Below are 56471 nucleotides of genomic sequence, written 5' to 3'. Positions count from 1 at the left end.
CTGTAACGGAAAGTTTTTTACTTCATCATGCAGCGAAAGATATCGCCCCTGACGCACTACGTGGCGGTCGAGATAGATATCAATATCGGTTTGTTGACCGAGATCCTGAGCAATGTATGGCTGCCAGTGTGCGGGATAGACCAGGTCGATAATACCGAGTGAAATATTGTTGATCTGTTCCTGATCGTTTTCGCCAAACAATCCCCAACGACGGGGTGTACCGCGCAGACAATGAATTTCTCGCAGGGAGGATTTTGCCGGGGGCGCGAATAGCCCCCACAGACCTGCGCCCAGCAGCAGTAATGCGCCGCCTGCCAGCCACGGAACAAATACATCCGGGGTAATCAGGCAGAAAAAGAACATCAGGAAGGAGGCGACGATCAGCAACGCTTCACGCAGCCCGCGCGGACGACTCAGCGCATATTCTTCATGCGTTTCTTTGCGAATATTGAGTAGCTCGATTTGCTCACTCTCTTCCCCGCGAATCGACGCCTGCGTGGACGGAACAGGTTGCAAGGCATAGCCGCGCGTTTCCTGCATGTACTCCTGCAGCGTATGACCGTTGAGTGAAATAACCAGCGGCAGCGAATCGGTATAAATCAGTTCAACGGTATTCTCATCGTTGATGTATTGTTCCCAGAAAGGGGGCAGGTGGACTTCTACCGAATCGAGGTAGTAACGCCATTTATTCGGATCGTCGGTAGAGATGCCGTAACGCGTGATAGCGTGTGTCAGCATCATGACGTTGTTGCTTTCGGCATTCAGCGCCAGAGAGATCGGTGCCGCGCTAGCTCCCGTTGGGCCAGGCACCTGTAATACCTGCGTCAGGCTCTCAAGATAATTTTCAACGGCGCTACGTTCTTCAGGTGTGAGTTTACGCGTTTGCGCATCCGCGAAGGCGTTGGTCCAGGGCAGCTGACGCCGTCTGGATCGCACTTTTATCAGCCATCCCGCAAGTAGTGAGCAGGCCAGCAAAGCAGCTAAAAAAATCACAATGGTGCTCATGCTTTCCCCATCTTACTTAGTCTGTCAGGCGTGGTCAGTCGCACCAGACACAATACATGATTCTGCGGTTGGCTATCGGCAAGCGTGGAGTTTAACTTGAGCATCATTAAGCACATCACAGTAACCGCTGATCATAGCAAACCCTCTGAAGGCGGAATATCAGCAAATTCCTGGAGTTATTTCAACCTATTGACTTTTAATTTGATTTGAGGACGATTATTTATTAAGTTACATAAATGTAAATAACATGCAATTCACATTGCCGAAAGCGTGTCCGATATCGCACAATAACCGCTGATTTCACAGCATAGATCCCACGATGAGCAAATCATTACAAAAACCCACCATTCTGAATGTTGAAACTGTAGCCCGTTCCCGACTGTTTACCGTCGAGAGCGTGGATCTGGAGTTCAGCAATGGCGTGCGGCGTGTTTATGAACGAATGCGTCCAACCAACCGGGAAGCAGTGATGATTGTGCCGATTGTGGACGATCACCTGATCCTGATCCGCGAATACGCAGTGGGAACTGAATCCTACGAATTAGGTTTTTCGAAAGGTTTAATTGATCCGGGTGAAAGCGTCTACGAAGCCGCTAACCGCGAGCTAAAAGAAGAGGTTGGATTTGGTGCGAACGATCTGACTTTTTTGAAGAAGCTCAGCATGGCACCGTCTTATTTTTCCAGCAAAATGAATATCGTGGTAGCGCAAGATCTCTACCCGGAATCGCTGGAAGGCGATGAGCCAGAGCCGCTACCACAGGTGCGCTGGCCGCTGGCGCATATGATGGATTTGCTGGAAGACCCTGACTTCAACGAAGCGCGTAATGTCAGCGCGCTGTTCCTCGTGCGTGAATGGTTGAAAGGGCAGGGGCGAGTGTAAATGCGTAAAGTTCGCCTGATGCATAATGCTTATCAGGCTTACGAAGTTTCTGCAATATATTGATTTTTCTAGATGTTGCTAGACGGGTAAAGTGTTCACGCCGTATCCGGTATAAACAAAGTGCACTTTGTCAGCAAACTGAAAAAGGCGCCGAAGCGCCTTTTTAATCAGAACAATTCCTGTGCTTCGCCATTATCGATAATGGTCGTACCCACCTCGTGCACCGCTTGTTGTGTCGGCTGCGTACCTTCGATGAAATACTCTTCGCGGCTGTTGCCACCATTAGCTAACTGCCCGGTGCTGCGATCGATTTTCACCGTCACAATACCTGGCGGCGGCGTCAGCGGCTGCTCCGGCACACCTTCAAGAACGGCTTTCATATAAGCGTCCCATGCAGGCTGGGCGCTCTTGGCACCGCCTTCGTAACCTGATATCTGATCTTTAATCGCTCCGGAAGCCGTTGTATGACCGAGATTACGACGGTGATCATCAAAGCCAATCCAGACCGAGGTCACAACGCCCGGACCGTAACCCGAGAACCACGCATCTTTCGAACTGTTAGTGGTACCGGTTTTCCCGCCGATATCGCGACGCTGCAAATCACGACCTGCACGCCAGCCGGTACCCTGCCAGCCTGGCTCACCAAAGATATTGGTGTTCAAAGCACTCTTAATCAGGAATGCCAGCGGAGTGTTGATGACGTGCGGTGCGTACTCCTGCGCGCCAGTCTTCGCCACTAACGCCTGATTTGCCTGCTCCAGCTGCGGCATTGGTACAGAAACATTCTGCTGCTCGCGGGAGATAGCGACATCTTCAACATCGTTATTTTCCAGCACGTTCGATTTCTGCGTATCACCGTAAATCACTGGAATATCGCATTCCGGGCAGGCTACTTTCGGTTTCGCTTCGAAAATCACGCCGCCCTGATCGTTTTCAATTTTGCTGATAAACCACGGGTCCACCAGGAAGCCACCGTTCGCCATGACCGCGTAGCCGCGCGCCACCTGCATTGGGGTGAAGGACGCTGAACCCAGCGCCAGCGATTCGGTGTGGACAATGTTTTGCGCCGGGAAGCCGAAGCGTTGCAGATATTCTGCAGCGTAGTCGACGCCCATCGCCCGCATTGCGCGTACCATCACCACGTTTTTCGACTGACCCAGCCCCTGACGTAAGCGAATTGGACCAGCATACTGCGGTGGTGAGTTCTTCGGCTGCCAGTCAGAACCGGCACCTGCATCCCAGCGAGAAATTGGCACATCGTTCAACATACTTGCCAGCGTCAGACCTTTATCCATCGCCGCGGTGTAGAGGAACGGTTTGATGTTGGAACCCACCTGACGCAGTGCCTGGGTGGCGCGGTTAAACTTGCTCTGATTGAAATCAAAGCCACCGACCAGCGCCATAACGGCACCGTTTTGCGGATTGATCGACACCAGCGCCGAGTTCACTTCCGGCACTTGTGCCAGCCACCATGCATCGCCAACCTGACGAACCCAGATTTGCTGACCCGTTTGCAGAACATCGGTCACTTTACGCGGCGTCGGTCCTTGCTGAGTATCCGAACGGTAAGGACGCGCCCAGCGAACGCCTTCCATACTCAATGCGACGGTCGACCCGTCCGCCAGCATCGCCGTCGCTTGCTGAGGATTGGCGCTGGTGACTGCGGCAGGCAGCAGCGGACCATAGGTTGGCAGCGCCTTCAGCGTATCGGTAATCTTGTTGTTATCCCACGCCGACTCGCCCACTTTCCACAGCACATTTGCCGGGCCGCGATAGCCGTGGCGCATGTCGTAGTCCAGCACGTTATTACGTACCGCCTGCTGTGCGGCCTGCTGCACTTTGCGGGTGATGGTGGTGTAAATGCGATAACCGTCTTCATAGGCACTTTCGCCATAACGGTTATACATCTCCTGGCGCACCATTTCGCTCAGGTACGGCGCAGAGAAAGCAATCTCCGGCGCGTGATAGTTAGCGTTAATCGCCTCAGTGCGTGTCTGATCGAACTGTTGTTGGGTGATATACCCTTCATCCAGCATCCGCGACAGTACGACGTTACGCCGCGCGACGGCACGATCCATTGAGTAGAGCGGATTAAAGGTGGAAGGCGCTTTCGGCAGCCCGGCGATCACAGCCATTTCGTTCAGCGTCAGTTGGTCGACCGTTTTACCGAAATAGACTTGTGCCGCAGCACCGACACCATAGGCGCGGTAACCGAGGTAAATCTTGTTCAGATAAAGCTCGAGGATCTCGTCTTTCGTCAGCAACTGTTCAATGCGAATCGCGAGGAAGACTTCCTTAATCTTACGCATCAGCGTGCGTTCTGGACTGAGGAAGAAATTTCTCGCCAGCTGCTGGGTAATGGTACTCGCCCCTTGTGACGCGTGGCCGGAGAACAGCGCCACACTTGCCGCACGGAAGATCCCCACCGGGTCAACGCCGTGATGCTCGTAGAAGCGGCTGTCTTCCGTCGCGATAAAGGCTTTCACCATCTCCGGTGGGATTTGATCCAACGTAACCGGAATACGACGTTTCTCACCGTATTGAGCAATCAGCTCGCCATCGGCGCTGTAAATCTGCATCGGAATTTGCAGGCGAACATCTTTTAATGTCGCCACATCCGGCAGTTGTGGCTCGATGTAGCGGTATAGGCCATAAATCGAGCCTGCTCCCAGCAGAATGCAACAGACTGCAAGGATCAAAAAATACTTTACGAACTTCACTGGAAATTTCCCATTTAGTTTCATTTGGGCAGTTTATAAACAAACGCGCGGTAGTATAAAGGCAAGCCAGACGCATTGATATACCCGTCAGAGTGACGGGTGATAAGGAGATCATCACAATGGCATTTAAGATCTGGCAAATTGGTTTGCATTTACAACAGCAAGAAGCGGTAGCGGTTGCGATCGTGCGGGGAGCAAAAGAATGCTTTTTGCAACGCTGGTGGCGGTTGCCGCTGGAGAACGACATTATCAAAGATGGGCGGATTGTTGATGCGCAGCAGCTGGCTAAAACGTTGTTACCGTGGAGTCGCGAACTGCCGCAGCGTCATCACATTATGTTGGCGTTTCCCGCCAGTCGCACATTACAGCGGTCATTTCCGCGCCCGTCGATGTCCCTTGGTGAGCGGGAGCAAACGGCCTGGCTGTCAGGGACGATGGCCCGCGAGCTGGATATGGATCCGGACTCCCTGCGCTTCGATTACAGCGAAGACTCACTCAGCCCCGCCTATAACGTGACTGCCGCGCAAAGCAAAGAGCTGGCAACGCTACTTACTCTGGCAGAAAGGTTGCGTGTTCATGTGAGCGCGATCACCCCGGATGCCAGTGCATTACAGCAATTCCTGCCTTTTTTACCTTCTCATCAGCAATGTCTGGCCTGGCGTGATAACGAACAGTGGCTGTGGGCGACACGCTGTCGCTGGGGGCGCAAACTGGCGGTGGGGATGACTAGCGCGAAGGAGCTGGCGGCAGCGTTATCCGTTGATCCCGAAAGCGTCGCGATATGTGGCGAAGGGGGATTTGATCCCTGGGAGGCCGTTTCTGTTCGTCAGCCGCCGCTACCGCCGCCAGGTGGAGACTTTGCCATCGCGCTGGGGCTGGCGCTTGGGAAGGCGTACTGATGAACCCGCCAATTAATTTTTTGCCCTGGCGACAGCAACGCCGGACCGCTTTTCTGCGTTTCTGGTTGCTGATGTTCGTTGCGCCTCTGCTGCTGGCCGTCGGGATAACGCTAATACTGCGTCTGACAGGCAGCGCCGAAGCGCGCATAGACGCAGTTTTGCTTCAGGCGGAACAACAACTCGCCCGCAGCTTACAGATAACGAAGCCACGTTTGCTGGAGCAACAGCAGTTACGCGAACAGCGTTCGCAACGGCAGCGCCAGCGATAATTTACCCGCGACTGGCAATCTGCGCTGGAAGCACTGGCGGCGCTTTTACCCGAGCACGCCTGGCTGACAACGATAAGCTGGCAGCAGGGAACGCTGGAGATCAAGGGGCTGACAACAAGCATTACCGCGTTAAACGCACTAGAAACGTCACTCCGCCAGGATGCGTCTTTTCATCTCAATCAGCGGGGAGCCACGCAGCAGGATGCGCAGGGACGCTGGCAATTTGAGTATCAGTTAACAAGGAAGGTTAGCGATGAACATGTTCTTTGACTGGTGGTTCGCCACATCACCCCGCCTCCGCCAGCTTTGCTGGGCATTCTGGTTGCTGATGTTAGTTACGCTCATTTTTCTATCATCGACACACCATGAAGAGCGCGACGCATTAATTCGACTACGGGCAAGTCATCACCAGCAGTGGGCCGCACTGTATCGCCTGGTAGACACCACTCCCTTCAGCGAGGAAAAAACGCTGCCCTTTTCGCCACTGGATTTTCAGTTATCCGGCGCGCAACTGGTTTCCTGGCATCCATCCGCGCAGGGAGGCGAGTTGGCGTTGAAAACGCTGTGGGAAGCAGTGCCGTCGGCATTTACACGGCTGGCAGAGCGCAACGTCAGCGTGAGCCGTTTTTCGTTAAGCGTGGAAGGTGATGATCTTTTGTTCACGCTACAACTGGAGACGCCGCATGAGGGTTAAACGCTGGTTGTTGGCAGGTATTGCATTGTGCCTTTTAACCGGTATGCGTGACCCTTTTAAACCGCCGGAAGATCTATGCCGGATTAGCGAACTTAGCCAGTGGCGCTATCAGGGGATGGTAGGGCGAGGCGAGCGCATCATCGGTGTAATAAAAGACGGGCAAAAGAAATGGCGACGGGTGCAGCAAAACGATGTGCTGGAAAACGGCTGGACAATTTTACAGCTGACGCCAGACGTACTAACGCTGGGTACCGGGACAAACTGCGAACCGCCACAATGGTTGTGGCAACGGCAAGGAGATACAAATGAAGCAATGGATAGCCGCACTACTGTTGATGCTGATACCCGGCGTACAGGCGGCAAAGCCGCAAAAAGTGACGCTGATGGTGGATGACGTTCCGGTGGCTCAGGTGTTGCAGGCGCTGGCTGAACAGGAGAAGTTGAACCTGGTCGTGTCGCCAGACGTCAGCGGTACGGTGTCGTTACATCTAACAGATGTTCCCTGGAAGCAGGCACTACAAACTGTAGTGAAAAGCGCCGGGCTGATAACGCGCCAGGAGGGCAACATTCTCTCAGTGCATTCTATTGCCTGGCAGAATGACAATATCGCCCGCCAGGAGGCGGAGCAGGCGCGGGCGCAGGCAAATCTGCCGCTGGAAAATCGCAGTATAACCCTGCAATACGCCGACGCGGGAGAACTGGCGAAAGCGGGGGAGAAGCTACTGAGTGCCAAAGGGAGTATGACCGTCGATAAACGCACCAATCGCCTTTTGCTACGAGATAACAAAACGGCGTTAAGCGCGCTTGAACAGTGGGTAGCGCAAATGGATCTTCCGGTCGGGCAGGTTGAGCTGTCGGCGCATATTGTCACCATTAATGAAAAAAGTTTGCGTGAGTTAGGCGTGAAATGGACGCTGGCCGATGCGCAACACGCTGGTGGTGTTGGGCAAGTCACCACGCTTGGTAGCGACCTCTCCGTAGCGACGGCGACAACGCATGTCGGTTTTAACATTGGGCGCATCAACGGACGCTTGCTGGATCTTGAGCTTTCCGCGCTCGAACAAAAACAGCAGCTGGATATTATCGCCAGTCCGCGTCTGCTGGCCTCACATCTTCAGCCTGCCAGCATTAAACAGGGGAGCGAAATTCCATATCAGGTTTCCAGCGGGGAAAGTGGCGCGACGTCGGTGGAATTTAAAGAGGCCGTCCTGGGGATGGAGGTCACGCCCACGGTGTTACAAAAAGGTCGCATCCGGCTGAAATTACACATCAGCCAGAACGTTCCGGGGCAGGTGCTACAGCAGGCCGATGGCGAAGTGCTGGCGATTGATAAGCAGGAGATCGAAACGCAGGTCGAGGTCAAAAGCGGAGAAACGTTGGCGCTGGGCGGCATTTTTACCCGTAAAAATAAATCGGGTCAGGATAGCGTACCGTTGCTTGGCGACATTCCCTGGTTCGGGCAATTATTTCGTCATGACGGAAAAGAAGATGAACGACGCGAGTTAGTGGTGTTTATCACGCCACGACTGGTTTCCAGTGAGTAAACAGCCGTAAAAGCGGTAATGTTTTTATGCTGAACGTGTTTCATCTATTTGACGCGCGCAGGTATTTAGCATACAAGGAGTACCGATTTGAGAGTTGGTGCTCTTCGCTGCCTGCGTTCCATGATGATGATTTATCATTCAGGCGGCATTTTGCTGTCTTTTTTACGCTAATCTTACCCGGTGATTTATCGCCAGAGCGGTGGTAGCAAGGCAGCGCGCTTGCAGCGACCAGATATGCAGAGGGATGGGTGATTTATTCAGTTGCCAAACCCGCTGGAGTATTGAGATAATTTTCAGTCTGACTCTCGCAATATCTTATGAGGTTTCAGTTCATGTCCTGCGGCGCTCTCTGAGCGAAGCGGGTTTATCATTAACGAATAGTCTTAGTAGTACCGAAAAAATGGCAGAGAAACGCAATATCTTTCTGGTTGGGCCTATGGGTGCCGGAAAAAGCACTATTGGGCGCCAGTTAGCTCAACAACTCAATATGGAATTTTACGATTCCGATCAAGAGATTGAGAAACGAACCGGAGCTGATGTGGGCTGGGTTTTCGATTTAGAAGGCGAAGAAGGCTTCCGCGATCGCGAAGAAAAGGTCATCAATGAGTTGACCGAGAAACAGGGTATTGTGCTGGCTACTGGCGGCGGCTCTGTGAAATCCCGTGAAACGCGTAACCGTCTTTCCGCTCGTGGCGTTGTCGTTTATCTTGAAACGACCATCGAAAAGCAACTTGCACGCACGCAGCGTGATAAAAAACGCCCGTTGCTGCACGTTGAAACACCGCCGCGTGAAGTTCTGGAAGCGTTGGCCAATGAACGCAATCCGCTGTATGAAGAGATTGCCGACGTGACCATTCGTACTGATGATCAAAGCGCTAAAGTGGTTGCAAACCAGATTATTCACATGCTGGAAAGCAACTAATTCTGGCTTTATATACACTCGTCTGCGGGTACAGTAATTAAGGTGGATGTCGCGTTATGGAGAGGATTGTCGTTACTCTCGGGGAACGTAGTTACCCAATTACCATCGCATCTGGTTTGTTTAATGAACCAGCTTCATTCTTACCGCTGAAATCGGGCGAGCAGGTCATGTTGGTCACCAACGAAACCCTGGCTCCTCTGTATCTCGATAAGGTCCGCGGCGTACTTGAACAGGCGGGTGTTAACGTCGATAGCGTTATCCTCCCTGACGGCGAGCAGTATAAAAGCCTGGCTGTACTCGATACCGTCTTTACGGCGTTGTTACAAAAGCCGCATGGTCGCGATACTACGCTGGTGGCGCTTGGCGGCGGCGTAGTGGGCGATCTGACCGGCTTCGCGGCGGCGAGTTATCAGCGCGGTGTTCGTTTCATTCAAGTCCCGACGACGTTACTGTCGCAGGTCGATTCCTCCGTTGGCGGCAAAACTGCGGTCAACCATCCCCTCGGTAAAAACATGATTGGCGCGTTCTACCAGCCTGCTTCAGTGGTGGTGGATCTCGACTGTCTGAAAACGCTTCCCCCGCGTGAGTTAGCGTCGGGGCTGGCAGAAGTCATCAAATACGGCATTATTCTTGACGGTGCGTTTTTTAACTGGCTGGAAGAGAATCTGGATGCGTTGTTGCGTCTGGACGGTCCGGCAATGGCGTACTGTATTCGCCGTTGTTGTGAACTGAAGGCAGAAGTTGTCGCCGCCGACGAGCGCGAAACCGGGTTACGTGCTTTACTGAATCTGGGACACACCTTTGGTCATGCCATTGAAGCTGAAATGGGGTATGGCAATTGGTTACATGGTGAAGCGGTCGCTGCGGGTATGGTGATGGCGGCGCGGACGTCGGAACGTCTCGGGCAGTTTAGTTCTGCCGAAACGCAGCGTATTATAACCCTGCTCAAGCGGGCTGGGTTACCGGTCAATGGGCCGCGCGAAATGTCCGCGCAGGCGTATTTACCGCATATGCTGCGTGACAAGAAAGTCCTTGCGGGAGAGATACGCTTAATTCTTCCGTTGGCAATTGGTAAGAGTGAAGTTCGCAGCGGCGTTTCGCACGAGCTTGTTCTTAACGCCATTGCCGATTGTCAATCAGCGTAACAACAAGAAAGGTCAGGCCGCTTATCAAGCGGTCTATTAGCTTCAGGTTAATTGCAACGTGGTAAGCATTAACCTTTTAGTGGGGTGTTAAATGGATGAATTCAAACCAGAAGACGAGCTGAAACCCGATCCCAGCGATCGTCGTACTGGTCGTTCTCGTCAATCTTCTGAACGTTCTGAGCGTACTGAACGTGGCGAACCGCAGATCAATTTTGATGATATTGAACTTGATGACACTGACGATCGCCGTCCGACTCGTGCGCAAAAAGAGCGCAATGAGGAACCGGAAATCGAAGAAGAAATTGACGAATCCGAAGATGAAACCGTGGATGAAGAGCGCGTAGAGCGTCGTCCGCGTAAGCGCAAAAAAGCAGCCAGTAAACCCGCTTCTCGTCAGTATATGATGATGGGCGTCGGCATTCTGGTTCTACTGCTGTTGATCATCGGTATCGGTTCTGCGCTAAAAGCCCCCTCGACCTCTTCCAGCGATCAAACCGCGTCTGGCGAGAAGAGTATTGATCTTGCAGGCAATGCGACCGATCAGGCGAATGGGGTGCAGCCAGCGCCGGGAACCACGTCTGCGGAAAATACTCAGCAGGATGTTTCTCTGCCACCGATCTCTTCTACGCCGACTCAAGGGCAAACCCCGGCGGCAACGGATGGTCAACAACGTGTTGAAGTGCAGGGTGACCTGAACAATGCGCTGACCCAGCCACAAAATCAGCAACAGTTGAACAATGTGGCGGTCAATTCTACATTGCCGACTGAACCAGCAACTGTCGCGCCAGTACGCAATGGCAATGCATCGCGTGACACGGCGAAAACGCAAACTGCTGAACGTCCGGCCACTACGCGTCCAGCTCGTCAGCAGGCGGTGATTGAACCGAAAAAACCGCAAGCAACCGTGAAAACGGAACCGAAGCCGGTAGCACAGACGCCGAAGCGTACTGAACCAGCTGCTCCTGTGGCGAGCACGAAGGCACCGGCTGCGACTTCTGCGCCAGCACCAAAAGAGACGGCGACTACGGCTCCAGTACAGACGGCATCCCCGGCGCAAACCACGGCAACACCAGCCGCTGGAGGGAAGACCGCAGGTAATGTTGGTTCGTTGAAATCGGCACCGTCCAGCCATTACACTCTGCAGCTGAGCAGTTCCTCTAACTACGACAACCTGAACGGTTGGGCGAAGAAAGAGAATCTGAAAAACTACGTTGTCTATGAAACGACGCGTAATGGTCAGCCGTGGTATGTCCTGGTTTCTGGCGTGTACGCTTCGAAAGAAGAGGCGAAAAAAGCGGTATCTACATTGCCAGCAGATGTTCAGGCCAAAAACCCGTGGGCGAAACCGCTGCGTCAGGTACAGGCCGATCTGAAGTAATCAAGGTTATCTCCCGCAATGGGTTATCGTTGCGGGAGTTGCCTGAAGCGCTGGATGCTGTCGGAGCTTTCTCCACAGCCGGAGAAGGTGTAATTAGTTAGTCAGCATGAAGAAAAATCGCGCTTTTTTGAAGTGGGCAGGGGGCAAGTATCCCCTGCTTGATGATATTAAACGGCATTTGCCCAAGGGCGAATGTCTGGTTGAGCCTTTTGTAGGTGCCGGGTCGGTGTTTCTCAACACCGACTTTTCTCGTTATATCCTTGCCGATATCAATAGCGACCTGATCAGTCTCTATAACATTGTGAAGATGCGTACTGATGAGTACGTACAGGCCGCACGCGAGCTGTTTGTTCCCGAAACAAATTGCGCCGAGGTCTACTATCAGTTCCGCGAAGAGTTCAACAAAAGCCAGGATCCGTTCCGTCGGGCGGTACTGTTTTTATATTTGAACCGCTACGGTTACAACGGCCTGTGTCGTTACAATCTGCGCGGTGAGTTTAACGTGCCGTTTGGCCGCTACAAAAAACCCTATTTCCCGGAAGCAGAGTTGTATCACTTCGCTGAAAAAGCGCAGAATGCCTTTTTCTATTGTGAGTCTTACGCCGATAGCATGGCGCGCGCAGATGATGCATCCGTCGTCTATTGCGATCCGCCTTATGCACCGCTGTCTGCGACCGCCAACTTTACGGCGTATCACACAAACAGTTTTACGCTTGAACAACAAGCGCATCTGGCGGAGATCGCCGAAGGTCTGGTTGAGCGCCATATTCCAGTGCTGATCTCCAATCACGATACGATGTTAACGCGTGAGTGGTATCAGCGCGCAAAATTGCATGTCGTCAAAGTTCGACGCAGTATAAGCAGCAACGGCGGCACACGTAAAAAGGTGGACGAACTGCTGGCTTTGTACAAACCAGGAGTCGTTTCACCCGCGAAAAAATAATTCTCAAGGAGAAGCGGATGAAACAGTATTTGATTGCCCCCTCAATTCTGTCGGCTGATTTTGCCCGCCTGGGTGAAGATACCGCAAAAGCCCTGGCAGCTGGCGCTGATGTCGTGCATTTTGACGTCATGGATAACCACTATGTTCCCAATCTGACGATTGGGCCAATGGTGCTGAAATCCTTGCGTAACTACGGCATTACCGCCCCTATCGACGTACACCTGATGGTGAAACCTGTCGATCGCATTGTGCCTGATTTCGCTGCCGCTGGTGCCAGCATCATTACCTTTCATCCAGAAGCCTCCGAGCATGTTGACCGCACGCTGCAACTGATTAAAGAAAATGGCTGTAAAGCGGGACTGGTATTTAACCCGGCGACACCGCTGAGCTATCTGGATTACGTGATGGATAAGCTGGATGTGATCCTGCTGATGTCCGTCAATCCTGGTTTCGGCGGTCAGTCGTTCATTCCTCAAACACTGGATAAACTGCGCGAAGTACGTCGTCGTATCGACGAGTCTGGCTTTGACATTCGTCTGGAAGTAGACGGTGGCGTGAAGGTGAACAACATTGGCGAAATCGCTGCGGCGGGCGCGGATATGTTCGTCGCCGGTTCGGCAATCTTCGACCAGCCAGACTACAAAAAAGTCATTGATGAAATGCGCAGTGAACTGGCAAAGGTAAGTCATGAATAAGTTTGAAGATATTCGCGGCGTCGCTTTTGATCTTGATGGTACGCTGGTCGACAGTGCTCCCGGTCTTGCTGCTGCGGTAGATATGGCGCTGTATGCGCTGGAGTTGCCCGTCGCAGGTGAAGAACGCGTTATTACCTGGATTGGTAACGGCGCAGATGTTCTGATGGAGCGCGCATTGACCTGGGCGCGTCAGGAACGTGCGACTCAGCGTAAAACAATGGGTAAACCGCCCGTTGATGACGACATTCCGGCAGAAGAACAGGTACGTATTCTGCGTAAACTGTTCGATCGCTACTATGGCGAGGTTGCCGAAGAGGGGACGTTTTTGTTCCCGCACGCTGCCGATACGTTGGGCGCGTTGCAGGCTAAAGGCCTGCCGCTAGGCCTGGTCACCAACAAACCGACGCCGTTCGTCGCGCCGCTGCTCGAAGCCTTAGATATTGCCAAATACTTTAGCGTGGTTATCGGCGGCGATGATGTGCAAAACAAAAAACCTCATCCGGACCCGCTGTTACTGGTGGCTGAGCGGATGGGAATTGCCCCACAACAGATGCTGTTTGTCGGCGACTCACGCAATGATATTCAGGCGGCAAAAGCGGCAGGTTGCCCATCCGTTGGCTTAACCTACGGATATAACTACGGCGAGGCTATCGATCTCAGCCAGCCTGATGTAATTTATCAGTCTATAAATGACCTTCTGCCCGCATTAGGGCTTCCGCATAGCGAAAATCAGGAATCGAAAAATGACTAAGCCCATCGTTTTTAGTGGCGCACAGCCCTCAGGTGAATTGACCATTGGTAACTACATGGGTGCGCTGCGTCAGTGGGTAAACATGCAGGATGACTACCATTGCATTTACTGTATCGTTGACCAACACGCGATCACCGTGCGCCAGGATGCACAGAAGCTGCGTAAAGCGACGCTGGATACGCTGGCCTTGTATCTGGCTTGTGGTATCGATCCTGAGAAAAGCACCATTTTTGTTCAGTCCCACGTACCAGAACATGCGCAGTTAGGCTGGGCACTGAACTGCTATACCTACTTCGGCGAACTGAGCCGCATGACCCAGTTTAAAGATAAATCTGCGCGTTATGCCGAGAACATCAACGCTGGTCTGTTTGACTATCCGGTGCTGATGGCTGCGGACATCCTGCTGTATCAAACTAATCTGGTACCGGTGGGTGAAGACCAGAAACAGCACCTGGAACTGAGTCGCGATATCGCCCAGCGTTTCAACGCGCTGTATGGCGAGATCTTTAAGGTGCCGGAGCCGTTTATTCCGAAATCTGGCGCGCGCGTAATGTCGCTGCTGGAGCCGACCAAGAAGATGTCCAAGTCTGACGATAACCGCAATAACGTTATCGGCCTGCTGGAAGATCCGAAATCGGTAGTGAAGAAAATCAAACGCGCGGTCACTGACTCCGACGAGCCGCCGGTAGTTCGCTACGATGTGCAGAACAAAGCGGGCGTTTCCAACCTGCTGGATATCCTTTCTGCGGTAACGGGCCAGAGCATCCCAGAACTGGAAAAACAGTTCGAAGGCAAGATGTATGGTCATCTGAAAGGTGAAGTGGCTGATGCCGTTTCCGGTATGCTGACTGAATTGCAGGAACGCTATCATCGTTTCCGCAACGATGAAGCCTTCCTGCAACAGGTGATGAAAGACGGCGCAGAAAAAGCCAGTGTACACGCTTCCCGTACGCTGAAAGCGGTGTACGAAGCGATTGGTTTTGTGGCGAAGCCGTAATATCAAAACGCTCGGACGGTCCCCTCGCCCCTTTGGGGAGAGGGTTAGGGTGAGGGGAGCAGGCAAGCGCCAGTGGGAATTACCCTTTGCTCGCATTGTCGAATAAATCACTTCGTCATCACTCTGAAACCGGGGAAACCCGGTTTTTTTATCCTCATTTGCAATAATCCGAAAAAATGTGAAGCGCCTCGCCGTTTCCACATCTCACAGTTGCCACTTATCTTCATTTTAATGAAGATATAAACATTCATTTTATTGAAAATATATTATGCGTCGAACGTTTATCAAAAAAGAAGGCGTCGTTATCACGACGCTGGCCCGTTATTTGTTGGGTGAAAAATGCGGTAATAGGTTGAAAACCATAGATGAGCTGGCAACTGAATGCCGTTCATCGGTTGGCCTGACGCAGGCCGCGTTGAAAACGCTGGAATCAAGCGGAGCGATACGGATTGAACGCCGTGGGCGCAATGGCAGTTATCTGGTCGAGATGGATAACAAAGCATTGCTGAGTCATGTGGATATCAACAACGTGGTATGTGCGATGCCTTTGCCCTATACCCGCTTGTACGAAGGTTTAGCGAGCGGGCTGAAAGCTCAGTTTGATGGCATTCCTTTTTACTATGCGCATATGCGCGGCGCGGATATTCGCGTGGAGTGTTTACTTAACGGCGTGTATGACATGGCGGTGGTTTCCCGACTGGCGGCGGAAAGTTATCTCACGCAAAAAGGGTTATGCCTCGCGCTGGAGTTGGGGCCGCACACCTACGTTGGCGAGCACCAGTTGATTTGCCGTAAAGGCGAGTCCGCAAACGTGAAGCGCGTGGGGCTGGATAACCGTTCGGCGGATCAGAAAATCATGACCGATGTTTTTTTTGGCGGTAGTGATGTGGAACGAGTCGATCTCTCTTATCACGAGAGTTTACAACGCATTGTTAAAGGCGATGTCGATGCGGTGATCTGGAACGTGGTGGCGGAAAACGAACTGACCATGCTGGGATTAGAGGCGACGCCGCTCACAGACGATCCGCGATTTTTACAGGCCACCGAAGCCGTGGTCCTGACGCGAGTCGATGATTACCCAATGCAACAACTGCTGCGTGCCGTTGTAGATAAACACGCCCTGCTCGCCCATCAACAACGGGTAGTGAGTGGGGAACAGGAACCGAGTTATTAAACGAAAGGCATCTGATATGGAAACCAGACTCAACCTGCTTTGCGAGGCAGGCGTTATTGATAAGGACATCTGCAAAGGCATGATGCAGGTCGTCAACGTACTGGAAACAGAGTGCCATCTGCCGGTGCGCAGTGAGCAAGGAACGATGGCGATGACACATATGGCGAGTGCACTGATGCGCAGTCGCCGTGGTGAAGAAATAGAGCCGCTGGATAACGAATTGCTGGCAGAGCTGGCGCAATCCAGCCACTGGCAAGCCGTTGTGCAATTGCATCAGGTGTTGTTGAAGGAATTCGCACTGGAAGTTAACCCGTGTGAAGAAGGCTATTTGCTGGCCAACCTTTATGGATTATGGATGGCTGCTAACGAAGAGGTTTGAAGCTCCTGACAAATCCACGTCGCACAACCTAAATATTCAAAAAAATGAATATTTAATTCAAGGAACAGAAACGAGGCAACAAGATGTTTGTAGAAGCATTGAAACGCCAGAACCCGGCGCTGATTTCCGCCGCACTAAGTTTGTGGCAGCAGGGCAAAATCGCCCCGGACAGCTGGGTGATCGACGTGGATCAGATACTGGAAAACGGTAAGCGGCTGATTGAGACGGCGCGGCTTTACGGCATTGAACTGTATCTGATGACCAAACAATTCGGTCGTAACCCATGGCTGGCGGAAAAACTGCTGGCGTTGGGCTACAGCGGCATTGTGGCGGTGGATTACAAAGAGGCGCGAGTCATGCGCCGCGCTGGTTTGCCGGTGGCGCATCAGGGGCATCTGGTACAAATCCCTTGTCATCAGGTTGCTGACGCCGTTGAACAGGGCACCGACGTCATCACCGTGTTTACTCTCGACAAAGCGCGGGAAGTTTCTGCGGCGGCGGTGAAGGCCGGGCGAATCCAGTCTGTGCTGCTCAAAGTTTATAGCGACGATGATTTTCTTTATCCGGGGCAGGAGAGCGGTTTTGTACAGCATTCGCTGCACGAGGTGGTTGCTGAAATTAAGAAACTGCCGGGGCTGCATTTGGCGGGACTAACCCATTTCCCTTGCCTGCTTTGGGATGAGGCTGCCGGGAAAGTTTTGCCGACACCGAATCTTCACACGCTGGTACAAGCACGGGATCAACTGGCGAAATCTGGTATTGCGATTGAGCAACTGAACGCGCCTTCAGCGACCAGCTGCACTTCGCTGCCATTGCTGGCGCAATACGGTGTGACTCATGCCGAACCCGGTCATGCGCTGACGGGCACTATTCCGGCAAACCAGCAGGGCGATCAGCCTGAACGTATCGCGATGCTCTGGTTAAGTGAAATCTCCCATCATTTCCGTGGCGACAGCTACTGCTACGGCGGCGGTTACTACCGTCGTGGTCATGCGCAACATGCGCTGGTGTTTACGCCAGAAAATCAAAAGATTACTGAAACCAATCTCAAAACTGTGGATGACAGCAGTATCGACTACACCCTGCCGCTGGCAGGCGAGTATCCGGTGAGCAGTGCAGTGGTGCTCTGTTTCCGCACGCAGATTTTTGTCACCCGTAGCGATGTGGTGCTGGTGTCCGGTATTCACCGTGGCGAACCGAAAATCGTTGGTCGTTATGACAGTCTTGGAAACTCTCTGGGGGCGTAATGGCGCGATTTGTGGTGTTAGTGATTGATAGCTTTGGCGTAGGGGCAATGAAAGATGTCACGCTGGTGCGTCCGCAAGATGCGGGAGCGAATACCTGTGGTCACATCCTGAGCCAGTTGCCGCATTTGCAGCTACCAACGCTGGAGAAGCTGGGGCTAATCAACGCATTGGGTTATGCGCCAGGCGATATGCAGCCGTCAGATTCCGCAACCTGGGGCGTGGCAGAGCTGCAACATGAAGGTGGCGATACCTTTATGGGGCATCAGGAAATTTTAGGCACGCGCCCGTTACCGCCGCTGCGGATGCCTTTTTGCGATGTGATTGACCGTGTTGAGCAGGCATTAGTATCCGCCGGTTGGCAGGTGGAGCGCCGTGGCGATGAACTGCAATTTCTGTGGGTCAATCAGGCGGTTGCGATTGGCGATAATCTCGAGGCGGATTTAGGCCAGGTCTATAACATTACCGCCAATCTCTCTGTGATCTCTTTTGACGACGCAATCAAAATTGGTCGTATCGTGCGTGAGCAGGTACAGGTCGGTCGGGTCATTACATTTGGTGGCCTGTTAACCGACAGTCAACGCATTCTCGATGCCGCAGAAAGCAAAGAAGGGCGCTTTATTGGTATCAATGCGCCGCGTTCTGGCGCTTATGACAACGGTTTCCAGGTCGTGCATATGGGCTATGGCGTCGATGAAAAAGTGCAGGTGCCACAAAAACTGTATGAAGCAGGCGTGCCAACCGTGCTGGTGGGTAAGGTGGCAGATATCGTCAACAATCCTTATGGCGTGAGCTGGCAAAATCTGGTGGATAGCCAGCGGATTATGGATATCACCCTCGACGAATTTAACACGCATCCGACGGCGTTTATTTGCATCAATATCCAGGAAACCGACCTCGCTGGTCATGCAGAAGACGTCGCACGTTATGCCGAACGTTTGCAGGTCGTTGACCGTAACCTTGCCCGGCTTGTTGAGGCGATGCAGCCAGATGATTGCCTGGTCGTGATGGCGGATCACGGTAACGATCCGACCATTGGTCACAGCCACCATACCCGTGAAGTGGTGCCAGTGCTGGTTTATCAGCAAGGGCTGGTCCACACGCAACTCGGTGTACGCACCACGCTTTCTGATGTGGGGGCTACCGTGTGTGAATTTTTCCGTGCGCCACCGCCACAAAATGGTCGCTCTTTTCTTTCCTCCCTCCGGTTTGCAGGAGACACCCTATGAGTATTGATCCGACGGGTTACACCCTGGCCCATGAGCATCTGCATATTGATCTCTCCGGCTTTAAAAACAACGTGGACTGCCGCCTTGATCAGTATGCGTTCATTTGCCAGGAGATGAACGACCTGATGACCCGGGGCGTGCGTAATGTGATTGAGATGACCAACCGTTACATGGGGCGCAATGCGCAATTTATGCTCGATGTAATGCGCGAGACGGGGATCAACGTGGTGGCCTGCACCGGTTATTACCAGGACGCTTTTTTCCCGGAGCATGTGGCGACCCGCAGCGTGCAGGAACTGGCGCAGGAGATGGTCGATGAAATTGAACAGGGTATCGATGGCACCGACCTGAAAGCCGGGATTATCGCGGAGATCGGCTCTAGCGAAGGGAAGATTACGCCGCTGGAAGAGAAGGTGTTTATTGCCGCTGCGCTGGCGCATAACCAGACCGGACGCCCGATCTCCACGCATACTTCGTTCAGCACCATGGGGCTGGAACAACTGGCTCTGTTGCAAGCCCACGGAGTTGATCTTTCGCGCGTCACCGTTGGTCACTGCGATCTGAAAGACAATCTCGACAACATTTTGAAGATGATCGATCTCGGCGCGTACGTGCAGTTCGACACCATTGGTAAGAACAGTTACTACCCGGACGAAAAGCGCATTGCGATGCTCCACGCGCTACGTGACCGTGGGTTGCTGAACCGCGTCATGCTGTCGATGGATATTACGCGCCGCTCCCATTTAAAAGCCAATGGTGGTTATGGCTATGACTATTTATTGACCACCTTTATTCCGCAATTGCGCCAGTCAGGATTCAGTCAGGCCGATGTGGATGTGATGTTACGTGAAAATCCCTCTCAATTTTTCCAATAAGGACAGACTCATGAAAAAGATTGGCGTTGCAGGCTTACAGCGTGAGCAGATTAAAAAAACCATTGAAGCGACGGCTCCTGGCAGTTTTGAAGTTTTCATTCACAACGACATGGAAGCGGCAATGAAAGTGAAATCCGGGCAACTGGATTACTACATCGGTGCGTGTAATACCGGTGCGGGCGCGGCATTATCGATTGCCATCGCGGTGATTGGCTATAACAAAAGTTGCACCATTGCCAAACCAGGCATTAAAGCGAAAGACGAGCATATCGCCAAAATGATCGCCGAAGGGAAAGTGGCGTTTGGCCTTTCCGTTGAGCACGTCGAACACGCGATTCCGATGCTGATTAACCATCTGAAATAAAAGGCACGACTATGGATCTGTATATTCAGATTATCGTGGTGGCGTGCCTGACGGGTATGACATCGCTTCTGGCGCATCGCTCGGCGGCTGTTTTTCATGACGGCATCCGCCCGATCCTGCCGCAACTGATTGAAGGCTATATGAACCGTCGCGAGGCGGGGAGTATCGCTTTTGGTCTGAGCATTGGTTTTGTGGCCTCGGTGGGGATCTCTTTTACCCTGAAAACCGGGCTGCTCAACGCATGGTTACTCTTTCTTCCTACCGATATCCTCGGCGTCCTGGCGATAAACAGCCTGATGGCGTTTGGTCTTGGCGCTATCTGGGGCGTGTTGATCCTTACTTGCCTGTTGCCAGTAAACCAGCTGCTGACCGCGCTGCCGGTGGATGTATTAGGTAGCCTGGGGGAATTAAGCTCGCCGGTGGTTTCAGCTTTTGCACTGTTCCCGCTGGTGGCGATTTTCTACCAGTTTGGCTGGAAGCAAAGTCTGATCGCCGCCGTGGTGGTACTGATGACCCGTGTGGTAGTCGTGCGCTATTTCCCACATCTTAACCCTGAATCCATCGAAATCTTTATTGGCATGGTGATGCTGCTGGGGATCGCGATAACTCACGACCTGCGTCATCGTGATGAAAATGACATTGATGCCAGCGGGCTTTCGGTGTTTGAAGAACGCACGTCACGGATTATCAAAAACTTACCCTATATCGCCATCGTGGGAGCATTGATTGCCGCCGTTGCCAGCATGAAGATTTTTGCTGGCAGTGAAGTGTCGATCTTCACACTGGAGAAAGCATATTCCGCAGGCGTAACGCCGGAACAATCGCAAACGCTGATTAATCAGGCGGCTCTGGCAGAATTTATGCGCGGACTGGGGTTTGTGCCGTTGATTGCCACCACCGCGTTAGCAACGGGTGTGTATGCAGTTGCGGGCTTTACCTTTGTTTATGCGGTGGGCTATCTCTCGCCGAATCCGATGGTTGCAGCGGTATTAGGTGCAGTGGTTATTTCGGCAGAAGTTTTATTGCTTCGTTCGATCGGCAAATGGCTGGGGCGCTATCCGTCGGTGCGTAATGCGTCGGATAACATCCGTAACGCCATGAATATGCTGATGGAAGTGGCGCTGCTGGTCGGTTCGATTTTCGCAGCAATTAAGATGGCGGGTTATACCGGATTCTCTATCGCGGTTGCCATTTACTTCCTCAACGAATCCCTGGGCCGTCCGGTACAGAAAATGGCGGCACCGGTCGTGGCAGTAATGATCACCGGTATTCTGCTGAATGTTCTTTACTGGCTTGGCCTGTTCGTTCCGGCTTAAGGAAGGCACCTATGAAGACGTTTCCTCTGCAAAGCCTGACGATTATTGAGGCGCAGCAAAAGCAGTTTGCGCTGGTGGATAGCATTTGTCGCCATTTCCCCGGCAGCGAGTTTCTTACTGGCGGTGATTTAGGCTTAACGCCAGGACTGAATCAACCGCGCGTTACCCAGCGTGTGGAACAGGTGCTGGCTGATGCATTTCACGCACAGGCTGCGGCGCTGGTGCAGGGCGCGGGGACTGGCGCGATTCGCGCCGGGCTGGCGGCTTTGCTCAAACCGGGGCAGCGTCTTCTGGTGCATGACGCGCCTGTTTACCCGACGACACGGGTTATTATTGAGCAGATGGGGCTGACGCTTATTACTGTTGATTTCAATGACCTGTCGGCACTGAAGCAGGTCGTCGACGAGCAACAACCGGATGCGGCGCTGGTGCAGCATACGCGCCAGCAGCCGCAGGACAGCTACGTGCTGGCAGATGTGCTGGCAACGTTGCGCGCGGCAGGTGTTCCAGCGTTAACCGATGACAACTATGCGGTGATGAAGGTGGCGCGAATCGGCTGTGAATGCGGCGCGAATGTCTCGACATTTTCCTGCTTCAAGCTATTTGGGCCAGAGGGTGTTGGTGCAGTGGTCGGCGATGCTGATGTTATCAACCGTATTCGCGCCACGCTTTACTCCGGCGGTAGCCAGATCCAGGGCGCACAGGCGCTGGAAGTATTGCGTGGTCTGGTGTTTGCGCCAGTGATGCACGCGGTGCAGGCAGGGGTATCTGAACGGTTGCTGGCTTTGCTTAACGGTGGTGCGGTGCCGGAAGTGAAAAGCGCGGTGATTGCTAATGCGCAGTCGAAGGTGTTGATTGTCGAGTTTCATCAGCCGATTGCCGCCAGAGTGCTGGAAGAGGCGCAAAAGCGCGGTGCCTTGCCTTACCCGGTGGGTGCAGAGTCGAAATATGAAATCCCGCCGCTCTTTTATCGCCTTTCCGGAACGTTTCGCCAGGCGAATCCACAATCAGAACATTGTGCGATTCGCATTAACCCGAATCGCAGCGGTGAAGAGACGGTGCTGCGGATTTTGCGTGAGAGTATTGCCAGTATTTAATGCTGGATAGCACCGTCAAGCTAAATTCCGTACTGAACGGTCCCCTCGCCCCTTTGGGGAGAGGGTTAGGGTGAGGGGAACGTACGGGATGTAAAATTCAACGCGCCAGCATCGCCGGATGCGATGCTGGCGCATCTTATCCGGCCTACGGTTAATGTCTTTTATTATCAATCGTTAAGGTGATGCGATTGGCGCGGCAGAAGAGTTCGGAGACGTGCACCGGTTTGTCATTCTGATCAAAGGCGATTTTGCTGATGCGAAACAACGGTTCGCCCAGTTCGCATTTCAGCCATTTTGCCTGCGGGCGGGTGGCGGCAAAGATATCGATGGTCTTTTTGTCGCTGACCACTCGCGTGTCGAAACGCTCCTGAAATAACTGATAAGTGGAGCTTCCTTCAACGTAAATCTCATCAAAGTCAGGATAACGCGACAGTGGGATCCAGGAACTATCAATAAACAGCGGCTCTTTATCGAGATACATCACCCGGCAAAGATGGAACACTTCGCTGTTGCCAGGGATGTTCAGCTTTTCGCAAAACGGCGCGGCGCTGACTCGTTCCTGCTCGATCACTTTCTCTTTCGTCGCCTTGCCTTGTGAGACGCCAAAATCGGTAAAACCACTGACGGTCAGCAGGGCGTTTTCGACCTTCTGGCTTTGTACAAAGGTGCCTTTGCCCTGCCAGCGGATCAGTACGCCGTCTGCCACTAAGTCGCTGATAGCTTTGCGAATAGTAATGCGGCTGACGTTATATTGCGTACAAAGCTCGTTTTCGGTAGGGATCTGTTGCCCGGCCTGGTAAACCCCCTGCGCGATATCATCCAGCAACCGCTGGCGGACGGTAGCGTAGAGGAGTTGATGAGAGTAGCGGTCCGTAGCTGACATAATCGACCCTGAAATAAAGAATGAATTACTCGGATTATAGGGTCGTTTTCCGGCAAGTAACAGCACGTTGGCGTGAAGATGCTCACGCCAACGTTATACCTACCAGGCACCGTGGTACTGAATGGTTTTCGCCGCGCACGCCGTTCCCTGCGCCATCGCCTGCGGTAATGTCATCCCCGCAGACCAGCCGCAAAGGAATCCGGCAATGAACGAATCTCCGGCACCCATGGTGTCGATAACCGTCACCGGTTCAGGAGCCTGACGCCAGAACTGCGCGCCATCCCAGGCAATGCTGCCGTTTTCACCCAGCGTGACAATCACCACGCCTGCGCCACGGGCAACAATCGCTTTCATCTTCAGACGCAGCGCTTCGTCTTCTTGCGGTGCGGAGGCAAAGGCAAAATCGAGATGCGGCACCAGTGTCTGCCAGAGCGAGCTGTCCCACTTGTCGGAGAAGTCGAAAGCGGTAAGTTTGCCCGCAGCGTGCAGCTGTGGGAATGCGTCTTCCGCATGTCCCCAGATTGCCGCGTGCACAATGTCATACTGCGCCAGCCAGGCGTAATCCTCTTCACTCAGGGCAAAGTCGGCCATCACGCCTTCGGTGTAGTCGCCAAAAACGCGATCATTGTCGTGCAGTTCCACCTGAGTTTGTGCGGTAACGCCGTGTTTCGTATGGACATGGCTGATATCGACGCCCATGCGGGCGAGATCCTGCTTCAGCTTTGTGCCGTAGTCATCGTCACCCACCCAGGTAATGCATCCCGGCTGTATGCCGTAGCGAGTGCAGTACACCGCCACATTGACCGCATTACCGCCAGAAAACGCTTTATTCAGTTGCGGGTAGATATCGACGCAGTTATCGCCGATTGTCGCCAGGGTTTTCATCTCTCATCCTCCGGCAGCAGCGCGCGAAAGCGTTCCAGCGCCTGGCGGGCATAGAGTCTGGGCTCGTTCATATACATCGTCACCAGCTCCACCGTACAGTAACCCTCATAGCCCCGGTCGATAATATCGCGCATCAGTTCCCTCAGCGGCATTTTGCCTTCTCCAGGAATGTAATGCGTGTCGCTGGCCCCGTCGCTGTCGACAATATGCAGATGACGTAATTTATCGCCCAGTTTGTCGAAATAACTCATCACCGGTTCCGCCTGGACATACGGCGCGCAAATGTCGACCATGCTGAACAGGCGCGGCGAAGGCACCAGCGCCAGCGCATGAAGCACATCATTAGCATTACACACGACGTTCGATTCATACGGCGTTAACGGTTCGAGGATTAGATCCATGCCGATGTTTTCCGCGTACTCACACAGTTCGCTTAGGTTCTCTGCCAGCCGTCCCCAGATAACATTAGGTGGCGTGAGATAGCCCGCGTGGGCCGCGGAAATCAGCGTATAACCCGCGTTCATCTCTTTTGCCATATCCATCGCCAGCTTGATCATGTCGAGGCTTTCGCGACGCATATGTTCATCGCCCAGCATCATGTTATACGGATAGCCGTTGGTTTCTGGCGTATAGCCGATAATCGGCATCTGATACGTCTGCGCCAGCGCCTTGATTTGTTTGATGCCGCCCGCTTTTAAGTCCGGCGCGAACGCGTGCGGGCGACCGCCCCAAATTTCGATGCCGTCGTAACCCAGCTCGCTTGCATCACGAAATGCGTGTTCAATAGGCAGCCGCTGGTGGCCGCAGGTAAACATACCTGTTTTCATCGGGTAACTCCTTGCGTAAATTCGGCCCGTTGCCGGGCCGGGAGAGGGATTAATATTCCACCAGACCACCGTAATAGCGGCGTTCATCCGGGTTGTGATCTTTGTAAATAGACAGGTAGTAGCAGAGCCACTCCATTGGCACGAACATCAGGAACGGTGCCAGCCACGGGTGCAGCCCTTGCGAAATTTCGGCGTAATCGATGACGATCACGTTGTCAGTACGCTGTTTAACAAAGTTAATGGCGCGTTCGGTGGTGTGGCGACTTTCATCATTGCCGAGCAGGAACAGGAACGGAACGCCCGGTTCGACAATCTCCAGCGGGCCATGGCGGAACTCTCCGCTCTCAATCACGCAGCCGTGCGTCCAGGTAAATTCCATCAGCGTTACAATGCCTTCTTTGTAACCCAGCGGACGCAGCGGACCCGCAGCAACGGTATAAATCATCGGCCACTGGCTGGCCAGTTCACCAAGCTGGCGGCCTTTTTCTTCCCAGGTGCGTACCAGATGACCGAGCGCATTCGGCAATTGCTTGAGATCGTTTTTGATCTTGCCGATTTCCGCGTTCGGCGCGAGGCGGGTGATCATCTCCAGCACCACGCTGTAGCAGAGCAGCAGGTGAATTTCCCAGATACAGTCGGCCTGATAATCAATGCTAAATTCCGCCGCCGAGGTAATCGGGCTGTCCGCGCGTTTGGTGAACGCCGCAGTGAGTGCGCCGCAGGCCCGGCCCAGCTCCAGCGCTTTGATTACCTCTTCCGTTTTACCGTAGTCAGAAACGCCAATCACCGCGCAACGATCGTCGAGGCGATACGGGGTGTTATCGCAGAACTCCCAGCCGGAAATGGCGTAGACCTGAAGATCGGAAAAGCGATCCGCCAGATGTTTCGCCGTTTGCGCCGCGTTGAGTGGCGATCCGCAGGCAACGAAATAAATACGATCAATGTCGCGCTTCACCATCTCTTCCACGATGGTGTGCACCAGCGGAACGTCATGGCTGAGAACTTTTTCCACTTCCTGAACCATATTTTCGGTGACCAGAAAGTCCACGGTGCTTTTATCAATATCCAACATTTTATTTTCTCCAGATAACATTACGACAAAGCGTTGAGCTGGCGGCTACGCTTCGCCCAGAAGGCGTAAGCAGGCAGACCAGTAGCAATAACGATGACGGCGCAGATAAGGCCGGGAATCGGTGCCCAGACAAAGGTTGAGGCGACCAGAATGAGGCTTGACGCAATGGCGAGGGTGGTCATCAGCCCGAAAGCCGGAGTACGCCACAGCGGTTTGTAATCGTCGCGTTTACGACACCAGATGATGGAGCCGAAGGTGAGGGTATTTTTGAAACACATCACCAGGGTGAAATAACCCAGCAGGCTGGTGAGATCGGAAACGAAGATGAAGAAGATCCCCAGCGCCCCTTGCAGGATGATGGAGACATCCGGCGTGTTGTATTTCGGATGCACATGGCCGAAGCATTTAAAGAACAGGTTGTCTTTCGCCATCGCGTATTCCAGCCGCGGCTGGTACATCACGCAGCTGGAAAGCGAACCAAGAATGACGATCATCGCCGTGATGGCAACAAAGATCCCAGCGGTGCTGCCGAGTGCGGGGATCCAGGTCAGGGCGTCGGAAATCGGCGTTTCAGAATTGGCGAGTTTGTCGAAGGGCATCAGGCCGGAAATCACCAGCGCCAGCAGGGTGTAGAGCACCAGAACCAGCAGACAGGAACCAATCAGCGCTCGTGGCATGGTTTTTCCGGGGTTTTTAATTTCGCCGGTCATATAACAGATAGAGGCCATGCCGGTATACGACCAACTGGTGGCAGAGATCCCCGCCAGCAGCGCCATAAAGCTGCCCGTTGCGCCAATCGCAGTGGTGGTAGGGGCGGCAAAATTCTCCGCTTTAAACCAGAAGATCCCAAGGCCAATGACGATAGTGAACGGGATAATTTTGGCGATGGTAATTAGCGTCTGAAACGCTGCGCCGCCTTCAACGGAGCGCAGGTGTAGCAACATAAAGGCGATAATTAATCCGGCGGCGATAAATTTACCGAGCAACGGATCGATAGGCGTTAAAAAGCCAAGATTGCTGACAATCGCCAGCGCCATAATCGACAATGACGGCGCATCGTTGGCCCAGAAGCTGGCCCAGCCGGAGAGGAAAGCCAGCGGTCGGCTTCCGGCATTTTTCAGATAAACATAATCTGCGCCATTTTCCGGATAAGCGGTGGATAGTTCCGCATAGACGCACATTTGCGGGATCACAATTAACCCGCCAATGACAAACGCGAGCACCGTAAGCCACGGCGTGCCCGCTGCTTTTGCCACTTCACCCACAGATACAAAAATACCGGAGCCGACGGTTGTCCCGACGGCGATTGCAAGAACGGCCCAAAATCCGAGCTTGCGTTGGAGTTCCTGGCTTCCCATAGCGATACCTTTTTCTTGTCCAATACGTTGTAGGGGAGAGTTTGCAGTCATTTAAAAGGTAACATGACAATGCATGATGAATATAACAACATATGATGTTATGTAATGTGGAGGAAGATCACAAAATTTCGCACAGGATCGCGCTGTGGCTAATGGATGTATTTATCAAATTGAATTTAAAGTGAAAATATTTTTACGGGCGGGGGCAAGAAGGACATAGAAACAAATACGCCCTCGGAAAATCCAGAGGGCGTCGGGCAATTAAACCGGTGTTAGCCGATTTCTGTCAGAGACTTACTGTGCAGTAGGACCGCAACCGCCAATGATTTTAGAAATAGAAATTGCCGGGTGCAGCAGGTAGTCGTAAGAGCAGTTCTTATCACGGTTTTCAATATGACCAGTACATGCAGTTAACGTAGCCAGTACCGCACCTACCAGTGCAACTTTAATAAATTTGTTCATTTACATTCCCTATGTATTATATATTGATTAATATTCATTGATTATATGAATATAAGTAGACTGCTCATTAAGAACGATACAGGAATATTTAATCGGCGTCAGTGAGTGAATGACTTAATTTTGTAAGTCGCTGTAACGGTGAATATAACGGGGCAAAAACAAATGATTTTTGTTAATGAGTTATATTTTTATCTGCTGAATATATAAAGAGAGTTGTAAACGAAAAAGGCCAGAATTCTCTGGCCCTGATTAAATTAATGGTTGGAGAACCAGTTCAGTTTATCGCGCAGGCCAACAACCCGACCAATAATAATTAGCGATGGACTGTTCATTTGCTGCGCCAGTTCGCCCAGTTGTGTGAGCGTACCGTCAATCACGCGCTGCGTGACTGCTGTTCCGTTTTCGACAATTGCTACCGGCATTTCGCCAGGCATACCGTGTTCAATCAGCTTTTGCTGAATAGTCGCAGCCTGATTCAGCCCCATATAGAACACCAGCGTCTGTTTTTCTGCCGCCAGGTTTTCCCAGTCCAGCTCGCCACCGGTTTTTAAGTGTCCGGTAATTAAGCGCACGCTCTGGGCATAATCGCGATGCGTGAGCGGAATACCCGAATAGGCAGAGCAACCAGAAGCTGCGGTAATACCCGGAACCACCGAGAACGGAATACCCGCGTTGCACAGTGTTTCCAGCTCTTCGCCACCACGGCCAAAAATAAACGGATCGCCACCTTTCAGCCGCACCACGCGTTTGCCTTTTTGCGCTTCCCGCAGCAGGATCTGGTTAATCTCTTCCTGCGGTACACAGTGGTATCCCGCGCGTTTGCCGACGAAAACGCGATCAGCATCGCGGCGTACCAGATTCATAATATCGTCAGAAACCAGACGGTCGTAGACCACCACATCTGCCTGCTGAATTTGTTGCAGTCCTTTCAGCGTCAGCAGCCCGGCATCGCCCGGACCTGCACCAACCAGCACCACTTCACCGCGATGGTCGAGCGGTTCGTTGATTAACTGTTCGGTGGTTTCAGTAATGGCTTTCTGATCGTTGTTCGCCAGCGACTGCGCCAGACGGTCGTTAACGAACAGTTTTTCCCAGAAGCGGCGGCGTTCACCCATCGTGGCGAACTGTTGTTTTACCCGACCGCGTAACTGCCCGGCGTATTTCGCTACCTGGCCCAGATGCAGCGGCAGCAGTGATTCGAGTTTTTCGCGCAACAGGCGCGCCAGAACCGGAGAAGTACCGCCAGAGGAAACCGCCACCATCAGCGGTGAGCGGTCAATAATCGACGGCATAATGAAGCTGGCAGCTTTCGGCGCATCGACCACGTTACAGAAGATGCGACGAGCTTCAGCGGCTTCGCTGACGCGCTGGTTAAGCGCGTCATCATCCGTCGCTGCAATCGCCAGCCAGCAGGTGTCGAGAAGGCTTTCATCAAATGGCCCTTCGACGAGGGTTAACATGCCTGCATCTGCCCATGCGGTGAACTGTGGAATAAACGCTAATGCATTCACCGTTAAGCGAGCGCCTGCGTCTAACAGCAACCTTGCTTTGCGTTCCGCGACATCACCACCGCCGACAATCAGACAGTCGCGATCGCGTAATTGGCAAAATATAGGCAAATGATCCACGTAAAAACCCCTTAGTAATTAACCGGCAGCCGTTTCAGTTTGATTAAATTTGTCCGCAACCGGACGATTCGCTTTCGGCGTAGCATACCAATAACCCAATCCCATGAATACGGCACCTGATAAAGTATTACCCAGCGTCACCCACAGCAGGTTATGACCAATACCCGCCAGCGTGTAGGCTTCGCTGTGGTTGCCGAACCAGGAGAGCGCGAACAGCGTCATGTTAGCGATGGAGTGCTCGTAGCCGGACGCGATAAATGCCAGCAGACACCACCAGATAGCGATAAATTTCGCCGCCCCTTCAGTGCGCAGCGCCATCCAGATTGCCAGACAAACCAGCCAGTTACACAATGCACCTTTGAAGAACAGTACCATTGCCGGTGCAGTGGTTTTAGCCAGCGCGACGGAGTGAACGATGCTGGTATCTACCGGCAGCAGGCTACCGCCACCCCAGCTATAGAGCATGGCAACGAAGACGGAACCGACCAGGTTACCCAGCCAGGTTTGCGGCAGGATTGCCCACATTTGCCCGTGGCTGATGCTGCCCGCTTTTACCCCAAAGGTGAGGAACATGGTGTGTCCGGTGAACAGTTCAGAACCGGCGATAATCACCAGCGTTAAGGCGATACCAAAGGTCGCGCCCATCACCAGCGGACGTACGGACGGGTCGAGCAAATTACCGAGCGTGAAAATCAAGATGATCCCAAGACCCACATACGCGCCCGCCATGGCGGAGCTGACCCAAAAGCCGAGCGGGTTATTTGCCGACAGGCGTGCAATGCGCGCAGCGTTAGCCGCACACTTATTAATAGTGTCTGTAAACATTTGATTATCCTTTAAAAAATAAAAACAAAAAAATAAAACAAAAAGTTTAAAAAATGTCCTGCAATATACCGAAGGTCATTACAGGACCATGCAAAAAGGGGAGGCATTGCGCCTCCCGTTAAAACATTAACCGCGCAGCTGCACCACGCCGTCTTTCACTCGTGCTTCGTAATGTTTGACGGAAAACTGTTCGTCTTCCATGCACAAGCCATCACTTAAGCGAAAACGCTGTTTTTTCAGCGGGCTGGCGACCCACAGCTCGCCCTGGTGTTCCGCAATCAGCCCGCGTGACAGCACGCTGGACTCGAAGAACGGATCAATGTTGCTGATCGCAAACACCTGGTCGCTGTGATACGGGCGGAAAATTGCTACCTGCTCGTCACCTAACAGCGCGCAGACGCCGGTTTCAGGCAGGATGTCATCGATTTTGCAGATGTCTTTCCACTGGTTCATGCGTTGTCCTCCACCAGAGTTACCGGGATACGTTCATACGGCGTTGCCGGACGGTGCTGTTCGCGCTCTGGCACCATCTGCACGTTCGGGTCACGCTTGTCGCTGTTGATGAAGTGTTTGAAGCGAGTCTGCGCAGACGGCGTATTGACCGTTTCAGTCCACTCACACACTACCGCTTCACGCAGGCGCGCCATCTCTTCTTCCAGATGTGCGTTCAGCCCCAGTTTGTCGTCAATGATCACCGCTTTCAGGTAATCAATGCCGCCTTCGAGGTTTTCTAACCACGGTGCGGTACGCGTCAGTTTGTCGGCGGTACGGATGTAGAACATCATGAAGCGGTCGAGATATTTGATCAGCGTTTCGCGATCGATATCCGCCGCCAGCAGATCCGCATGACGCGGTTTCATGCCGCCGTTACCGCAAACATACAGGTTCCAGCCTTTTTCAGTGGCGATAATACCCACGTCTTTACCCTGAGCTTCTGAACATTCACGGGTACAGCCGGAGACACCGAACTTCATTTTGTGCGGCGTACGGATGCCTTTGTAGCGGTTTTCCAGTTCCACGCCGAGGCCGACGCTGTCGCCAACGCCGTAGCGGCACCAGGTGCTACCCACGCAGGTTTTCGCCATACGTAGTGCTTTCGCATAGGCATGACCGGTTTCGAAGCCAGCTTCAATCAGCTGACGCCAGATCTCCGGCAGATCGTCTTTCTGTGCGCCAAACATCGCCAGGCGCTGAGAGCCGGTGATTTTGGTGTAGAGATTAAATTCACGCGCGATACGACCTACTGCCATCAGCCCTTCCGGGGTGATTTCACCGCCCGGAGAACGCGGGATCACCGAGTAGGTGCCGTCTTTCTGGATGTTAGCGAGGAAGTTGTCGTTTGAATCCTGCAGCGGAGTATGTTCCGGCTTCAGAATGTATTCGTTCCAGCAGGAGGCCAGCAGCGAACCGACGGTCGGTTTACAAACTTCACAACCGTAACCTTTGCCGTGTTTCGCCAGCAGTTCTTCGAAGGTTTTAATGCCTTCAACGCGGATCAAATGGAACAGTTCCTGACGCGAATAAGCAAAGTGTTCGCACAGGTTGTTGTTAACTTCGATGCCCTGTTTCGCCAGTTCCGCGTTCAGTACCTGAGTGACCAGCGGGATACAGCCACCGCAGCCAGTACCCGCTTTGGTTTCGGCTTTCAGCGCCGCAACGGTGTGGCAGCCTTTGTTGATGGCAGCAATCAGATCACCTTTGGTGACGTCGAAGCAGGAGCAGATTTGCGCGCTGTCCGGCAGTTTATCAACACCGATAGACGGCTTACCGCTACCCGAGTGCGCCGGCAGAATCAGAGAATCCGGGTTTTCCGGCAGCTCGATAGCATTCAGCACCAGTTGCAGCAGGTTGCCGTAGTCGCTGGTATCGCCCACCAGTACCGCACCGAGCAGGGTTTTGTTGTCTTCGCTGACAATAAGGCGTTTGTAGATCTCTTTGCTTTCGTCGAGGTAAACGTAGCTACGTGCGCCAGGCGTGCGACCGTGCGCATCACCAATACCGCCTACGTCTACGCCCAGCAGTTTCAGCTTGGCGCTAAGGTCAGCACCTTCAAAGGCGTTTTCGCTACCGAGAATATGGTCAACGGCGACCTGCGCCATTTTGTAGCCTGGTGCTACCAGACCAAATACACGGTTGTTCCAGCTTGCGCATTCACCGATGGCGTAGATATCCGGATCGGAAGTCTGGCAGGAATCATTAATGACAATACCCCCACGCGGAGCTACGTCCAGACCACACTGGGTTGCCAGCTTATCGCGCGGACGGATACCGGTAGAGAAGACGATAAAGTCGACTTCCAGTTCGCTGCCGTCGGCAAAACGCATGGTTTTACGCGCTTCGACACCTTCCTGCACAATCTCAAGGGTGTTTTTGCTGGTGTGAACGCGCACGCCCATACTTTCGATTTTGCGACGCAGCTGCTCGCCACCCATCTGATCAAGCTGTTCCGCCATCAGCATAGGGGCAAATTCGATAACGTGGGTTTCAATACCTAAGTTTTTCAGCGCGCCAGCGGCTTCCAGACCTAACAGGCCGCCACCAACAACGGCACCGCGTTTGCTGCGACGGGCACAGGATTCAATGGCGTTGAGGTCTTCAATGGTGCGATAGACAAAGCAGTCCTGAGTATCAGAACCTTTGATTGGCGGGATCCACGGGTAGGAACCGGTCGCCATGATCAGCTTGTCATAAAAAACGGTGCGCCCGGCGCTGGAGTGAATCACCTTCTCCTGACGGTTGATGGTGATAGCACGTTCGCCGACCAGAACTTTGATGCCGTGTTTCTCGTAGAAGCCTTCGCGCACCAGCGACAGCTCTTCGGCGGTGTGGTGAGAGAAGTAAGACGAGAGGTGTACGCGGTCATAAGCGATGCGCGGTTCTTCACAGAAAACGGTAATATCAAAGTTGGCCGCATCAGATTTATCAAGAAGATCTTCGATAAAGCGATGGCCGACCATACCGTTACCGATAATTGCGAGTCTGACTTTGCTCATTTTTGCCTCGATTTCTTTTCTATTACCGCCTACCTTAACGATTCAGCAACCCCGCTTATTGATGTAAATCAAATTCACCTTTATATACTCCTTAAGGGGTATATTGCTGATTTGTATAAATTTTCTTAAGTCACGGAATTGTCTGACATTTCATGTTTGTGCAAAAAATGGACAAAATGAACGGGTTTATAGAAATAGATGCACGTAGCGGGGGAAGAGAGGAAAAGGCCGGACGACGATAGTGCCGTCCGGCATTAGCAATTAATGAGAGGTCAGGGTGTTATGCTGACGGTGACGGCTGACGAAACCTAACAGGAAGCACATCACAAAGACGACAGCGTACAGACCGTTTGCTGTAAGCAGTGCCGCCTGCGGACCGCTATGTTCAACAATCGGGCCGGTAACCACAAAGGTCAACATAGTACCGATGGTTCCGCAGGTCAGGACAAAGTTAACCAGTTTTGGCGACGGTACTTTGGTCTGCTGTGAACCCAGGGTGATGATGGTGGTATAGATCGCGCTGGAGAAGAAGCCCAGAGCGAGAATTGACCACGCCATATGTGCTGGTGTTCCGGTGTTAAAGACGTACATCAGAATCGCAGCCAGACCAGCCAGTACGGTCAGAATACGTTGCAAATCAAAGAAGCGAAGAATAAAGCTGAACGCCCACATGCCGACCATGTATGACATCCAGAAGTTACTCACCAGCGTGCCCGCGTCGTTCAGGCTCATGCCCAGGCCTTTGGCATACTCAGGCACCCAGGAGATAAAACCTAACTGACCAAGGATGTAGCACAGCGCCGCAACAGAGAGAAACAGTACGCCGATCCCCCACTTTTCTTTCTCTACCGGAGCATCCGTTTTTGGCGCATGTTTGCCCAGCGCCGGGAACTCACAGCCGAAGGTCAGAATAAAAATAGCGACATACACCAGCCCGATGCAGGCATAAACCCAGTACCACTCAATGCTGCGCGCCAGTAGAAACGCGGCGATCATTGGGAAAATCATCCCAGCCATACTGAAGAAGGAGTCGGTAAATAACAGGCGGGAACCGCGCTGACGCCCTTCATACATTTGTGTTACCAGGAATGTACCAATCGACATGGTGATGCCGCTGACCACCCCGAGAATGAACATCGCCGCCGAGAACAGCGCCAGGCTGTGGCTGAACATCAAACCGGCAACCGCCAGCACCATCAGGAGAAAGCCAAAACGTAACTGCGTTTTCAACGGGACGATTTCCATCAGCCAGGCGTTGAGGAAGATAGAGATTAAAATGCCGGCGTTGAGGAAGGTGAAGGTGTTACTCATACTGGAAACAGGCAGATTGAAATAATCGGCGATATTTCCCATCACCATCCCGGTGACAATAACCAACGCACCAGTCAGTGCGTAGGAGAGAAAGCTAATCCATGTGAGCTTGATGCGATTGCTGTTAGTCATGATTGGCCTGCGTTCAAAAATAAAATGGCATAGCGGGATATGCCGCGAGCGGGCGATTTTAGGTGATTTTGTGATCTGTTTAAATGTTTTATTGCAATCGGTTGCTAAATTGCATTTTAAGAGGTGATTTTGATCACGGAATAAAAAGTGATCGTCAGGTTACATATATTTCAGATACGTAAAATTAGGTAAAGGGATGGCCTTGTTCTTGAAGGCTATTTAGAATCTCTTCACTTGCTTTTTTTCTGCTCTGTTTGTTAAGGAAATCTCATGTTCAAATCGACCCTGGCGGCGATGGCTGCTGTTTTCGCTCTTTCTGCTCTTTCTCCCGCAGCAATGGCAGCGAAAGGGGACCCGCACGTATTGTTGACAACCTCAGCTGGTAACATCGAACTGGAGCTGGATAAACAAAAAGCGCCAGTGTCTGTGCAGAACTTTGTCGATTATGTGAACAGCGGTTTTTATAACAACACTACCTTTCACCGCGTCATTCCTGGCTTTATGATTCAGGGCGGCGGTTTCACCGAGCAGATGCAGCAGAAAAAACCAAACCCGCCAATCAAAAATGAAGCCGATAATGGCCTGCGCAACACGCGTGGTACCATCGCGATGGCGCGTACCGCCGACAAAGACAGCGCCACCAGCCAGTTCTTTATCAACGTTGCCGATAACGCCTTCCTTGACCATGGTCAGCGTGATTTCGGTTACGCGGTATTTGGTAAAGTGGTGAAAGGCATGGACGTTGCCGATAAGATTTCCCAGGTGCCGACTCATGACGTTGGTCCGTACCAGAATGTGCCGTCAAAACCGGTAGTTATCCTTTCCGCTAAAGTCCTGCCGTAATGATTTCTCGCGCGGGCAATCTTGCCCGCGCTTTTGCTCTCCCGGCGTAACCCGGATTTGCCGCTTATACTTGTGGCAAATGGACACGTTCAGGGAGGCATCAAGTGAAGAAACTCACCGATAAGCAAAAGTCCCGTCTCTGGGAGCTTCAGCGTAATCGTAATTTTCAGGCCAGTCGCCGTCTTGAAGGCGTCGAGATGCCTTTAGTCACTCTTACTGCCGCAGAGGCTTTAGCGCGCCTTGAAGAGCTGAGGAGTCACTATGAGCGATAAATTCGGCGAAGGGCGCGATCCGTATCTTTATCCTGGCCTTGATATCATGCGTAACCGGCTGAACATCCGCCAGCAGCAGCGGCTGGAACAGGCCGCTTACGAAATGACGGCGCTGCGTGCTGCGACCATTGAGCTTGGTCCGCTGGTGCGCGGTTTACCGCATTTGCGCACTATCCATCGCCAGCTGTACCAGGATATTTTCGACTGGGCAGGGCAACTGCGTGAAGTTGATATTTATCAGGGCGATACGCCGTTCTGCCACTTTGCTTATATCGAAAAAGAGGGCAATGCCCTGATGCAGGATCTGGAGGAAGAAGGTTATCTGGTTGGCCTGGAGAAAGCGAAGTTCGTCGAGCGGCTGGCGCATTACTATTGTGAAATCAACGTGCTGCATCCCTTCCGGGTGGGAAGTGGTCTGGCACAGCGGATCTTCTTCGAGCAACTGGCGATTCATGCCGGATATCAACTGAGCTGGCAGGGTATCGAAAAAGAGGCCTGGAATCAGGCAAATCAGAGTGGAGCAATGGGGGATCTCACCGCGCTGCAGATGATATTTAGCAAAGTGGTAAGCGAAGCCGGGGAATCTGAGTAAAATAGCGCGGTTCTTTCGTACCGGAGCCGCCATGATCCTGCTTATAGATAACTACGATTCTTTTACCTGGAACCTCTACCAGTACTTTTGTGAACTGGGGGCGGATGTGCTGGTTAAGCGCAACGATGCGTTGACGCTGGCGGATATCGACGCCCTTAAACCACAAAAAATTGTCATCTCACCTGGCCCCTGTACGCCAGATGAAGCCGGGATCTCCCTTGACGTTATTCGCCACTATGCCGGGCGCTTGCCGATTCTTGGCGTCTGCCTCGGTCATCAGGCAATGGCGCAGGCATTTGGCGGTAAAGTTGTGCGCGCCGCAAAGGTTATGCACGGCAAAACCTCGCCGATTACACATAACGGTGAGGGCGTATTTCGGGGGCTGGCAAATCCACTCACCGTGACACGCTACCATTCGCTGGTGGTGGAACCTGACTCATTACCAGCGTGCTTTGACGTGACGGCCTGGAGCGAAACCCGCGAGATTATGGGGATTCGCCATCGCCAGTGGGATCTGGAAGGTGTGCAATTCCATCCAGAAAGTATTCTTAGCGAACAAGGACATCAACTGCTGGCTAATTTTCTGCATCGCTGATTTCTGATTGCCATTCAGTGATTTTTTATGCATATTTTGTGATTATAATTTCACATTTATTTATGCGTAACAGGGTGATCATGAGATGGCAATTGAACAAACAGCAATTACACGGGCGACTTTCGATGAAGTGATCCTGCCGATTTATGCTCCGGCAGAGTTCATTCCGGTAAAAGGTCAGGGCAGCCGAATCTGGGATCAGCAAGGCAAGGAGTATGTCGATTTCGCGGGTGGCATTGCAGTTACGGCGTTGGGCCATTGCCATCCTGCGCTGGTGAATGCGTTAAAAACCCAGGGCGAAACTCTGTGGCATATCAGTAACGTTTTCACCAATGAACCGGCGCTGCGTCTTGGGCGCAAACTGATTGAGGCGACGTTTGCCGAACGCGTGGTGTTTATGAACTCCGGCACGGAAGCTAACGAAACCGCCTTTAAACTGGCACGCCATTATGCCTGTGTGCGTCATAGCCCGTTCAAAACCAAAATTATTGCCTTCCATAACGCTTTTCATGGTCGCTCGCTGTTTACCGTCTCGGTGGGCGGGCAGCCAAAATATTCCGACGGCTTTGGGCCAAAACCGGCAGACATCATCCACGTTCCCTTTAACGATCTCCACGCAGTGAAAGCGGTGATGGATGATCACACCTGTGCGGTGGTGGTTGAGCCGATCCAGGGCGAGGGCGGTGTGACGGCTGCGACGCCAGAGTTTTTGCAGGGCTTGCGCGAGCTGTGCGATCAACATCAGGCATTATTGGTGTTTGATGAAGTGCAGTGCGGGATGGGGCGGACTGGCGATTTGTTTGCTTACATGCACTACGGTGTGACGCCGGATATTCTGACCTCTGCGAAAGCGTTAGGCGGCGGCTTCCCGATTAGCGCCATGCTGACCACGGCGGAAATTGCTTCTGCGTTTCATCCTGGTTCTCACGGTTCCACCTACGGCGGTAATCCTCTGGCCTGTGCAGTAGCGGGCGCGGCGTTTGATATCATCAATACCCCTGAAGTGCTGGAAGGCATTCAGGCGAAACGCCAGCGTTTTGTTGACCATTTGCAGAAGATCGATCAGCAGTACGATGTGTTTAGCGATATTCGCGGTATGGGGCTGTTGATTGGCGCGGAGCTTAAGCCACAGTTCAAAGGTCGGGCGCGTGATTTCCTGTATGCGGGCGCAGAGGCTGGCGTAATGGTGCTGAATGCCGGACCGGATGTGATGCGTTTTGCACCGTCGCTGGTGGTGGAAGATGCGGATATCGATGAAGGGATGCAACGTTTCGCCCACGCGGTGGCTAAGGTGATTGGGGCGTAAATACGAAGCATCAGGCAAAAGATGTCGGATGCGGCGTGAATGCCTTATCCGATGGTTTAGCCTGCATTACGCCTTCGAATCCCGCAACTTGCGACTCAGCCAAATCCCGTGATGCGGTCGCTGACGCCATGCCATCGACGAAATGGTGTGCATGGTGTTCAGATGACCAATAACCCGCTGTAAATGCTGCTCCAGCGTACCTGCCGCGCCTTCGTGCGGCTGCATCTCCGGCGCATCCATGATATTGGCATCGCCAGAACTCCCCGGTTCGTCATATTCCAGCCGCTGCTGACAACGCTGAATGGCGATTTCACAAGACTGTAAATACTCTTGTGCCAGTTCAGGTGGCAATGCCCGGTGTTCCCGCGCCAGCGTGGTCATGGCATTAATATGCTCAACAATAAACTGGCTGTGCGTTACCCACAGTTTCATATCTGCCAGATAATGGCTGTTGAACGCTGGTTCCTGCATCGCCTGATTCAATGAGTTATACAGAGTGTTATGCGCCTGATTTACCCGCATTCGCTGCCAGGCCAGTGGGGTAGGTTGCGGGTCCTCGCTCAGAATCAAGCGAATCGCTTCCTGATAGGCTTCTAAAGCATCATGGGCGTTTTTACGCAATAACCCGCTCTGCCACTGCGGCCACAGCCAGACGGTACCACCGAAAGCAATCAAACAACCAATAATGGTATCGATAAGACGTGGAAGGATGTACTGCTCACCGTTCAGCCACAACAGTTGCAGGGTATACACTGCGGTAATGGTAAAACCGACCGTCGCCCAGCCGTAGTTTTTGCGCAATATCAGGTAGCTGGCGAGGGTGGTAATCAGCATCAAGGTCAGGGTGTAACCTTCGGGAATTTTAAAGTGCAGCGCCACGCCCGCAATGATTAACCCGACCACGGTTCCCACGGAGCGATTCACAATCCTCAAACGGGTTGCGCCATAGCCATTTTGCGTCACCAGCAATACCGTCATCAGGATCCAGTACGACTTCGGCAGATGCAGCGCGGTGCCCATCAGGCTGGCAACGCTTAACATCACACTGAGTCGTCCGGCATTGCGTAGCGCCGGAGACTTTAGTGACAGATAACTTTTCAGCGCCGGAAGTAACGGCATTCGCCGCTGTTTATCGGCCAGTAAGTCACGGGCATAGAGCGGTTTTTGGGTGCGCAGCACGCGGGCAATGCGGCTGAAGTGCCAATAGCAGAATTGCCCAACCGGATTATCCGGATGCTGGCGGGCGATTTTTTCCAGTGCGCCAATTTGCTTTTCCATCGTAAAACGCGTTGGCAGGCGATGGTAAAGAATGTCATCAGCCAGCACGCGCAGGCGAGCGGCGACGGTTTGCGCATTCCAGCGGATAACTTCTTCCGCATGGCTACGCTCGACCAGTTTTTGCACCTCTTCCGGCTGATGCAAACTGACCGAAATATGTTCCTGTAAATCCAGCGCCTCCTGGAAAATACGCAGCATCCGCTTGTAGTCAGTATTATTTTGCGCGGAAAGCATATGCATTTGCTGATAGCACTGGGTAATTAGATCGACCGCTTTTTGCTGGCGCACCAGCAGCGGCGGCAGCGCTTTTTCAGGGTCGGTGTGCTGGGTAAGCAGGCTGTATTTGGCTTCACAATAATCTGCCAGTTCACGGTACAGCAGACTTAGTGACTCGCGCAGCGGTTGTTCGCGCCAGATCCAGAACCAAAACCAGTTAAACAATCCGTACCAGAGAGTGCCCAACGCATAGATGAGCAATGGTTCCCAGACCGGCATATATCCCGCCAGACTGAGGGTAAAAATGGCGGCGAGCAGCGATGCGGGAAGCAATTTAGCGTGCAATGGCCCCAGCTCAGCAGTGACGCCAAGTACCAGCGTTAATCCGGTCAGCAAAAAGGGCAGAGGAACATCTTTTGCCAGTAGTAGCTGTGTCAGCAAGCTACAGGTGGCAAACAGCGACGCACCAATGATTAAGCGTTTGAAAAAACGTTTATGAGGCGTATCAAGGCCCGCAATATTGCAACAGGCAGGAACGAGTGAGAAGAGCAGACCGAATCGTAATTCGCCAAGCATTAACCCAACGGCCACGGGCAAACATAGCACCAGCGTTTGTCGAAGTGCATAGTTGATATCGGGGTGATAAATCAGTCTGCGCCACATCGGGGGAAACAAAATGGCGCGCTACCAGGTAACGCGCCACTCCGACGGGATTAACGAGTGCCGTAAACGACGATGGTTTTACCGTGTGCGGAGATCAGGTTCTGATCTTCAAGCATCTTCAGAATGCGTCCCACGGTTTCACGAGAACAGCCGACAATCTGACCAATTTCCTGACGGGTAATTTTGATTTGCATACCGTCCGGGTGAGTCATAGCGTCTGGTTGTTTTGCCAGATTCAGCAGAGTCTGTGCAATGCGGCCCGTCACGTCGAGGAACGCCAGGTTGCCCACTTTCTCTGAAGTGACTTGCAGACGACGCGCCATCTGTGCAGACAGACGCATCAGAATGTCCGGGTTTACCTGAATCAATTGGCGAAATTTTTTGTACGAAATTTCAGCCACTTCACAGGCGGTTTTCGCACGTACCCATGCGCTACGTTCCTGGCCCTCTTCAAACAGGCCCAGTTCGCCAATAAAATCACCCTGATTCAGATAGGAGAGGATCATTTCTTTACCCTCTTCGTCTTTGATCAGCACTGCCACAGAGCCTTTAACGATGTAGTACAGCGTTTCCGCTTTTTCACCCTGGTGAATAAGCGTGCTCTTGGATGGGTACTTATGAATGTGGCAATGAGACAAGAACCATTCGAGAGTCGGGTCTGTTTGCGGTTTGCCAAGCACCATGCGCGGTTATCCTCTGTTATAAGCTTTCTCCAGAGCCAGATAACGCCGCTGTCTCTGGATTGCCGAAATATGCTTCCCGCTACCTGGGAAGGGGCTATCAACTGTACTGCACGGTAATGTGACGTCCTTTGCATACATGCAGTACATCAATGTATTACTGTAGCATCCTGACTGTTTTAGCATAGCTTTCGCTTTGTGTCTCCTGGTGTCTCGCTTCAGCATGACCCAGGTCGCCTTCCGTTGCGCGATTTGGTTAGTACGCGTACTCTGTCAGGAAAATTGACGCAGTGGAGTAGCAAAAATGCAAGCGCGAGTGAAGTGGGTCGAAGGGTTAACTTTTCTGGGCGAATCCGCCTCTGGTCATCAGATTTTAATGGACGGCAACTCAGGCGATAAAGCACCAAGTCCGATGGAAATGGTGTTGATGGCGGCGGGGGGTTGCAGTGCCATCGATGTGGTTTCTATCCTGCAAAAAGGGCGTCAGGATGTGGTCGATTGTGAAGTAAAATTGACCTCTGAACGCCGCGAAGAGGCACCACGCCTGTTTACGCACATTAATCTGCATTTTATCGTCACCGGTCGCGACCTGAAAGACGCAGCGGTTGCGCGTGCGGTTGATCTCTCTGCTGAGAAATATTGTTCAGTGGCGTTGATGCTGGAAAAAGCGGTGAATATTACTCACTCGTATGAAGTGGTTGCCGCGTGATTTAACTATCCCGTTGTGAAGCCGGATAGTATTTTATCCGGCGTAATAGCAGAGTTACTCGATTTTCTTTCCTTCCATCAATCGTTGCACCAGCGGCAGCATAATTAATTCCATTGCCAGACCCATTTTGCCGCCCGGTACCACTAACGTATTGATGTGGGAAATGAATGAGCCTTGCAACATCGCCAGCAGCCAGGGGAAATCGATCCCTTCCAGATTACGAAAATGGATCACCACAAAGCTTTCATCGAGCGACGGGATACCTTTTGCCGCGAACGGGTTTGAAGTGTCGACGGTGGGAACGCGCTGGAAGTTAAGATGGGTGCGGGAAAACTGCGGTGTGATGTAGTTGATATAATCTTCCATTGAACGCACTACCGAGTCCATCACTGCTTCTCGTGAGTGCCCGCGCTCGCTGGTGTCGCGGATCAGTTTTTGAATCCACTCAAGGTTAACGATAGGCACCACGCCGACCAGTAAGTCCACATGCTGCGCAACGTTATGCTGTGGCGTGACTACGCCGCCGTGTAAACCTTCATAAAACAGTACATCAGTGGGTTCCGGTAAAGGTTGCCAGGGGGTGAATGTCCCCGGTACCTGATTCCACGGTACGGCTTCGTCGTAGGTATGCAGATATTTGCGAGATTTCCCTTTGCCGCTCTGACCGTATTCAATGAAGGTTTGTTCCAGCAGGCCGAAGTCGTTAGCCTCGGGGCCGAAGTAGCTGATATGCCGCCCGGCGTCGCGCGCTTTGCGGATCGCCATGTCCATTTCCGGGCGGGTGTAACGGTGAAAACTGTCGCCTTCCACCTCAGCTGCATGCAGATTTAACTGCGCGAATATTTTACGAAACGCGAGGCTGGTGGTGGTGGTCCCCGCGCCGCTGGATCCTGTTACCGCAATGACCGGATGTTTGGCAGACATAGTAACTCCATGACTTAGCTATCATTATTATCTCGTCCGCCGACGGTTGCAGGTTATTCGCGAAACTGACTGCGCGGCATAATATTGACCGTTTCGTGCAGCTCCGACCATACCAGCACCGCTTCTCCGCACTGTAGCTGGCGTTTGACGTCGGCGACTTTCTGTTCAAGTGTACGCTCATGTTCACCATAATCGGTGCCTTCACGTAACACAAAGCTTTCAATTAAATTTTCCAGCGTTTCGGGGGAGAGGTCTTGCCACGGAATCAACATGATTTCGCCTCCAGATACGTTGTTAACCAGTCAGGAATGCGTGACTCCAGCCACATTTGCGGATGAAGTAATGTACCGCCAATAAAGCCAACATGACCGCCATGTTCAGTCAGTTGATACTCAACCTGCGGGGGGAGACTTTCCGGTTTCGGGATCACCTGATGATCCATAAACGGATCGTCTTTGGCGTGAATAATCAGCGTAGGTTTGGCGATCCGGTTCAGCATCGGCATGGCGCTACACTGACGATAATAGTCGATAGCGTCAGCGTAGCCGTGAATTCTGGCGGTGATTAGATCGTCAAATTCACGGATGCGACGTACCGATTTTAACTGCGCGAGATTAATCGGCAGTGTTCCGGGGTAGGCTGCCAGCTTGCGTGCGGCATTGGCTTTTAACAGGTTTAGCAAGTAACGCTGATAAACGCGGGAAAAGCCCTTTTCCATATGATAGCTACAGGCTTCCAGCATAAACGGCGCAGAGACAATCACCGCCGCATCAACCGGGAGATCATTGCCTTCCTTTGCCAGCAAACAGGCCAGCATATTACCGCCGAGCGAATAGCCGACGGCAGCCGTTGGCGCATGACCAAATTCGCGTTGCAGCCAGCGTAAAAACCAACTGGCGTCTTCGGTTTCGCCCGAATGGTAAATGCGGTGCATACGGTTTGGTTCACCGCTGCATCCGCGAAAATGCATCACCACGCCCAGCCAGCCGCGCTTTTGCGCCGCCTCAACCAGACCGTGGGCGTAAGGGCTATTGAGACTGCCTTCCAGCCCGTGAAACACCACTAAACGCGGTTTATGTTTCGCCTGTGCGGGGTCTTCACTCCACGCGAGATCGACAAAATCGCCGTCGGGCAACTCCAGCCGCTGCCAGTACGGGGTGAATTTCACCTGACGACGAAACAAACGCGGCAGCATAGTTTGTAGATGACAATTGCTAAAGCCGCGCATAGGGGTGAATTCAGCACTGCTGCTAAATTCATTGGCATCGGTCGTCGTTATCTGCGCCATCAGTTGCTTTGGCCTTCCAGCAGCATCTGCTCAAGCTGCTCCTGGGCTTCCAGCCACGCCATTTCGCACTCTTCCAGGCCGGATTTGGCGCTGGCTTGCTGTTGCAGGCAGGCGGTCAACTCCGCTTTACGGCTCTGGTCATACAGTTCGCTGTCGCCGAGTTTCTCTTCCGCCTGCGCCAGTTGCGCGTTCAGCTTCTCCATCTCTTTTTCCAGACGGGCAATCTCTTTACGCAGCGGCTGGGTTTGCGCACGCAGCTCCGCTTCCCGACGCTTCTGATCTTTACGTGCCTGGGCGCTGTTCGCGTTCTCTTTTGGCGCTTCGTCGGTCTGGTTTTCCTGCTTTTGTACGTCGCTCAACCACTGTTGATAATCTTCCAGATCGCCGTCGAACGGTTCGACTTTACGATCGTGAACCAGGTAGAGATCGTCAGTGGTGGAACGCAGCAAATGACGGTCGTGCGAAACGACAACCAGCGCGCCTTCAAACTCGATTAATGCTTCGGTGAGTGCCTGACGCATGTCGAGGTCAAGGTGGTTAGTCGGTTCGTCGAGCAGCAGCAGATTCGGACGCTGCCAGACAATTAATGCCAGCACCAGGCGGGCTTTTTCCCCACCTGAGAAGCGGCGCGTTTCTTCGGTTACTTTATCGCCCTGGAAACCAAAGCCGCCGAGGTAGTCACGCAGTTTTTGTTCCAGCTCCTGCGGCGCTAAACGTGCCAGATGTTGAATAGGTGATTCGTCGGCGCGCAGGTATTCAAGTTGATGCTGGGCGAAGTAGCCGAGCTTGATCCCTTTCGCCAGACCAATTTCACCGCTGACTGGCGCAAGTTCACCGGCTAACAGTTTGATTAATGTCGATTTACCCGCGCCGTTGCGGCCTAACAGACCAATGCGCGAGCCGGGCACCAGGTTCAGTTTAATCGAGTCGAGAATAATGCGATCGCCATAGCCCGCGCTGACTTTTTCCATCTTCAGTAACGGATTTGGCAGGCTTTCCGGCGCGCGGAAGCTAAAGCGGAACGGGTTGTCGACGTGCGCGGGGGCAATCAGCTCCATACGCTCGAGCATCTTAATGCGGCTCTGGGCCTGCTTCGCTTTGGTGGCTTTGGCACGGAAACGGTCGATATAACTTTGCAGATGCGCTACGCGTTCCTGCTGGCTTTCATACATCGCTTGTTGCTGCGCCAGACGGGTGGCGCGCTGTACTTCAAACGAACTGTAGTTGCCGGTGTACTCGAACATGCTTTGTTGTTCGATATGAATAATTTTATCAACGATCGGATCGAGGAAGTCGCGGTCGTGAGAGATCAGGATCAGCGTGCCCTGATAGCTCTTCAACCATTTTTCCAGCCAGATAACGGCATCGAGATCGAGGTGGTTAGTCGGTTCGTCGAGCAGCAGCAAGTCTGAACGGCAAATCAGCGCCTGGGCAAGGTTAAGACGCATACGCCAGCCACCGGAGAAATCACTTACCGGGCGCTCCAGTTGTTCATTGCTGAAACCGAGGCCGTGCAGCAGGCTGGCGGCACGGGAGCGAATACTCCATGCGTCAATAGCATCCAGCTTGCCATGAATGGTCGCAATGGCGTGCCCGTCGTTACGTTCGTTGGCGTCGTGTAGCTGCGCTTCTAGTTGACGATATTCACGGTCGCCGTCAATGACATATTCCAGCGCCGCTTGCGGTAACGCCGGCGTTTCCTGATTCACCCACGCCAGTTGCCAGCTTCCCGGAAAGGTGTAGCTGCCGCCGTCGGCGCTGATTTCATTTTTCAGCAATGCCAGCAGGGTAGATTTACCACAGCCGTTTTTACCCACCAGGCCGACTTTCTGCCCAGGGTTGATGGTGGCGGTGGCATTATCCAGCAGGACGCGCACGCCGCGACGAATTTGTAACGAGGAGAAAACAATCATAAGGCGCCGTATGTTCAGACTATGTTAACTTATCATTATGATAATGTAATGTATGGGCGAGCTGCCGCACCGGGCGCAATGGTAGCCCAAAACAGCGACTATACACAAAAACCATACCGGGAGGGGGATGATGTCTCAGCCAGCGAAAGTTTTGCTGCTGTATGCCCATCCGGAATCTCAGGACTCGGTGGCAAACCGGGTACTGCTTAAACCGGCCACGCAGCTCAGCAATGTTACCGTGCACGACCTTTATGCGCACTATTCCGATTTTTTTATTGATATCCCCCGTGAGCAGGCATTACTGCGCGAGCACGAGGTGATTGTCTTTCAGCATCCTCTTTATACCTATAGCTGCCCGGCGCTACTGAAAGAGTGGCTGGACCGGGTATTAAGTCGTGGTTTTGCCAGCGGGCCGGGAGGAAACCAACTGGCGGGAAAGTACTGGCGTAGCGTGATTACCACCGGCGAGCCGGAAAGTGCTTACCGTTATGACGCATTGAATCGCTACCCGATGAGCGATGTTCTGCGTCCCTTTGAACTGGCGGCGGGCATGTGCCGGATGCATTGGTTAAGTCCCATCATTATTTACTGGGCGAGACGGCAAAGCGCACAGGAGCTGGCGAGTCACGCCAGAGCCTACGGTGACTGGCTGGCAAATCCGCTGTCTCCAGGAGGCCGCTGATGGAAGGTTCCGATTTTTTACTCGCAGGAGTGCTGTTTCTCTTCGCGGCGGTGGCTGCGGTGCCGCTGGCATCGCGGCTGGGTATTGGCGCTGTGTTGGGATATTTGCTGGCAGGAATTGCAATTGGTCCATGGGGGCTGGGGTTTATTAGCGACGTCGATGAGATCCTCCACTTTTCGGAACTCGGCGTGGTATTCCTGATGTTTATCATCGGTCTTGAGTTGAATCCCTCCAAACTTTGGCAACTGCGGCGTTCGATTTTTGGCGTAGGCGCGGCACAGGTGCTGTTAAGCGCGGCGTTGCTGGCGGGATTATTGATGCTGACGGATTTCGCCTGGCAGGCGGCGGTTGTCGGTGGCATTGGCCTTGCGATGTCTTCAACTGCAATGGCGTTGCAATTGATGCGTGAGAAAGGGATGAATCGCAGCGAATCCGGGCAGCTCGGGTTTTCGGTTCTGCTGTTTCAGGATCTGGCGGTGATCCCGGCACTGGCGTTAGTGCCGTTGTTGGCGGGTTCGGCAGACGAACATTTCGACTGGATGAAGATCGGCATGAAGGTGCTGGCGTTTGTCGGCATGCTGATTGGCGGGCGCTATTTACTGCGTCCGGTATTCCGTTTTATTGCAGCTTCTGGCGTGCGGGAAGTGTTCACCGCCGCGACGCTGCTGTTGGTGTTGGGTTCCGCATTGTTTATGGACGCGCTGGGGCTGTCGATGGCGCTCGGTACGTTTATTGCGGGCGTGCTGCTGGCGGAAAGTGAATATCGCCATGAACTGGAAACGGCTATCGATCCCTTCAAAGGCTTGCTGCTCGGTTTGTTCTTTATCTCTGTCGGCATGTCGCTCAATCTCGGGGTGCTTTATACCCATCTGTTGTGGGTAGTGATAAGCGTGGTTGTGCTGGTGGCGGTGAAAATTCTCGTGTTGTATCTGCTGGCGCGATTGTATGGCGTGCGTAGCTCAGAGCGGATGCAGTTTGCTGGCGTGTTGAGTCAGGGCGGTGAGTTTGCCTTTGTCCTCTTTTCTACCGCTTCTTCACAACGTTTATTCCAGGGCGACCAGATGGCGCTGTTGCTGGTGACGGTGACGCTTTCCATGATGACCACGCCGTTGCTGATGAAGCTGGTGGATAAATGGCTATCCCGCCAGTTTAACGGACCGGAAGAAGAAGACGAAAAACCGTGGGTCAACGATGATAAACCCCAGGTCATTGTCGTGGGCTTCGGGCGTTTTGGTCAGGTGATTGGTCGTTTGCTGATGGCAAATAAAATGCGCATTACCGTGCTGGAGCGGGATATCAGCGCCGTTAACCTGATGCGTAAATATGGCTACAAAGTTTATTACGGCGACGCCACGCAGGTCGATCTTTTACGTTCTGCGGGTGCAGAGGCCGCTGAGTCTATCGTCATTACCTGTAACGAGCCGGAAGACACCATGAAGCTGGTGGAAATATGCCAGCAGCACTTTCCGCATTTGCATATTCTTGCGCGAGCGCGCGGACGTGTGGAAGCGCATGAGTTATTACAGGCAGGGGTGACGCAGTTTTCCCGTGAAACATTCTCCAGTGCGTTAGAGCTGGGGCGCAAGACGCTGGTCACGCTTGGCATGCATCCGCATCAGGCACAGCGGGCGCAACTGCATTTTCGCCGCCTGGATATGCGAATGCTGCGGGAGTTAATCCCGATGCATGCTGATACCGTACAAATTTCTCGCGCCAGGGAAGCCCGACGCGAACTGGAAGAGATTTTCCAGCGTGAAATGCAACAAGAACGACGCCAGCTGGACGGCTGGGATGAATTTGAGTAGAGGGTAAAGATGGCAATCCGAAAACGTTTTATTGCGGGCGCAAAATGCCCGGCCTGTCAGGCGCAGGATTCAATGGCGATGTGGCGCGAAAATAATATTGATATTGTTGAATGTGTTAAGTGCGGACATCAGATGCGAGAAGCAGACAAAGAAGCCCGCGATCACGTTCGCAAAGATGAGCAAGTGATCGGGATTTTTCATCCGGACTAGCGATATGCGCCGAGTTTTTTTAAGCTAGTGAGTACACGGCTGCAGAATTCCGCTACAATCTGCGCCACTATTCTTCCCATGCTCAGGAGATATCATGAAAGTAGCAAAAGACCTGGTGGTCAGCCTGGCCTATCAGGTACGTACAGAAGACGGTGTGTTGGTTGATGAGTCTCCGGTGAGTGCGCCGCTGGACTACCTGCATGGTCACGGTTCCCTGATCTCTGGCCTGGAAACGGCGCTGGAAGGTCATGAAGTTGGCGACAAATTTGATGTCGCTGTTGGCGCGAACGACGCTTACGGTCAGTACGACGAAAACCTGGTGCAACGTGTTCCTAAAGACGTATTTATGGGCGTTGATGAACTGCAGGTAGGTATGCGTTTCCTGGCTGAAACTGACCAGGGTCCGGTACCGGTTGAAATCACTGCGGTTGAAGACGATCACGTCGTGGTTGATGGTAACCACATGCTGGCCGGTCAGAACCTGAAATTCAACGTTGAAGTTGTGGCGATTCGCGAAGCGACCGAAGAAGAACTGGCTCATGGCCACGTTCACGGCGCGCACGATCATCACCACGATCACGACCACGACGGTTGCTGCGGCGGTCATGGCCACGATCACGGTCATGAACACGGTGGCGAAGGCTGCTGTGGCGGTAAAGGCAACGGCGGTTGTGGTTGCCACTAATACCGAAAAGGTGACAAAAAAGCGGGGAATCCCCGCTTTTTTTACGCCTCAATAATGTGGCGGTGGCGTTTCTTCAGCCTGCGACGCGATGTTCGACGGCTGGCTGGCTTTTAACTTCTCGGTCAGCAGACGCAGATGATCGCGCAGTTTCGCCATCTCCATTTCATGAGCGGTCACCGTGACGTTCAGTTCTTCAATGGTGATTTCCTGAAAAGCCAGTCGGCTCTCCAGCTCTGCCAGGCGTGCTTCCAATGATAAATCCTGCATGATTCACCTCTTTTGTCGAATGGTCGCCGCGGATTCTACTTAACTTTGCTGCCCGAGACAGCACTCATTTCGCGGTCATCGAAACTAATTTAAACAAAAAGAGTCTGAAAATAGATGATAATAGGGCGTGTCTGTATGTAGATTTGTTCGACAACGCTTTATAGTACCCTTCTGATAATAGTTAACCCTGGGGTGAGATGCCCCGATCCTGGAGATATGGATGAAATCACTGTTTAAAGTAACGCTGCTGGCGACCACAATGGCCGTTGCCCTGCATGCACCAATCACTTTTGCTGCTGAAGCTGCAAAACCTGCTACAACTGCTGACAGCAAAGCAGCGTTCAAAAATGACGATCAGAAATCAGCTTATGCACTGGGTGCTTCGCTGGGTCGTTACATGGAAAACTCTCTTAAAGAACAAGAAAAACTGGGCATCAAACTGGATAAAGATCAGCTGATCGCTGGTGTTCAGGATGCATTTGCTGATAAGAGCAAACTCTCCGACCAAGAGATCGAACAGACTCTGCAAGCATTCGAAGCTCGCGTGAAGTCTTCTGCTCAGGCGAAGATGGAAAAAGACGCGGCTGATAACGAAGCAAAAGGTAAAGAGTACCGCGAGAAATTTGCCAAAGAGAAAGGTGTGAAAACCTCTTCAACTGGTCTGGTTTATCAGGTAGTAGAAGCCGGTAAAGGCGAAGCACCGAAAGACAGCGATACTGTTGTAGTGAACTACAAAGGTACGCTGATCGACGGTAAAGAGTTCGACAACTCTTACACCCGTGGTGAACCGCTTTCTTTCCGTCTGGACGGTGTTATCCCGGGTTGGACAGAAGGTCTGAAGAACATCAAGAAAGGCGGTAAGATCAAACTGGTTATTCCACCAGAACTGGCTTACGGCAAAGCGGGTGTTCCGGGGATCCCACCGAATTCTACCCTGGTGTTTGACGTAGAGCTGCTGGATGTGAAACCAGCGCCGAAGGCTGATGCAAAGCCGGAAGCTGATGCGAAAGCCGCAGATTCTGCTAAAAAATAAGCATTAAGAACCGCCGCCTGACCAGGCGGCGGTTTTTTTATTACAGGCCGGATATAATTAGTGCTGGAAAGCGGAACCTCCGCTGTATTAATTTAGTTACCCGCATCATTAATGAGCCTGCCCTGAAAAGTTAACGACAGGCTCCTGAAAAGGAGTGTTTTTTTTCATGTCCAGGTCGCTTTTAACCAACGAAACCAGTGAGTTGGATTTACTGGATCAACGTCCTTTCGACCAGAGCGATTTTGATATTCTGAAATCCTACGAAGCGGTGGTGGACGGGTTAGCGATGCTCATTGGCTCCCACTGTGAAATCGTTTTGCACTCTTTGCAGGATTTAAAATGTTCAGCCATTCGTATTGCTAACGGTGAACATACAGGCCGGAAGATTGGTTCGCCAATTACCGACCTGGCGCTACGTATGCTTCACGATATGACGGGAGCGGATAGCAGCGTTTCTAAATGCTACTTTACTCGCGCCAAAAGCGGCGTATTAATGAAGTCGCTGACCATCGCCATTCGTAATCGCGAACAGCGTGTAATTGGCCTGCTGTGCATTAATATGAACCTCGATGTTCCTTTCTCGCAGATTATGAGCACCTTCGTGCCACCAGAGACGCCGGATGTCGGCTCAAATGTCAACTTTGCTTCCTCTGTAGAAGATCTGGTTACCCAAACGCTGGAGTTCACCATCGAAGAAGTGAATGCCGATCGCAATGTTTCTAATAACGCCAAAAATCGCCAGATCGTATTGAATCTCTACGAGAAAGGGATATTCGACATAAAAGACGCGATTAATCAGGTTGCTGATCGTCTGAATATTTCCAAACATACTGTTTATCTCTATATTCGCCAGTTCAAAAGTGGCGACTTCCTGGGGCAAGATAAGTAATGCGTTTTGCCATCGTGGTGACCGGGCCAGCATACGGTACGCAACAGGCGAGTAGTGCTTTTCAGTTTGCGCAGGCGCTGATAGCCGAAGGCCATGAGTTAAGCAGCGTCTTTTTCTATCGGGAAGGGGTCTATAACGCTAACCAATTGACCTCACCGGCAAGTGACGAATTTGACCTTGTGCGCGGCTGGCAACAGTTGAATGCGCAACATGGTGTGGCGCTGAATATCTGCGTAGCGGCAGCGTTACGCCGCGGTATCGTCGATGAAACTGAAGCAGGAAGGCTGGGGCTGGCTTCGTCAAACCTTCAGCCAGGATTTACCTTAAGCGGACTTGGGGCGCTGGCGGAAGCCTCGCTGACCTGTGACAGGGTGGTACAGTTCTGATGAAACGAATTGCGTTTGTTTTTTCTACTGCACCTCATGGTACAGCTGCTGGTCGGGAAGGTTTAGATGCTTTACTGGCAACTTCCGCATTAACTGACGATCTGGCCGTCTTCTTTATCGCTGATGGCGTTTTTCAGCTGCTGTCAGGACAAAAGCCCGATGCAGTGCTGGCGCGTGATTACATTGCCACTTTTAAATTGTTGGGTCTGTACGACATTGAACAGTGCTGGGTTTGTGCGGCTTCACTGCGCGAACGCGGGTTAGATCCGCAGACACCCTTTGTTGTCGAAGCCACGCCGCTCGAAGCAGATGCCTTACGCCGCGAACTCGCCAACTACGATGTTATTTTGAGGTTTTGAGGCGTTTATGCTGCACACATTACATCGTTCACCCTGGCTGACGGATTTTGCTGCGCTGCTGCGTCTGCTCAGTGAGGGCGACGAACTGCTATTATTGCAAGATGGTGTAACTGCCGCAGTTGACGGTAACCGCTACCTTGAAAGTCTGCGTAATGCCCCCATTAAGGTCTATGCCCTGAACGAAGACCTTATTGCCCGCGGTTTGACTGGTCAAATTTCGAACGACATTATTCCCATTGACTATACTGATTTCGTCAGACTTACGGTTAAGCACTCCAGCCAGATGGCCTGGTGATGGCGGGATCGTTGTATATTTCTTGACACCTTTTCGGCATCGCCCTAAAATTCGGCGTCCTCATATTGTGTGAGGACGTTTTATTACGTGTTTACGAAGCAAAAGCTAAAACCAGGAGCTATTTAATGGCAACAGTTAACCAGCTGGTACGCAAACCACGTGCTCGCAAAGTTGCGAAAAGCAACGTGCCTGCGCTGGAAGCATGCCCGCAAAAACGTGGCGTATGTACTCGTGTATATACTACCACTCCTAAAAAACCGAACTCCGCGCTGCGTAAAGTATGCCGTGTTCGTCTGACTAACGGTTTCGAAGTGACTTCCTACATCGGTGGTGAAGGTCACAACCTGCAGGAGCACTCCGTGATCCTGATCCGTGGCGGTCGTGTTAAAGACCTCCCGGGTGTTCGTTACCACACCGTACGTGGTGCGCTTGACTGCTCCGGCGTTAAAGACCGTAAGCAGGCTCGTTCCAAGTATGGCGTGAAGCGTCCTAAGGCTTAATGGTTCTCCGTTAAGTAAGGCCAAACGTTTTAACTTAAATGTCAAACTAAACTCGTAGAGTTTTGGACAATCCTGAATTAACAACGGAGTATTTCCATGCCACGTCGTCGCGTCATTGGTCAGCGTAAAATTCTGCCGGATCCGAAGTTCGGATCAGAACTGCTGGCTAAATTTGTAAATATCCTGATGGTAGATGGTAAAAAATCTACTGCTGAATCTATCGTATACAGCGCGCTGGAGACCCTGGCTCAGCGCTCTGGTAAATCTGAACTGGAAGCATTCGAAGTAGCTCTCGAAAACGTGCGCCCGACTGTAGAAGTTAAGTCTCGCCGCGTTGGTGGTTCTACTTATCAGGTACCAGTTGAAGTCCGTCCGGTTCGTCGTAATGCTCTGGCAATGCGTTGGATCGTTGAAGCTGCTCGTAAACGCGGTGATAAATCCATGGCTCTGCGCCTGGCGAACGAACTTTCTGATGCTGCAGAAAACAAAGGTACTGCAGTTAAGAAACGTGAAGACGTTCACCGTATGGCCGAAGCCAACAAGGCGTTCGCACACTACCGTTGGTAATCCCTTCGGAGTTTTAGTCACCAGGCGGGCGCTTCCAGTAAGCAGCCCGCTTTGGGCTACTTAAATTGAACGCCTAAAAGATAAACGAGGAAACAAATGGCTCGTACAACACCCATCGCACGCTACCGTAATATCGGTATCAGTGCGCACATCGACGCCGGTAAAACCACTACTACCGAACGTATTCTGTTCTACACCGGTGTAAACCATAAAATCGGTGAAGTTCATGACGGCGCTGCAACCATGGACTGGATGGAGCAGGAGCAGGAACGTGGTATTACCATCACTTCCGCTGCGACTACTGCATTCTGGTCTGGTATGGCTAAGCAGTATGAGCCGCATCGCATCAACATCATCGACACCCCGGGGCACGTTGACTTCACAATCGAAGTAGAACGTTCCATGCGTGTTCTCGATGGTGCGGTAATGGTTTACTGCGCAGTTGGTGGTGTTCAGCCGCAGTCTGAAACCGTATGGCGTCAGGCAAACAAATATAAAGTTCCGCGCATTGCGTTCGTTAACAAAATGGACCGCATGGGTGCGAACTTCCTGAAAGTTGTTAACCAGATCAAAACCCGTCTGGGCGCGAACCCGGTTCCGCTGCAGCTGGCGATTGGTGCTGAAGAACATTTCACCGGTGTTGTTGACCTGGTGAAAATGAAAGCTATCAACTGGAACGACGCTGACCAGGGCGTAACCTTCGAATACGAAGATATCCCGGCAGACATGGTTGAACTGGCTAACGAATGGCACCAGAACCTGATCGAATCCGCAGCTGAAGCTTCTGAAGAGCTGATGGAAAAATACCTGGGTGGTGAAGAACTGACTGAAGCAGAAATCAAAGGTGCTCTGCGTCAGCGCGTTCTGAACAACGAAATCATCCTGGTAACCTGTGGTTCTGCGTTCAAGAACAAAGGTGTTCAGGCGATGCTGGATGCGGTAATTGATTACCTGCCATCCCCGGTTGACGTACCTGCGATCAACGGTATCCTGGACGACGGTAAAGACACTCCGGCTGAGCGTCACGCAAGTGATGATGAGCCGTTCTCTGCACTGGCGTTCAAAATCGCTACCGACCCGTTTGTTGGTAACCTGACCTTCTTCCGTGTTTACTCCGGTGTGGTTAACTCTGGTGATACCGTACTGAACTCCGTGAAAGCTGCACGTGAGCGTTTCGGTCGTATCGTTCAGATGCACGCTAACAAACGTGAAGAGATCAAAGAAGTTCGCGCGGGCGACATCGCTGCTGCTATCGGTCTGAAAGACGTAACCACTGGTGACACCCTGTGTGACCCGGATGCGCCGATCATTCTGGAACGTATGGAATTCCCTGAGCCGGTAATCTCCATCGCAGTTGAACCGAAAACCAAAGCTGACCAGGAAAAAATGGGTCTGGCTCTGGGCCGTCTGGCTAAAGAAGACCCGTCTTTCCGTGTATGGACTGACGAAGAATCTAACCAGACCATTATCGCGGGTATGGGCGAACTGCACCTCGACATCATCGTTGACCGTATGAAGCGTGAATTCAACGTTGAAGCGAACGTAGGTAAACCGCAGGTTGCTTACCGTGAAACTATCCGCCAGAAAGTTACCGATGTTGAAGGTAAACACGCGAAACAGTCTGGTGGTCGTGGTCAGTATGGTCATGTTGTTATCGACATGTACCCGCTGGAGCCGGGTTCAAACCCGAAAGGCTACGAGTTCATCAACGACATTAAAGGTGGTGTAATCCCTGGCGAATACATCCCGGCCGTTGATAAAGGTATCCAGGAACAGCTGAAAGCAGGTCCGCTGGCAGGCTACCCGGTAGTAGACATGGGTATTCGTCTGCACTTCGGTTCTTACCATGACGTTGACTCCTCTGAACTGGCGTTTAAACTGGCTGCTTCTATCGCCTTTAAAGAAGGCTTTAAGAAAGCGAAACCAGTTCTGCTTGAGCCGATCATGAAGGTTGAAGTAGAAACTCCGGAAGAGAACACCGGTGACGTTATCGGTGACTTGAGCCGTCGTCGTGGTATGCTCAAAGGTCAGGAATCTGAAGTTACTGGCGTTAAGATCCACGCTGAAGTACCGCTGTCTGAAATGTTCGGATACGCAACTCAGCTGCGTTCTCTGACCAAAGGTCGTGCATCATACACTATGGAATTCCTGAAGTATGATGAAGCGCCGAGTAACGTTGCTCAGGCCGTAATTGAAGCCCGTGGTAAATAAGCCTAAGGGTTAATACCAAAGTCCCGTGCTCTCTCCTGAAGGGGAGAGCACTATAGTAAGGAATATAGCCGTGTCTAAAGAAAAATTTGAACGTACAAAACCGCACGTTAACGTTGGTACTATCGGCCACGTTGACCACGGTAAAACTACTCTGACCGCTGCAATCACCACCGTACTGGCTAAAACCTACGGCGGTGCTGCTCGTGCATTCGACCAGATCGATAACGCGCCGGAAGAAAAAGCTCGTGGTATCACCATCAACACTTCTCACGTTGAATATGACACCCCGACCCGTCACTACGCACACGTAGACTGCCCGGGGCACGCCGACTATGTTAAAAACATGATCACCGGTGCTGCTCAGATGGACGGCGCGATCCTGGTAGTTGCTGCGACTGACGGCCCGA

59 protein-coding genes and 1 pseudogene (1 of these 60 running past the window's edge) are annotated in these 56471 nt (G+C 52.5%); 40 read left to right on the top strand and 20 right to left on the bottom strand.

Annotated features, from left to right (window positions below; genetic code table 11):
* Window positions 1-1005: the 5' portion of an intracellular growth attenuator protein IgaA gene (gene igaA / locus ACJHXA_RS07075; protein WP_000104549.1), read on the bottom strand. The gene continues 1131 nt to the left of window position 1, outside the view; 1005 of the gene's 2136 nt are visible here — the first part of the coding sequence; the start codon lies at window positions 1003-1005; its stop codon lies beyond the left edge, outside the window.
* A gap of 319 nt (window positions 1006-1324) precedes the next feature.
* On the opposite strand from igaA, the gene nudE reads away from it, so the two are divergent.
* The gene (gene nudE / locus ACJHXA_RS07070; RefSeq protein WP_000045744.1) at window positions 1325-1885 is read left to right on the top strand and encodes an ADP compounds hydrolase NudE; all 561 of its coding nucleotides are present in this window, start codon (window positions 1325-1327) and stop codon (window positions 1883-1885) included.
* Between the two features lie 167 nt (window positions 1886-2052).
* Here nudE and mrcA read toward each other — a convergent pair whose 3' ends face one another.
* Window positions 2053-4605: a peptidoglycan glycosyltransferase/peptidoglycan DD-transpeptidase MrcA gene (gene mrcA / locus ACJHXA_RS07065; protein WP_001367029.1), complete on the bottom strand. Its 2553-nt coding sequence runs from the start codon at window positions 4603-4605 to the stop codon at window positions 2053-2055.
* A 119-nt stretch (window positions 4606-4724) separates the two neighbouring features.
* On the opposite strand from mrcA, the gene hofM reads away from it, so the two are divergent.
* The 20 genes and pseudogenes from hofM to ACJHXA_RS06965 all read left to right on the top strand — a co-directional run bounded on the left by hofM (window position 4725) and on the right by ACJHXA_RS06965 (window position 22520).
* Window positions 4725-5504, top strand: coding sequence for a DNA utilization protein HofM (hofM, locus tag ACJHXA_RS07060; protein ID WP_001315880.1), 780 nt, complete (start codon window positions 4725-4727; stop codon window positions 5502-5504).
* A pseudogene (gene hofN, locus ACJHXA_RS07055) lies at window positions 5504-6043 on the top strand (DNA utilization protein HofN). The gene hofM and the pseudogene hofN overlap by 1 nt, the downstream one beginning before the upstream one ends.
* Entirely contained in the window at window positions 6027-6467 is a 441-nt protein-coding gene (hofO, locus tag ACJHXA_RS07050) for a DNA utilization protein HofO (RefSeq protein WP_001055760.1), read from the top strand. Before hofN ends, hofO begins: the two are co-directional and overlap by 17 nt.
* A complete protein-coding gene (gene hofP, locus ACJHXA_RS07045) occupies window positions 6457-6861 on the top strand; it encodes a DNA utilization protein HofP (protein ID WP_001264141.1) in 405 nt (134 codons plus the stop codon). The genes hofO and hofP overlap by 11 nt, the downstream gene beginning before the upstream one ends.
* Window positions 6773-8011, top strand: a complete 1239-nt coding sequence (gene hofQ, locus ACJHXA_RS07040) for a DNA uptake porin HofQ (RefSeq protein WP_000815976.1) — start codon at window positions 6773-6775, stop codon at window positions 8009-8011. Before hofP ends, hofQ begins: the two co-directional genes overlap by 89 nt.
* Before the next feature lie 400 nt (window positions 8012-8411).
* A complete protein-coding gene (aroK, locus tag ACJHXA_RS07035; protein WP_000818618.1) occupies window positions 8412-8933 on the top strand; it encodes a shikimate kinase AroK in 522 nt (173 codons plus the stop codon).
* Between the two features lie 56 nt (window positions 8934-8989).
* Window positions 8990-10078 carry a 3-dehydroquinate synthase gene (gene aroB / locus ACJHXA_RS07030; protein WP_000439846.1) on the top strand — a complete coding sequence of 363 codons (1089 nt, stop codon included), beginning with the start codon at window positions 8990-8992 and terminating at the stop codon, window positions 10076-10078.
* A 91-nt stretch (window positions 10079-10169) separates the two neighbouring features.
* On the top strand, window positions 10170-11456 hold the full coding sequence (damX, locus tag ACJHXA_RS07025) for a cell division protein DamX (RefSeq protein ID WP_000343193.1): 1287 nt from the start codon (window positions 10170-10172) through the stop codon (window positions 11454-11456).
* 106 nt (window positions 11457-11562) lie between these two features.
* Window positions 11563-12399 (top strand): adenine-specific DNA-methyltransferase, encoded by an 837-nt coding sequence (dam, locus tag ACJHXA_RS07020; RefSeq protein ID WP_000742143.1) that lies wholly within the window; start codon window positions 11563-11565, stop codon window positions 12397-12399.
* Window positions 12400-12416: 17 nt separating this feature from the next.
* On the top strand, window positions 12417-13094 hold the full coding sequence (rpe, locus tag ACJHXA_RS07015; RefSeq protein WP_000816280.1) for a ribulose-phosphate 3-epimerase: 678 nt from the start codon (window positions 12417-12419) through the stop codon (window positions 13092-13094).
* Window positions 13087-13845 (top strand): phosphoglycolate phosphatase, encoded by a 759-nt coding sequence (gph, locus tag ACJHXA_RS07010; protein ID WP_001031727.1) that lies wholly within the window; start codon window positions 13087-13089, stop codon window positions 13843-13845. Before rpe ends, gph begins: the two co-directional genes overlap by 8 nt.
* On the top strand, window positions 13838-14842 hold the full coding sequence (gene trpS / locus ACJHXA_RS07005) for a tryptophan--tRNA ligase (protein WP_000165553.1): 1005 nt from the start codon (window positions 13838-13840) through the stop codon (window positions 14840-14842). Before gph ends, trpS begins: the two co-directional genes overlap by 8 nt.
* Before the next feature lie 268 nt (window positions 14843-15110).
* Entirely contained in the window at window positions 15111-16016 is a 906-nt protein-coding gene (gene yhfZ / locus ACJHXA_RS07000) for a GntR family transcriptional regulator YhfZ (RefSeq protein WP_001254820.1), read from the top strand.
* 16 nt (window positions 16017-16032) lie between these two features.
* Window positions 16033-16395: a PRD domain protein gene (locus tag ACJHXA_RS06995; RefSeq protein ID WP_001295165.1), complete on the top strand. Its 363-nt coding sequence runs from the start codon at window positions 16033-16035 to the stop codon at window positions 16393-16395.
* 83 nt (window positions 16396-16478) lie between these two features.
* Window positions 16479-17642 (top strand): YhfX family PLP-dependent enzyme, encoded by a 1164-nt coding sequence (locus ACJHXA_RS06990; protein WP_000497343.1) that lies wholly within the window; start codon window positions 16479-16481, stop codon window positions 17640-17642.
* Entirely contained in the window at window positions 17642-18868 is a 1227-nt protein-coding gene (locus ACJHXA_RS06985; RefSeq protein WP_000090592.1) for a phosphopentomutase, read from the top strand. Before ACJHXA_RS06990 ends, ACJHXA_RS06985 begins: the two co-directional genes overlap by 1 nt.
* Window positions 18865-19743 carry a phosphotriesterase-related protein gene (locus ACJHXA_RS06980; protein WP_000020844.1) on the top strand — a complete coding sequence of 293 codons (879 nt, stop codon included), beginning with the start codon at window positions 18865-18867 and terminating at the stop codon, window positions 19741-19743. Before ACJHXA_RS06985 ends, ACJHXA_RS06980 begins: the two co-directional genes overlap by 4 nt.
* 10 nt (window positions 19744-19753) lie before the next feature.
* The gene (locus ACJHXA_RS06975) at window positions 19754-20107 is read left to right on the top strand and encodes a DUF2620 domain-containing protein (protein ID WP_001297518.1); all 354 of its coding nucleotides are present in this window, start codon (window positions 19754-19756) and stop codon (window positions 20105-20107) included.
* Window positions 20108-20118: 11 nt separating this feature from the next.
* The gene (locus tag ACJHXA_RS06970) at window positions 20119-21423 is read left to right on the top strand and encodes a YhfT family protein (protein ID WP_000366862.1); all 1305 of its coding nucleotides are present in this window, start codon (window positions 20119-20121) and stop codon (window positions 21421-21423) included.
* 11 nt (window positions 21424-21434) lie between these two features.
* The gene (locus ACJHXA_RS06965) at window positions 21435-22520 is read left to right on the top strand and encodes an aminotransferase class I/II-fold pyridoxal phosphate-dependent enzyme (protein WP_000847144.1); all 1086 of its coding nucleotides are present in this window, start codon (window positions 21435-21437) and stop codon (window positions 22518-22520) included.
* A gap of 151 nt (window positions 22521-22671) precedes the next feature.
* Here the strand turns inward: ACJHXA_RS06965 and frlR are convergent, their stop codons facing one another.
* From frlR to tsgA, 11 genes are all read right to left on the bottom strand, one after another.
* A complete protein-coding gene (gene frlR / locus ACJHXA_RS06960; RefSeq protein ID WP_001276847.1) occupies window positions 22672-23403 on the bottom strand; it encodes a DNA-binding transcriptional regulator FrlR in 732 nt (243 codons plus the stop codon).
* Between the two features lie 99 nt (window positions 23404-23502).
* Window positions 23503-24288, bottom strand: a complete 786-nt coding sequence (gene frlD, locus ACJHXA_RS06955; protein WP_000853361.1) for a fructoselysine 6-kinase — start codon at window positions 24286-24288, stop codon at window positions 23503-23505.
* A complete protein-coding gene (frlC, locus tag ACJHXA_RS06950; RefSeq protein ID WP_000847834.1) occupies window positions 24285-25115 on the bottom strand; it encodes a fructoselysine 3-epimerase in 831 nt (276 codons plus the stop codon). The genes frlD and frlC overlap by 4 nt, the downstream gene beginning before the upstream one ends.
* A 49-nt stretch (window positions 25116-25164) precedes the next feature.
* Window positions 25165-26187: a fructoselysine 6-phosphate deglycase gene (gene frlB / locus ACJHXA_RS06945; RefSeq protein WP_001315879.1), complete on the bottom strand. Its 1023-nt coding sequence runs from the start codon at window positions 26185-26187 to the stop codon at window positions 25165-25167.
* A gap of 20 nt (window positions 26188-26207) precedes the next feature.
* Window positions 26208-27545 (bottom strand): fructoselysine/psicoselysine transporter, encoded by a 1338-nt coding sequence (gene frlA, locus ACJHXA_RS06940; protein WP_000535505.1) that lies wholly within the window; start codon window positions 27543-27545, stop codon window positions 26208-26210.
* A 294-nt stretch (window positions 27546-27839) separates the two neighbouring features.
* Complete coding sequence (locus tag ACJHXA_RS06935; RefSeq protein ID WP_001031834.1) at window positions 27840-28007, bottom strand: YhfL family protein; 168 nt, start codon at window positions 28005-28007, stop codon at window positions 27840-27842.
* A gap of 254 nt (window positions 28008-28261) precedes the next feature.
* Window positions 28262-29635: a siroheme synthase CysG gene (gene cysG / locus ACJHXA_RS06930; RefSeq protein WP_000349855.1), complete on the bottom strand. Its 1374-nt coding sequence runs from the start codon at window positions 29633-29635 to the stop codon at window positions 28262-28264.
* Between the two features lie 18 nt (window positions 29636-29653).
* Entirely contained in the window at window positions 29654-30460 is an 807-nt protein-coding gene (nirC, locus tag ACJHXA_RS06925) for a nitrite transporter NirC (protein ID WP_000493556.1), read from the bottom strand.
* Window positions 30461-30586: 126 nt separating this feature from the next.
* Complete coding sequence (nirD, locus tag ACJHXA_RS06920; protein WP_001077687.1) at window positions 30587-30913, bottom strand: nitrite reductase small subunit NirD; 327 nt, start codon at window positions 30911-30913, stop codon at window positions 30587-30589.
* Complete coding sequence (gene nirB, locus ACJHXA_RS06915) at window positions 30910-33453, bottom strand: NADPH-nitrite reductase large subunit (protein WP_000049213.1); 2544 nt, start codon at window positions 33451-33453, stop codon at window positions 30910-30912. The genes nirD and nirB overlap by 4 nt, the downstream gene beginning before the upstream one ends.
* A gap of 261 nt (window positions 33454-33714) precedes the next feature.
* Window positions 33715-34896 carry an MFS transporter TsgA gene (gene tsgA, locus ACJHXA_RS06910; RefSeq protein WP_000185247.1) on the bottom strand — a complete coding sequence of 394 codons (1182 nt, stop codon included), beginning with the start codon at window positions 34894-34896 and terminating at the stop codon, window positions 33715-33717.
* Window positions 34897-35166: 270 nt separating this feature from the next.
* On the opposite strand from tsgA, the gene ppiA reads away from it, so the two are divergent.
* The 5 genes from ppiA (at window position 35167) to argD (ending at window position 38504) form a co-directional block, all read left to right on the top strand.
* The gene (gene ppiA, locus ACJHXA_RS06905; protein WP_000477225.1) at window positions 35167-35739 is read left to right on the top strand and encodes a peptidylprolyl isomerase A; all 573 of its coding nucleotides are present in this window, start codon (window positions 35167-35169) and stop codon (window positions 35737-35739) included.
* Between the two features lie 104 nt (window positions 35740-35843).
* The gene (locus tag ACJHXA_RS06900; protein WP_000736862.1) at window positions 35844-36011 is read left to right on the top strand and encodes a YhfG family protein; all 168 of its coding nucleotides are present in this window, start codon (window positions 35844-35846) and stop codon (window positions 36009-36011) included.
* Complete coding sequence (locus ACJHXA_RS06895; protein WP_001280641.1) at window positions 36001-36603, top strand: putative adenosine monophosphate-protein transferase Fic; 603 nt, start codon at window positions 36001-36003, stop codon at window positions 36601-36603. Before ACJHXA_RS06900 ends, ACJHXA_RS06895 begins: the two co-directional genes overlap by 11 nt.
* 31 nt (window positions 36604-36634) lie before the next feature.
* Window positions 36635-37198, top strand: a complete 564-nt coding sequence (pabA, locus tag ACJHXA_RS06890) for an aminodeoxychorismate synthase component 2 (RefSeq protein ID WP_000601847.1) — start codon at window positions 36635-36637, stop codon at window positions 37196-37198.
* 85 nt (window positions 37199-37283) lie between these two features.
* The gene (gene argD / locus ACJHXA_RS06885) at window positions 37284-38504 is read left to right on the top strand and encodes a bifunctional acetylornithine/succinyldiaminopimelate transaminase (RefSeq protein WP_000963784.1); all 1221 of its coding nucleotides are present in this window, start codon (window positions 37284-37286) and stop codon (window positions 38502-38504) included.
* Window positions 38505-38570: 66 nt separating this feature from the next.
* Here the strand turns inward: argD and ACJHXA_RS06880 are convergent, their stop codons facing one another.
* A complete protein-coding gene (locus tag ACJHXA_RS06880) occupies window positions 38571-40661 on the bottom strand; it encodes a YccS/YhfK family putative transporter (protein WP_001295162.1) in 2091 nt (696 codons plus the stop codon).
* Between the two features lie 50 nt (window positions 40662-40711).
* Complete coding sequence (gene crp / locus ACJHXA_RS06875; RefSeq protein WP_000242755.1) at window positions 40712-41344, bottom strand: cAMP-activated global transcriptional regulator CRP; 633 nt, start codon at window positions 41342-41344, stop codon at window positions 40712-40714.
* Between the two features lie 301 nt (window positions 41345-41645).
* Here crp and ACJHXA_RS06870 point away from each other — a divergent pair, with 301 nt between their 5' ends.
* Complete coding sequence (locus ACJHXA_RS06870) at window positions 41646-42050, top strand: OsmC family protein (protein WP_001148908.1); 405 nt, start codon at window positions 41646-41648, stop codon at window positions 42048-42050.
* A gap of 54 nt (window positions 42051-42104) precedes the next feature.
* Here ACJHXA_RS06870 and ACJHXA_RS06865 read toward each other — a convergent pair whose 3' ends face one another.
* The 4 genes from ACJHXA_RS06865 to ACJHXA_RS06850 are packed head-to-tail and all read right to left on the bottom strand — an operon-like array spanning window position 42105 to window position 46175.
* Window positions 42105-42974: a phosphoribulokinase gene (locus tag ACJHXA_RS06865; RefSeq protein WP_001274680.1), complete on the bottom strand. Its 870-nt coding sequence runs from the start codon at window positions 42972-42974 to the stop codon at window positions 42105-42107.
* Between the two features lie 53 nt (window positions 42975-43027).
* A complete protein-coding gene (locus ACJHXA_RS06860; RefSeq protein WP_000907085.1) occupies window positions 43028-43246 on the bottom strand; it encodes a YheU family protein in 219 nt (72 codons plus the stop codon).
* Entirely contained in the window at window positions 43240-44262 is a 1023-nt protein-coding gene (locus ACJHXA_RS06855; RefSeq protein WP_000057405.1) for a hydrolase, read from the bottom strand. Before ACJHXA_RS06855 ends, ACJHXA_RS06860 begins: the two co-directional genes overlap by 7 nt.
* Entirely contained in the window at window positions 44262-46175 is a 1914-nt protein-coding gene (locus ACJHXA_RS06850) for an ABC transporter ATP-binding protein (RefSeq protein ID WP_000634798.1), read from the bottom strand. The genes ACJHXA_RS06855 and ACJHXA_RS06850 overlap by 1 nt, the downstream gene beginning before the upstream one ends.
* Window positions 46176-46305: 130 nt before the next feature.
* On the opposite strand from ACJHXA_RS06850, the gene kefG reads away from it, so the two are divergent.
* The 4 genes from kefG to slyD all read left to right on the top strand — a co-directional run bounded on the left by kefG (window position 46306) and on the right by slyD (window position 49557).
* Window positions 46306-46857 (top strand): glutathione-regulated potassium-efflux system ancillary protein KefG, encoded by a 552-nt coding sequence (kefG, locus tag ACJHXA_RS06845; RefSeq protein WP_001406614.1) that lies wholly within the window; start codon window positions 46306-46308, stop codon window positions 46855-46857.
* Complete coding sequence (gene kefB / locus ACJHXA_RS06840; RefSeq protein WP_000399122.1) at window positions 46857-48662, top strand: glutathione-regulated potassium-efflux system protein KefB; 1806 nt, start codon at window positions 46857-46859, stop codon at window positions 48660-48662. Before kefG ends, kefB begins: the two co-directional genes overlap by 1 nt.
* 9 nt (window positions 48663-48671) lie before the next feature.
* Window positions 48672-48872, top strand: coding sequence for a YheV family putative zinc ribbon protein (locus ACJHXA_RS06835; RefSeq protein ID WP_001007730.1), 201 nt, complete (start codon window positions 48672-48674; stop codon window positions 48870-48872).
* 94 nt (window positions 48873-48966) lie between these two features.
* A complete protein-coding gene (gene slyD / locus ACJHXA_RS06830; RefSeq protein ID WP_000861334.1) occupies window positions 48967-49557 on the top strand; it encodes a peptidylprolyl isomerase in 591 nt (196 codons plus the stop codon).
* A gap of 48 nt (window positions 49558-49605) precedes the next feature.
* On the opposite strand, the gene ACJHXA_RS06825 is transcribed toward slyD, so the two are convergent.
* A complete protein-coding gene (locus ACJHXA_RS06825) occupies window positions 49606-49824 on the bottom strand; it encodes a protein SlyX (RefSeq protein ID WP_001153615.1) in 219 nt (72 codons plus the stop codon).
* 220 nt (window positions 49825-50044) lie between these two features.
* Here ACJHXA_RS06825 and fkpA point away from each other — a divergent pair, with 220 nt between their 5' ends.
* The 9 genes from fkpA to ACJHXA_RS06780 form a co-directional block, all read left to right on the top strand.
* Window positions 50045-50857, top strand: a complete 813-nt coding sequence (fkpA, locus tag ACJHXA_RS06820) for an FKBP-type peptidyl-prolyl cis-trans isomerase (protein WP_000838261.1) — start codon at window positions 50045-50047, stop codon at window positions 50855-50857.
* Between the two features lie 166 nt (window positions 50858-51023).
* Window positions 51024-51746, top strand: a complete 723-nt coding sequence (locus ACJHXA_RS06815) for a transcriptional regulator (RefSeq protein ID WP_000091461.1) — start codon at window positions 51024-51026, stop codon at window positions 51744-51746.
* Window positions 51746-52132: a sulfurtransferase complex subunit TusD gene (gene tusD / locus ACJHXA_RS06810; protein ID WP_001209689.1), complete on the top strand. Its 387-nt coding sequence runs from the start codon at window positions 51746-51748 to the stop codon at window positions 52130-52132. The genes ACJHXA_RS06815 and tusD overlap by 1 nt, the downstream gene beginning before the upstream one ends.
* Complete coding sequence (gene tusC, locus ACJHXA_RS06805) at window positions 52132-52491, top strand: sulfurtransferase complex subunit TusC (RefSeq protein WP_000820720.1); 360 nt, start codon at window positions 52132-52134, stop codon at window positions 52489-52491. The genes tusD and tusC overlap by 1 nt, the downstream gene beginning before the upstream one ends.
* A 7-nt stretch (window positions 52492-52498) precedes the next feature.
* The gene (gene tusB / locus ACJHXA_RS06800) at window positions 52499-52786 is read left to right on the top strand and encodes a sulfurtransferase complex subunit TusB (RefSeq protein ID WP_000903377.1); all 288 of its coding nucleotides are present in this window, start codon (window positions 52499-52501) and stop codon (window positions 52784-52786) included.
* A gap of 125 nt (window positions 52787-52911) precedes the next feature.
* Entirely contained in the window at window positions 52912-53286 is a 375-nt protein-coding gene (rpsL, locus tag ACJHXA_RS06795) for a 30S ribosomal protein S12 (RefSeq protein WP_000246815.1), read from the top strand.
* 96 nt (window positions 53287-53382) lie between these two features.
* Complete coding sequence (gene rpsG / locus ACJHXA_RS06790) at window positions 53383-53853, top strand: 30S ribosomal protein S7 (protein WP_001138043.1); 471 nt, start codon at window positions 53383-53385, stop codon at window positions 53851-53853.
* 96 nt (window positions 53854-53949) lie between these two features.
* Window positions 53950-56064, top strand: a complete 2115-nt coding sequence (fusA, locus tag ACJHXA_RS06785; RefSeq protein ID WP_000124700.1) for an elongation factor G — start codon at window positions 53950-53952, stop codon at window positions 56062-56064.
* 70 nt (window positions 56065-56134) lie between these two features.
* Window positions 56135-56471, top strand: a 337-nt coding sequence (locus ACJHXA_RS06780) for a GTP-binding protein (RefSeq protein WP_000031698.1), incomplete at its 3' end; no start/stop codon positions are given.

Source organism: Escherichia sp. WS33, from assembly GCF_046486385.1.
In the GTDB taxonomy this organism is placed as follows: Bacteria; Pseudomonadota; Gammaproteobacteria; order Enterobacterales; family Enterobacteriaceae; genus ECMA0423.
This window is presented reverse-complemented; position numbering and strand designations above follow the sequence as displayed.

Excerpts from the sequence above, each read along its gene's own strand:
- nudE (WP_000045744.1), top strand. The coding sequence starts at position 1,325 with ATGAGCAAATCATTACAAAAACCCACCATTCTGAATGTTGAAACTGTA.
- hofM (WP_001315880.1), top strand. The coding sequence starts at position 4,725 with ATGGCATTTAAGATCTGGCAAATTGGTTTGCATTTACAACAGCAAGAA.
- hofO (WP_001055760.1), top strand. The coding sequence starts at position 6,027 with ATGAACATGTTCTTTGACTGGTGGTTCGCCACATCACCCCGCCTCCGC.
- hofP (WP_001264141.1), top strand. The coding sequence starts at position 6,457 with ATGAGGGTTAAACGCTGGTTGTTGGCAGGTATTGCATTGTGCCTTTTA.
- hofQ (WP_000815976.1), top strand. The coding sequence starts at position 6,773 with ATGAAGCAATGGATAGCCGCACTACTGTTGATGCTGATACCCGGCGTA.
- aroK (WP_000818618.1), top strand. The coding sequence starts at position 8,412 with ATGGCAGAGAAACGCAATATCTTTCTGGTTGGGCCTATGGGTGCCGGA.
- aroB (WP_000439846.1), top strand. The coding sequence starts at position 8,990 with ATGGAGAGGATTGTCGTTACTCTCGGGGAACGTAGTTACCCAATTACC.
- damX (WP_000343193.1), top strand. The coding sequence starts at position 10,170 with ATGGATGAATTCAAACCAGAAGACGAGCTGAAACCCGATCCCAGCGAT.
- dam (WP_000742143.1), top strand. The coding sequence starts at position 11,563 with ATGAAGAAAAATCGCGCTTTTTTGAAGTGGGCAGGGGGCAAGTATCCC.
- rpe (WP_000816280.1), top strand. The coding sequence starts at position 12,417 with ATGAAACAGTATTTGATTGCCCCCTCAATTCTGTCGGCTGATTTTGCC.
- gph (WP_001031727.1), top strand. The coding sequence starts at position 13,087 with ATGAATAAGTTTGAAGATATTCGCGGCGTCGCTTTTGATCTTGATGGT.
- trpS (WP_000165553.1), top strand. The coding sequence starts at position 13,838 with ATGACTAAGCCCATCGTTTTTAGTGGCGCACAGCCCTCAGGTGAATTG.
- yhfZ (WP_001254820.1), top strand. The coding sequence starts at position 15,111 with ATGCGTCGAACGTTTATCAAAAAAGAAGGCGTCGTTATCACGACGCTG.
- ACJHXA_RS06995 (WP_001295165.1), top strand. The coding sequence starts at position 16,033 with ATGGAAACCAGACTCAACCTGCTTTGCGAGGCAGGCGTTATTGATAAG.
- ACJHXA_RS06990 (WP_000497343.1), top strand. The coding sequence starts at position 16,479 with ATGTTTGTAGAAGCATTGAAACGCCAGAACCCGGCGCTGATTTCCGCC.
- ACJHXA_RS06985 (WP_000090592.1), top strand. The coding sequence starts at position 17,642 with ATGGCGCGATTTGTGGTGTTAGTGATTGATAGCTTTGGCGTAGGGGCA.
- ACJHXA_RS06980 (WP_000020844.1), top strand. The coding sequence starts at position 18,865 with ATGAGTATTGATCCGACGGGTTACACCCTGGCCCATGAGCATCTGCAT.
- ACJHXA_RS06975 (WP_001297518.1), top strand. The coding sequence starts at position 19,754 with ATGAAAAAGATTGGCGTTGCAGGCTTACAGCGTGAGCAGATTAAAAAA.
- ACJHXA_RS06970 (WP_000366862.1), top strand. The coding sequence starts at position 20,119 with ATGGATCTGTATATTCAGATTATCGTGGTGGCGTGCCTGACGGGTATG.
- ACJHXA_RS06965 (WP_000847144.1), top strand. The coding sequence starts at position 21,435 with ATGAAGACGTTTCCTCTGCAAAGCCTGACGATTATTGAGGCGCAGCAA.
- frlR (WP_001276847.1), bottom strand. The coding sequence starts at position 23,403 with ATGTCAGCTACGGACCGCTACTCTCATCAACTCCTCTACGCTACCGTC.
- frlD (WP_000853361.1), bottom strand. The coding sequence starts at position 24,288 with ATGAAAACCCTGGCGACAATCGGCGATAACTGCGTCGATATCTACCCG.
- frlC (WP_000847834.1), bottom strand. The coding sequence starts at position 25,115 with ATGAAAACAGGTATGTTTACCTGCGGCCACCAGCGGCTGCCTATTGAA.
- frlB (WP_001315879.1), bottom strand. The coding sequence starts at position 26,187 with ATGTTGGATATTGATAAAAGCACCGTGGACTTTCTGGTCACCGAAAAT.
- frlA (WP_000535505.1), bottom strand. The coding sequence starts at position 27,545 with ATGGGAAGCCAGGAACTCCAACGCAAGCTCGGATTTTGGGCCGTTCTT.
- ACJHXA_RS06935 (WP_001031834.1), bottom strand. The coding sequence starts at position 28,007 with ATGAACAAATTTATTAAAGTTGCACTGGTAGGTGCGGTACTGGCTACG.
- nirC (WP_000493556.1), bottom strand. The coding sequence starts at position 30,460 with ATGTTTACAGACACTATTAATAAGTGTGCGGCTAACGCTGCGCGCATT.
- nirD (WP_001077687.1), bottom strand. The coding sequence starts at position 30,913 with ATGAACCAGTGGAAAGACATCTGCAAAATCGATGACATCCTGCCTGAA.
- nirB (WP_000049213.1), bottom strand. The coding sequence starts at position 33,453 with ATGAGCAAAGTCAGACTCGCAATTATCGGTAACGGTATGGTCGGCCAT.
- tsgA (WP_000185247.1), bottom strand. The coding sequence starts at position 34,896 with ATGACTAACAGCAATCGCATCAAGCTCACATGGATTAGCTTTCTCTCC.
- ppiA (WP_000477225.1), top strand. The coding sequence starts at position 35,167 with ATGTTCAAATCGACCCTGGCGGCGATGGCTGCTGTTTTCGCTCTTTCT.
- ACJHXA_RS06895 (WP_001280641.1), top strand. The coding sequence starts at position 36,001 with ATGAGCGATAAATTCGGCGAAGGGCGCGATCCGTATCTTTATCCTGGC.
- pabA (WP_000601847.1), top strand. The coding sequence starts at position 36,635 with ATGATCCTGCTTATAGATAACTACGATTCTTTTACCTGGAACCTCTAC.
- argD (WP_000963784.1), top strand. The coding sequence starts at position 37,284 with ATGGCAATTGAACAAACAGCAATTACACGGGCGACTTTCGATGAAGTG.
- ACJHXA_RS06880 (WP_001295162.1), bottom strand. The coding sequence starts at position 40,661 with ATGTGGCGCAGACTGATTTATCACCCCGATATCAACTATGCACTTCGA.
- crp (WP_000242755.1), bottom strand. The coding sequence starts at position 41,344 with ATGGTGCTTGGCAAACCGCAAACAGACCCGACTCTCGAATGGTTCTTG.
- ACJHXA_RS06870 (WP_001148908.1), top strand. The coding sequence starts at position 41,646 with ATGCAAGCGCGAGTGAAGTGGGTCGAAGGGTTAACTTTTCTGGGCGAA.
- ACJHXA_RS06865 (WP_001274680.1), bottom strand. The coding sequence starts at position 42,974 with ATGTCTGCCAAACATCCGGTCATTGCGGTAACAGGATCCAGCGGCGCG.
- ACJHXA_RS06860 (WP_000907085.1), bottom strand. The coding sequence starts at position 43,246 with ATGTTGATTCCGTGGCAAGACCTCTCCCCCGAAACGCTGGAAAATTTA.
- ACJHXA_RS06855 (WP_000057405.1), bottom strand. The coding sequence starts at position 44,262 with ATGGCGCAGATAACGACGACCGATGCCAATGAATTTAGCAGCAGTGCT.
- ACJHXA_RS06850 (WP_000634798.1), bottom strand. The coding sequence starts at position 46,175 with ATGATTGTTTTCTCCTCGTTACAAATTCGTCGCGGCGTGCGCGTCCTG.
- kefG (WP_001406614.1), top strand. The coding sequence starts at position 46,306 with ATGTCTCAGCCAGCGAAAGTTTTGCTGCTGTATGCCCATCCGGAATCT.
- kefB (WP_000399122.1), top strand. The coding sequence starts at position 46,857 with ATGGAAGGTTCCGATTTTTTACTCGCAGGAGTGCTGTTTCTCTTCGCG.
- ACJHXA_RS06835 (WP_001007730.1), top strand. The coding sequence starts at position 48,672 with ATGGCAATCCGAAAACGTTTTATTGCGGGCGCAAAATGCCCGGCCTGT.
- slyD (WP_000861334.1), top strand. The coding sequence starts at position 48,967 with ATGAAAGTAGCAAAAGACCTGGTGGTCAGCCTGGCCTATCAGGTACGT.
- ACJHXA_RS06825 (WP_001153615.1), bottom strand. The coding sequence starts at position 49,824 with ATGCAGGATTTATCATTGGAAGCACGCCTGGCAGAGCTGGAGAGCCGA.
- fkpA (WP_000838261.1), top strand. The coding sequence starts at position 50,045 with ATGAAATCACTGTTTAAAGTAACGCTGCTGGCGACCACAATGGCCGTT.
- ACJHXA_RS06815 (WP_000091461.1), top strand. The coding sequence starts at position 51,024 with ATGTCCAGGTCGCTTTTAACCAACGAAACCAGTGAGTTGGATTTACTG.
- tusD (WP_001209689.1), top strand. The coding sequence starts at position 51,746 with ATGCGTTTTGCCATCGTGGTGACCGGGCCAGCATACGGTACGCAACAG.
- tusC (WP_000820720.1), top strand. The coding sequence starts at position 52,132 with ATGAAACGAATTGCGTTTGTTTTTTCTACTGCACCTCATGGTACAGCT.
- tusB (WP_000903377.1), top strand. The coding sequence starts at position 52,499 with ATGCTGCACACATTACATCGTTCACCCTGGCTGACGGATTTTGCTGCG.
- rpsL (WP_000246815.1), top strand. The coding sequence starts at position 52,912 with ATGGCAACAGTTAACCAGCTGGTACGCAAACCACGTGCTCGCAAAGTT.
- rpsG (WP_001138043.1), top strand. The coding sequence starts at position 53,383 with ATGCCACGTCGTCGCGTCATTGGTCAGCGTAAAATTCTGCCGGATCCG.
- fusA (WP_000124700.1), top strand. The coding sequence starts at position 53,950 with ATGGCTCGTACAACACCCATCGCACGCTACCGTAATATCGGTATCAGT.